Below are 56,258 nucleotides of genomic sequence, written 5' to 3' on the forward strand. Positions count from 1 at the left end.
TCGACAACATGGCGCTGCTGTTCGCCGTCGGCATCGCGATCGGCTTCGCCAAGAAGTCCGACGGCTCCACCGCGCTCGCCGCCGTCACCGGCTACCTGGTCTTCCAGAAGGTCCTCGGCACCTTCACCGACTCGAACCTCCCCAAGGTCGCCAAGGTCGTCAAGGGGCAGATCGTCCACGTGGACGCACCGGTCAACGCCGGCGTCCTCGGCGGTGTCGTGATGGGCATCATCACCGCCCTGCTCTACCAGAAGTTCTACCGGACCAAGCTGCCGGACTGGGCGGGCTTCTTCGGCGGCCGCCGCCTGGTACCGATCCTCTCCGCCTTCGCCGGTCTGGTCGCCGGCATCGTCTTCGGCCTGATCTGGCCGGTGCTCGGCACTGGTCTGCACAACTTCGGTGAGTGGCTGGTCGGCTCCGGCTCGGTCGGCGCGGGCATCTTCGGTGTCGCCAACCGTGCGCTGATTCCGGTCGGCATGCACCACCTGCTGAACTCCTTCCCCTGGTTCCAGGCCGGCTCCTTCAACGGTGCCGACGGCGCGGTCCACGGCGACATCGCCCGCTTCCTGGCCGGCGACCCGAACGCCGGACAGTTCATGACCGGCTTCTTCCCGATCATGATGTTCGCCCTCCCGGCGGCCTGCCTCGCGATCACCCACTGCGCCCGCCCCGAGCGCCGCAAGGTCGTCGGCGGCATGATGTTCTCCCTGGCGCTCACGGCCTTCGTCACCGGTGTGACCGAGCCGATCGAGTTCACCTTCATGTTCATCGCCCCGGTGCTGTACGCGATCCACGCGGTCCTGACGGGTGTCTCGATGGCGCTGACCTGGGCCCTGGGCATGCGGGACGGCTTCGGCTTCTCCGCCGGTGCGGTCGACTTCCTGCTGAACCTGGGCATCGCCGAGAAGCCGTGGATGCTCGCGGGTGTCGGCCTCTGCTTCGCGGTGGTCTACTACTTCGTCTTCCGCTTCGCGATCACCAAGTTCAACCTCCCGACGCCGGGCCGCGAGTCCGACGAGGAGCTCGCCGAGCTGCTCAAGGCCGAGGCCAAGTAGGCACGGCCGCCCCTACGACGAAGCCCCCGCCGTCCCTTCCGGGAGGGCGGGGGCTTCGTCGTACGTACAGGCCCGCCTAGACCTCGTAGACCGCACCCGAGGACGCCAGCTCGACCGGGCCGCCGTACACCGCGCGGGCGTCGGCGAGGTTGCGGGCGGGGTCCGTCCACGGCGGGATGTGAGTGAGGACCAGCCGGCCCGCGTTGCCGCGCTGCGCGAACTCGCCGGCCTCGCGGCCGTTGAGGTGCAGGTCGGGGATGTCCTCCTTGCCGTGCGTGAAGGAGGCCTCGCAGAGGAACAGGTCGACGCCCTCGGCGAGCAGGCCCAGCTCGGCGCAGGCGCCGGTGTCGCCGGAGTAGGCGAGGGAGCGGCCGCCGTGCTCGACGCGGATGCCGTACGACTCGACCGGGTGGGCGACCCGCTCGGTGCGCACCTGGAACGGGCCGATCTCGAAGGTGCCGGACTTCAGGGTCCGGAACTCGAAGACCTCGCTCATCGCGCGCTCGTCCGGCACGTCCTCGTACGCCGTGATCAGCCGCCGTTCGGTGCCCTCGGGACCGTAGACGGGGATGGTGCCGCAGCGGCCGCCGTCGTGGCGGTAGTAGCGGGCGACGAAGTAGCCGCACATGTCGATGCAGTGATCGGCGTGCAGATGGCTCAGGAAGATCGCGTCGAGGTCGTAGAGACCGCTGTGACGCTGCAGCTCGCCGAGGGCGCCGTTGCCCATGTCGAGGAGCAGCCGGAAGCCGTCGGCCTCGACGAGGTAGCTCGAGCAGGCCGATTCCGCGGATGGGAACGACCCCGAGCAGCCGACGACGGTGAGCTTCATGGAGCAGGAACCTCCGTGGACGGTCCGTGGACGGAAGCGACGGATGCGCGGAGCCGTGCGTGGGTCGAGCGTAAGGCGCGAAACGTCCGGTCGCTCCTCCGCGGCGGGCCGTTGTGGGGGAACTCACCTGTGGTGTCACCCGGGGGAGCGACGGGGCGGGCCGGGGTTGCCGTGCGGGTTGCGGGCGCCGGGTGGGTGGGCTGCCGTGCCGGTTGCCGTGCCGGGTGGTGCGGACGCGGTTACCGTCGATGCATGGACACGTCGTGGTGGCCTGCGGTCGCCGCGGTGGTGGCCGTGGCGCTCGTCGTGCTGGTCGCGGGCCGCCGCCCCACTCCCCCGCCGCCGGCCCGGGTACGGCACGGGCCCGGCCCCGAGCCGCGGCCCCGGCCGGGCGAGATCTGGCGGCTGACGGACGACCTGCCGTGCCTGGTCCTGTCGGTACGGGCGCACCGGGCGCGGATCGCACGGATCACCACGAAGTACCACGACGAGCGGCCCGGGGTGATCCCGCTCCCGCCGGGCGGGGAAGGCGACGTGCACGGGCGTCCGGGGTTCCTGGAGGCGGACCGGCCGATCGAGGTGTCGGTGTGGGAGTTCCGGCGGCGAGTGGGTGAACTGGACCCCACGGTGTGGGACGAGGTGAAGGGGCTGGGAGGCGGGCGATGATTCGGCTGCGGCGGGTGTACGAGCCACCGGACCCGGTGGCGGACGGGGTACGGGTGCTCGTGGACCGGCTGTGGCCGCGGGGGCTCGCGAAGGCGGAGGCGCAGGTCGACGAGTGGCCGAAGGTGGTGACGCCGTCGGCGGAGCTGCGGAAGTGGTACCACTCCGGGGCGGGGTCCTGGGAGGAGTTCCGGGCGCGGTACGAGGCGGAGTTGGCGGGGGCAGGAGCGGAGGCGGAGGCTGCGCTGGCGCACTTGCGGGCGGTGGGGGCGGCGGGGCCGCTGACGTTGCTGACGGCGGTGAAGGAACCCGGCACGAGCCACGCGGCGATCCTCGCGGAACTCCTGGCCGGCCCCTCATAACGGGCCCCGCGCCCTCCCGACCGGGTTCGCCCTCCCGGCCGGGTTGCCGCCGCCGTCCCATCCGGCCCGTGGATGCCACAACCCCGGGCCCTACCCGCCCCTTCCCGAACCGGGGCTCCGCCCCAGACCCCGCTCCTCAAACGCCGGAGGGGCCGGATCTGCCCGGCGGGGCTGTCCGGCGTTGCCGTGCGGCGGCAATTCCAGCCCCGCCGGCGATTGAGGCGCGGGGTCCGGGGGCCGGCCCCCGGCAACGGCGCCGCACCGGATCACCCGGGCTGCGGGCAAGCGGTGCGCAGGGTCCGGGGCGGCACCCCCGCAGGGGCGCCGCGGCCGGGGTCAGGCCCAGAGTTGGCCCTGGAGGGCCTCGATCGCTTCTTCCGTGGTGGCCGCCGTGTAGACCCCCGTCGACAGGTACTTCCAGCCCCCGTCGGCCACGACGAACACGATGTCCGCCGCTTCCCCCGCAGCCACCGCCTTGCGGCCCACACCGATCGCCGCGTGCAGCGCGGCCCCGGTGGAGACGCCCGCGAAGATGCCCTCCTGCTGGAGGAGTTCCCGGGTCCGGGTCACCGCGTCCGCCGAGCCCACCGAGAAGCGGGTGGTCAGGACCGAGGCGTCGTACAGCTCGGGGACGAAGCCCTCGTCGAGGTTGCGCAGGCCGTAGACGAGGTCGTCGTAGCGCGGCTCCGCCGCGACGATCTTGATGTCCGGCTTGTGTTCGCGGAGGTAGCGGCCCACGCCCATCAGGGTGCCGGTGGTGCCCAGGCCCGCCACGAAGTGGGTGATCGAGGGGAGGTCCGTGAGGATCTCGGGGCCGGTCGTGGCGTAGTGGGCGCCCGCGTTGTCCGGGTTGCCGTACTGGTAGAGCATCACCCAGGACGGGTTCTGCCCGGCCAGTTCCTTCGCCACCCGGACGGCGGTGTTGGAGCCGCCGGCGGCCGGCGACGAGATGATTTCGGCTCCCCACATCGCCAGCAGGTCACGGCGTTCCTGCGAGGTGTTCTCCGGCATCACGCACACGATGCGGTAGCCCTTGAGCTTCGCGGCCATGGCGAGGGAGATGCCGGTGTTGCCCGAGGTGGGTTCCAGGATCGTGCAGCCCGGGGTCAGGCGGCCGTCCTTCTCCGCCTGCTCGACCATGTGGAGTGCCGGGCGGTCCTTGATCGAGCCGGTCGGGTTGCGGTCCTCCAGCTTCGCCCAGATGCGGACGTCGTCCGAGGGCGAGAGCCGGGGCAGGCGGACCAGCGGGGTGTTGCCGACCGCGGCCAGCGGGGAGTCGTAGCGCATTACTTCGAGCCGCCGGCCACGGCCGGGAGGATGGTGACGTTGTCGCCGTCGGCCACCTTGGTGGAGATGCCCTCCAGGAAGCGGACGTCCTCGTCGTTGAGGTAGACGTTCACGAAGCGGCGCAGCTGGCCGCCGTCGACGATGCGCTCCTCGATGCCCTTGTACCGGGTCTCCAGGTCGGCGAAGACCTCGGCGAGGGTGGTGCCCTCGGCGTTGACGGCCTTCTCGCCGTCGGTGTAGGTGCGGAGGATGGTGGGGATGCGGACCTCGATGGCCATGGCTGGCTCCTGGATCGTCACGTAGGGGCGGGCGCGCGGCTGACAGGCCCCCGCGCGGGAGGGGCTGTGGTGCTGGGGTGGTGCGGCGGTTCAGGCAGCGGGACAGATCGCGCTGGCGAGACGGCACAGGTCGACGTGCAGCCGCGCCACGAGCAGCAGCTGCCTGCCGGGCGTATCGGTGCTCACGTCGTGGGGAACCATGCGGGCATCGTAACGATTCCCGGTCACCCGAAAGGAGTGACGTCTTGGATCGTGGACGAAAAACGCTCGCATCGTGGACGCCGGGGTCCTAGTAAGCGGCCACGACCTGCACTTCTTCCTCCGTGATGACCCCGTCCACGATGCGGTACGAGCGGAACTGGAACTCCCCCAGGCCGTCCGTGTCCGCCGTCGAGACGAGCACGTAGTGCGCGCCGGGCTCGTTCGCGTACGTGATGTCGGTGCGCGAGGGGTAGGCCTCGGTCGCGGTGTGCGAGTGGTAGACGATGACGGGTTCCTCGTCCCGGTCGTCCATCTCGCGGTACAGCTTGAGCAGGTCCTTGGAGTCGAACTCGTAGAACGTGGGCGACCGGGCGGCGTTGAGCATCGGGATGAACCGCTCGGGGCGGCCGGTGCCCGCCGGGCCGGCCACGACTCCGCACGCCTCGTCCGGGTGGTCCTTGCGGGCGTGCTCGACGATCTGGTCGTACAGGGCCTGGGTGAGGGTCAGCATGAGCGACAGGATAAGCAGACGGGCCCTTCCGTACCGAGGAGTGGTACGGAAGGGCCCGAATGCTGGACGGAACCGGGTGGTTACCGGGTCGGCCGGGTGGTTACGAGGCCGGGCCGGCCTTCTCCAGGGCCTCCGCGGTGCGGTCCTTGCGGATCCAGAGGAAGAAGTAGCCGACGGCGAGGACGATGCCCCACAGCGGCGCGCAGTACAGGGAGACCCGCGCGTCCTTGTCGGCGCCCATCATCACGACGACCATGCCGATGAAGAGCAGGGCGAACCAGCTGGTCCACGGGGCGCCGGGGGCGCGGAACGTGGACTGCGGGAGTTCGCCGCGGTCGGCCTTGGCGCGGTAGCGGAGCTGGCAGACCAGGATGACGACCCAGGCCCACATGCCGGAGATGGTGGCGAAGGAGACGACGTAGTCGAAGGCCTTGCCGGGGGCCACGTAGTTGATCCAGACGCCCACCAGCATCAGCGAGGCCGAGAAGGTGGTGCCGAGCAGCGGGGTGCCGTTCTTGGTGAGCCTGGTGAAGAACTTCGGGCCCTGGCCGTTGAGCGCGAGGTCGCGCAGCATGCGGCCGGTGGAGTACATGCCCGAGTTGCAGGAGGACAGGGCGGCGGTCAGCACGACGAAGTTGACGATTGCGGCGCCGACGCCGAGGCCCATCCGCTCGAAGGCGGCCACGAAGGGCGAGACGCCCGGCTGGAAGTGCGTCCACGGGACGACCGACAGGATCATGATCAGCGCGCCGACGTAGAAGACGGCGATCCGCCACGGCACGGTGTTGATGGCCTTGGGGAGGGTCTTCTCGGGGTCCTTGGACTCGCCGGCGGTGACGCCGACCAGCTCGACCGCGAGGAAGGCGAACATGACGATCTGCAGGGTCATCAGCGTGCCGCCGATGCCCTTGGGGAAGAACCCGCCGTCGTTCCACAGGTTCGCGACGGTCGCCGTCTCGGCGGCGTCGGAGAAGCCGATGGTGAGGATGCCGGCGCAGATCAGGATCATGCCGACGATGGCGGTGACCTTGACCATGGAGAACCAGAACTCGAGCTCACCGAAGAGCTTCACGGAGATCAGGTTGGCGCCGTAGAGGATGACCGTGAAGATCAGCGCGTACGCCCATTGGGGGAAGCTGCTGCCGGTCCAGTACGTCATGTAGTGCGCGGCGGCGGTCACTTCGGTGATGCCGGTGACCACCCAGAACAGCCAGTACGTCCAGCCGGTGACGAATCCTGCGAAGGGCCCGATGAACTCGCGGGCGTAGTCCGAGAAGGATCCCGCGACGGGGCGGTACATGAGCAGCTCGCCCAGGGCCCGCATGATGAAGAAGATGACCAGGCCCGCGATCGCGTAGGCCAGGATCAGGCTGGGGCCGGCCTTGCTGATGGCCTTGCCCGCGCCCAGGAAGAGGCCGGTGCCGATGGCTCCGCCGATCGCGATCATCTGGATCTGGCGGGCCCCGAGCGTGCGGTGGTATCCCTCGTCCGCCGCGGCATCCTTGCCGACCGGACGGTCGTTCTTCTCGACCTGCACAGAGGTCATGTTTGGTGCGCCTTTCTCCACGCCGATCCGCGTCTTCAGCGACTGCGGACCGGGTCCTCGATCCCCCCGGATACGGATGGAGTTGCACTCCGGCGATCAGCCGGTTCAAGCACGCCGGAAGGACAGGGGTGGCGTCCTGTCGGCGGTCGTGAAGATTTATCACGGGCTTATGGGTGATCGACGGGCTCGAATGTGACACACGCCACGGGAAGAACAGGACAAGGCGCCCGAAAAAGATCAGATCACCACAACGTGGTGATCTGATCGTTATCCGGATTTGAGCGTCCGCTGAGCGAACGAAACGGGACGCGCGGGTGCTCAGAGGGTTTCGATGAGGGTCTCCTGGAGGCCGCCCAGCCAGAGGTACGCCATCACCATCGGCTTGCGCGGGTCCTCGTCCGGCAGCCGCAGCAGCGCCGCGCTCTCGTCGTCCTCGGTGATCTCCAGCCGGGCCCCGATGGTCAGCCGCAGGTCGTTCAGGGCCCCGAGCCAGCGCAGCGGCAGCTCCCCGGTGAGCTCCAGCACGGCCCCGCCGTCGCCGGCCGGGGTGAGCCCGTCCAGGCTGCGTACGACGGCCAGCGCGTCCTCGCGCTTGCGGCTGCGCAGGTCGGTCTCGGTGAACCGGCGGAACTCCGCCGACCGGGCCTTCAGCTCGGCCGGGTCCGCGCCCCGGTCCTCGGCGGACGGGCCGCCGTAGGCGTCGGGGAACAGCCGGGCCAGCGCCGGGTCGGACGGGGGCTCGCTCGGCCCCTCCGCGAAGAGGGCGGCCAGCGGGTCGGCGTCGGCGGCCGGCTCGGGCTCGCCGGGGCCGATCAGCTCCAGCAGCTGGACGGCGAGGGAGCGCAGGATCGAGATCTCGACCTCGTCCAGCGCGACGGCGGCGCCGCCGCCCTTGAGCGGTGCGAACGTCCCGCCCATCAGTTGCGGTCCTGGGAGAGGGTCGCCCACAGGCCGTAGCCGTGCATGGCCTGCACGTCGCGCTCCATTTCCTCGCGGGTGCCGCTGGACACGACGGCCCGCCCCTTGTGGTGGACGTCGAGCATCAGCTTGTGCGCCACGTCCTTGGAATAGCCGAAGTACGCCTGGAACACGTACGTCACATAGCTCATGAGGTTGACCGGGTCGTTGTGCACCAGGGTCACCCAGGGGACATCCGGCTCGGGGACCGCGTGGGTCTCTTCGGCCGATTCGGTGCGTTCGATCTCAATGGGAGCAACACTCACTCGTCCCATGCTGCCACCGTGACCGGCCCGTCGCACAAACGGGCCCCCCGCCGCGGGTCGCGGCCCCGATAGTTCTCGTCAGTTTGACGAAATGCGTGCTAGCATCCGTGCCATGAACCCTGCGGACCTGGGCCTGCCGGTGGACGTGCCGTCGACAGCGCTCTTCACGGACCATTACGAGCTCACGATGCTGCAGGCCGCCCTGGCGAGCGGCACGGCCGACCGCCGCTCGGTCTTCGAGGTGTTCACCCGGCGGCTGCCCGAAGGGCGGCGCTACGGCGTCGTGGCGGGCACCGGCCGGGTGCTGGACGCGGTGGAGAACTTCCGCTTCGACTCCGCGGTCCTGGAGTTCCTCCGGGACCGGGCCGTGGTCGACATGCGGACCCTGGACTGGCTGGCCTCGTACCGCTTCTCGGGCGACGTCTGGGGCTACCCGGAGGGCGAGGTCTACTTCCCGGGCTCGCCGATCCTGCGGGTGGAGGGCAGCTTCGCGGAGTGCGTGCTGCTGGAGACGGTGATCCTCTCGATCCTCAACCACGACTCGGCGATCGCCGCGGCGGCCTCCCGGATGGCCTCCGCGGCGGGCGACCGGCCGCTGATCGAGATGGGCGCCCGGCGCACCCACGAGCTGGCCGCGGTGGCCGCCTCGCGGGCCGCGTACGTCGGCGGCTTCACCTCCACCTCGGACCTGGCGGCCGGCTTCCGGTACGGCATCCCGACGGTGGGCACCTCGGCGCACGCGTTCACCCTGCTGCACGACAACGAGCGGGACGCGTTCACCGCGCAGGTGGCCTCGCTGGGCGGCGGAACCACCCTTCTGGTGGACACCTACGACGTCGCGGAGGCCGTCCGTACGGCGGTGGAGGTCGCCGGGCCCGAGCTGGGCGCGGTCCGCATCGACTCCGGCGACCTGCTGCTGGTCGCCCACCGGGTGCGGCAGCAGCTGGACGAGCTGGGCGCGACCGGCACGCGGATCGTGGTCACCTCCGACCTCGACGAGTACGCCATCGCCTCGCTGGCGGCGGCACCCGTCGACGCGTACGGGGTGGGCACCCAGCTGGTGACCGGCAGCGGGCACCCGACCTGCTCCATGGTCTACAAGCTGGTCGCGCGGGCCGTCTCGGCCGACCCGAAGGCGCCGCTCCAGCCGGTGGCCAAGAAGGCGTCCGGGGGCAAGACCTCGATCGGCGGGCGCAAGTGGGCGGCGCGGCGGGTGGATGCGGAAGGGGTGGCCGAGGCGGAGGTCGTCGGCACCGGGCCGGTGCCGGCCGCCCTTGCGGACCGGCAGCTCCTGACCCAGCTGGTCAAGGCGGGCGAGGTGGTCGCGCGGGAGCCCCTGGAGGCCGCGCGGGACCGCCACCGGGCCGCCCGGGCCGGGCTCCCGCTGTCGGCGACCCAGCTGTCCCGCGGAGAAGCGGTCATCCCGACGGAGTACGTGTAGCCGCGCGCGCCCCTGCGGCCCTGGGGCCCGCAGGGCGGGGCGGGGCAGCGGGGGGAGGGGGCCGCTGCGCGGGGCCTTCCCCACCCCGCCCCTTCCCGAAACCGGGGGCAAGCCCCCAGACCCCCCGTCCGGCGCTTCGCGCCGGTGCGCTCAAACGCCGCGCGGGCTGGGATTGCTGCGCAATCCAGCCCCGCCAGGCGGTACCCACCCAGCCCCGCCGGCGGTTGAGGCGCGGGGTCCGGGGCGGAGACCCGGTTACGGGAAGGGGCGGGGTGGGGAAGAGGCCCCCGGGTCCGCCGCACGGGAGCCGGTCAACTGAGCCGGCAGCAGCCATCGAGCCGAAGGACAGCGCCATGCACCGCGCACTGATCGTCGTCGACGTACAGAACGACTTCTGCGAAGGCGGCAGCCTCGCGGTCGCCGGCGGCGCCGACGTCGCCGCCGCCATCACCGAGCTGATCGGGCAGGCCGGCCCCGGCTACCGCCATGTGGTGGCCACCCGGGACCACCACGTCGACCCGGGCCCGCACTTCGCCCGCCCGCCGGCCGACCCGGACTACGAGACCTCCTGGCCGGCGCACTGCGTGGCCGGCACGGAGGGGGTCGGGTTCCACCCGAACTTCGCGCCCGCCGTCGCGTCCGGCGCCGTCGCGGCCGTGTTCGACAAGGGCGCGTACGAGGCGGCGTACAGCGGCTTCGAGGGCGCCGACGAGAACGGCACCGGCCTCGCCCAGTGGCTGCGGGAGCGGGAGGTCACCGAGGTGGACGTGGTCGGCATCGCCACCGACCACTGCGTGCGGGCCACCGCCCTGGACGCCGCCCGGGCGGGCTTCCGGACCCATGTGCTGCTGGACCTGACCGCCGGGGTGGCCCCGCACACCACCCAGCGGGCCCTGGAAGAGCTCCGGACGGCCGGCGTGGAGCTCACCGGCACCCCGGTGGTCGCGGGCGGCCAGGCGCCCGCCTAGGGGTGTCCTGCCCCTTCGCCGGGCGGCCCGGGGGCCCGCCCAGGGGGTGTCCTGCCCCTCGCGCTAGGCGCCCCTGAGCAGGGCCCTTATCGGGTGCCACAACTCCTCCACGTCGTCCGGCACCGCCCGCCACAGCAGCCCGTCCGGGTGGTGGAGCACCGCCGTGACCTCGTCCGGGGTCGGCGGCTGGGTGTTCCCCCGCAGGTAGACGGCGCGCATTCCGAGGTTCCGCAGCCTGGTCAGGGCGCGGGCCCGGTTCGCGGCGTGGACGAGGACGCGGACGGGCCCGCCGCCGCAGTCCACCACGGGTCTGGGCAGGGTCAGGGCGACCACGACGCTCCCGTTCGGGAGCTTGACGAAACCTCCGCCAGGCATGTGTTGCATCTCCCCCGTGAGATGGAGTCGGAGCGGAGTGTCAATAAGACACTCGCACCGGCATCTAAACGCGATCGGCCGCCGCCCGCTAGAGGGCGACGGCCGATCATGCTTTGACCTGCGGTTTTACTGACTAGCTCCCGGAGGGGCCAACCTCGATCGTCATCTGGAGGCCGTCGTAGGTCTCCTTCTTGATCTTGATCTTGGTGTTGGTGTCAGTGACCTTGACGGAACCGGTCGGGTTCTCGTCGTAGTAGTACTTGCCCTTGCGGTCGTCGAAGACCATGTTCGCGGCCTTCGGCTTGATGAACAGCGGCTGGCCGTTCTTGTGCAGGGTGAAGGCGTCCGTCGAGTACGCGCTGAAGGTGGCGTCGTACGGCTGGATCTTGTTGCGCAGCAGGGTGCCGTCCGACCACTTCATCGGCTTGGCGTTCGCGTCGATCGGCAGGATCAGGCCCTGGCCCGGGTGGACGCTGGTGTTGTTGTCCTTCTGCGAGGTGTCCCACTGCCAGATCAGCAGGCCGTCCTGGTACGGGTAGTGCTCGACCCAGTCGGGACGGGTGCCGGTGAAGCCGAAGTTGTACGGGCCGACCTTGAGGGTCGAGTCGTACGAGACGTAGCGGCGGTTCTCGGCGAGGTAGTACTGCGCGTACTCCTTGGTGAAGCCCGCGCCGATCCGGGAGAAGCCCTTGCCGGTCCAGCCGTTGTCGCCGTTCTCCGCACCGTCGGTGAAGAGGGCGGCGCCGTCGGCCGTCAGGGTGATGGCGTCGGCGGTGAAGCCCTTGCCGCCCGCGCCGCCGTCCGTCTGGTAGCGGAAGCGGAGGTCGACCGTCTTGCCCGCGTAGGCGTCGAGCGGGAAGTTCAGGTCCTGCCAGCCGCCGGAGACGTCGGTCAGCGACGGGGAGCCCGCGGCGTCGACCGGGATGGCCTTGCCGTTGGCGGTGCCGGCCAGCGGGGTCCAGGTGGCGCCGCCGTCGGTGGACACCTCGGTGTAGAGGTAGTCGTAGTCCTTCTCGATGTCCCACCAGCCCTTGAGGGACAGCGCGGCGGACTTCTTGCCGGACAGGTCCACCTTGCGGGTGAGGGTGTTCTTGAGGTCGTCACCCATGTTGCTCCACCACTGGGTGGAGCCCTCGGCGGGCGCGACGACCTCGGTGGTGACCTTCTTCTTCGGCAGCTCGACGACCAGCGCCTGCTTGTCCTTGGTGTTGAACTCGGACACGCCCAGCTTGTGGGTGGACTTCGTCGCGGCCTTGGCCTTGTCGTAGTTCAGCCAGCCCAGCTGCAGCTTGTCCCAGGACGTCATGTCGCCGGGCAGGTCGCCTATGGACTCCTTGCCCTCGCCGAGCCAGGAGCCGGCCGACATCAGGGACCAGAAGCCGACCGAGTTGTCGCCGCCGCCCGTGGTGTCGTACAGGTCGGGCAGGCCCAGGTCGTGGCCGTACTCGTGGGCGAAGACACCGAGGCCGCCGTTCTCCGGCTGCATCGTGTAGTCGCCGACCCAGATGCCCGAGTTGCCGATCTGGGTGCCGCCGGCCTTGTTGTTCTCCGGGCCGGTCTTGCCCGCATTGGTGCCGTACGCGTACCAGCGGTGCGCCCACAGCGCGTTGGCGCCCTCGACGCCGCCACCGGCCGACTCGTCCTCGCCCGCGTGGACGATCTGGAAGTGGTCGATGTAGCCGTCGGCCTCGTTGAAGTTGCCGTCGCCGTCGAAGTCGTAGCGGTCCCACTGGTCGTACTGGGCCAGCTGCGCCTTGATCTGGGCGTCGGTCTTGCCGGCCGCCTTCTGCGCCTCGGTCCAGGCGGTCACACCGTCGCGGACGGTGTCCCAGACGTTGGCGCAGTTGCTGCTGCCGCAGTAGTTCGAGCCGTAACGGGCCTCGTTGTACGGGACCTTGACCCAGTCGGCGACCTCGCCCTCGACCGAGTAACGGCCCGAGGAGGTCTTCTCGTAGTAGGTCTTCAGCGAGTGCTTGCCCTTGCCCGTAGCGAAGTACAGGTCCTGGAAGTACTGCCGGTTGAAGTCCTTGCGCCAGGCGGTGCTGTTGTCCTTCGCGCGGTCCGGCTGCGCGATCTTGTTGTGCAGCGGGCCGGGCGTGCCGCCGTACTTGGCGACCGGGGGCTTCGGGCCGTCCGGGCCGTCCGGGTCGAACATGGTCTCGTTGTCGACCTTGTCGCCGAACTCGACCAGGATCGTGAAGATCTTGTCGGTCTTCTCACGGCCGAGCTCGACGTACTTCTTGTCGTCGAGCTTGACGACCTTGGAGGCGCCGCGCTGCTCGGCCGGCTTCTTGCCGGAGAGCACCTGCTCCAGGGCAGCCTTCTTGGCCTGCTCCTGCTGCTTGCTGAACGGGCCTTCCAGGTCGTGCTCGACGTGCGCCTTCGAAGGAGCGGTCGGGTCCTGGCGGTCGGCGACGGGGGCGTTGGGCCCCTTGACCTCGGCCTGAGCGCTGGCGGTGAAGACGAAACCGGAGGCCGCGGTGGCCGCCATGGTCACGGCGACGGCGGTGGCCCGCAGGGCACGCCTTCTTGCAGAATTGCTGGTCACTTGATGTCGTTCCCCTCCCGCGGCCGCTCATGGACGGTCGGAACTTCGCCAAAGGAGCGGGGTGTTCCGCGCGGCGCGCGTCTCAAGTGACGCTATTTGACCGGAGACACTCAAGAAAAGACAGACCTTGACTTGGCACGGTCAACTGCACTATGCGGTCAGTCAGTTCCGGTATGCGGACGTTCTGCCGACTACCGGGGACTTCCGGGGCGAACCGTGACTCCGTGCGCCCCCCGTGCACCGGCACCGTGGGTTAGGTCACGCTTACCATCGGTACCGCCCGGGAATCCACCGTCGTAGAACCCTCCGCCATGAGGACGGATACCGCCATGCCGCGTCCGACTGCCGCACAGCTCGCCTACGGTTCCGCCACCGTGATCGTGTCGACGATCGCCATGCTGCTGCTCTCGCAGACCAGCGCGGGACCGGGGATCGCCGTCATCGCCACGGCCGCACTGGCCCTCGGGCTGCTGGTCGCACTAACGGTGCCGATGCCGAAGCGGCGCCGGCCCGCGGCCGCCGAGCCGGCCGTGGTCCCGGTCACCGCTCCCGCGGACGCGGACGCCCCGGCCGCTGCTCCGGCCGCGCACACGACTGCGGCCGCCCGGGTGCCTGAGCCCCGGGCGGCCGCTGCCGAACATCCTGTGCACCACTAGGTCGAGGTGACCACCACCGTCTTGGCGACCTTGTCGTGCAGGCCCTGCTTGTAGGGCTTGTCGACGAGCATCGAGATGACGAGTGCGATCGGCCACAGGCAGAAGCAGCAGAGCAGCGTCGGGATCCACAGCACGGCGGCCCGGGTCAGCGCGGCGTTCGACTGCGGCACGCTGCCGTCGTTGAGCATCGCCACGCGCAGTCCCATGGCCTTCTTGCCGACGGTCTGGCCGTTCTTCTTGGTGAAGAACCAGTCGTAGCCGACATAGGCGATGATCCCGATCAGGGTCCAGATCAGACCGCTGCCACCGTAGGACCTGGTGAAGACCTCGGAGACGTCCTCGCCCTTGTCCGTCTCGACCATGTACCGCTTGTTGTCGAACGGCAGCTGGATGAGGAAGAGCGGGATCGTCACGATGAGCGCGTCGATGATGCGGGCGAGGAGCCGCTTGCCGAAGTCGGCGAGCGGCGGCATGCCTGCGAGCGGGTCGGGCATGCCGTAGCCGCCCGGGCCGCCGGGGCCGCCTCCGCCGTAGGGGCCGCCTCCGTAGGGCGGCGGCGGGGGCGGGTAACCGCCGCCTCCGGGCGGCGGAGAACCGCCCGACGGAGGCGTCGGTTCCTGCGGCTTCTTGAGGAACGGGTCGTCCTCGGGACGTTCGCCCGGCGGCGGCTGATCGGTACTCATGGCCCGAGTCGAACCCGGCCCGGCCGCCCCCGCAAGGGGACGGCGTCCGTTCGGGGGGCGGCGTGCCCCGGGTCGCCCGGGGAGGCACCCCCAGTGCTGTGGCCGGAAAGGTTTGCCGGGGCACGGCGTCCGGTGCGGTGCATCGCTAGGCGGAGGGCCGCGGCTCGTACTGGACGTACTTGCGCGGTCCGACAACGCGGCGAGGTGCCGTGCCGTGCCGGGGGTCGTGACCCGGTGAACCTAGCCGGTCACAGCACTAGCGGCGGACGACGGTGGCGGCGGCCTTGTCGTGCCAGGCCTGGCGCCGGGGGCGGTCGACCAGGCACCACAGGGCACCGGGGAAGCCGAGGATCCCGTACACCAGCCAGCGGCGCAGTGCCGCGCCGAAGGACGGGGGCCGGCCGGTGGCGACCGCCGCCACCCGGATGCCGAGCAGCTTCTTGCCGGGCGTGCGGCCCCAACGGGCGGTCGGCAGCGCCTCGTAGAACACCCCGAAGAGCAGCACCGCGCCGAGTACGGCGGCCAGGTGGCCGGCGGTGGTGCCGTCCAGCAGCCATACGGTGACCGGTTCGCCCGCGCCGGCCCGCGCGGCGGTATCCACCTTGGCCTGCAGGTGCTCCGTCACCTCCGGTAGGGACGGCCAGGCGACGGCCGCGGCGACCGCGGCGGGCGCCAGCGAGTCCAGCAGCCGCGCCAGCAGCCGCCGCCCCAGCCCGGCGGGCTGCTCGGCCCGGTCGGCCATCCGCTCGAACACGGCCCGGTCGGTGACGGGCCGCCGGGTGGGCGCCGGGGTGGGTTCGGGCGCCGCTTCGGGCTCGGCTTCGGAGGCGGGCCGGGGTCGGCCCGGACCGGCCGCGGCCGCCGGGGACTTGGCCGGGAGGGCGCCGGGGGCAGAGGCCTGCGCCGGGAGCCGCTCGGCCGTGCGGACCGGGGCCGGGGAAGGGGAAGGCGCGGGGGACGTACGGTCCACCTGCCGGGCGCCGCCGGCGGGCGCGGGCCAGCGGCCGTCCGACTCGGCGGGCCGGACCGGGGCCGGGGCCGGGGCGGCGGCCATCGCAGGAGCCGGGGCGGGGGACGGCGCGGCGGACGGCGGACGGTCCTCAGGCCGGGCGCCGCCGGCGGGGGCGGGCCAGCGGCCGTCCGACTCGGCGGGCCGGACCGGGGCCGGGGCCGGGGCGGCGGCCACCGCCGGGGAAGCCGGAGAAGGAGCTGAGGCAGGAGCCGGAGCCGGTGCCGGAGCCGGCGTCGAGGCGGGAGCTTGGGCCGGAGCGGGAGCTGATGCCGAGGCCGGAGCCGGAGCCGGAGCGGGACCGGGAGCTGACGCCGGGACCGGAGCAGCGGCGGCCGGGGCGCCCCAGGAGATGCGGTGGTCGCGTGGCCCGCCGAAGCCCGACTGCTGGGCGGGATCCGCCTGCCAGGCCGGCCCCGCCGGATGCGGCCGGGCCGGTTCCGGCATCGGCGCCAGCGCACCCGTCTCGTCCAGGAACACGGGCCCCGTCTCGTCCGCCGGGGTGGCGCGGCGGCTGGTGCCGGGGACCCACGCGGAGCCGTTCCAGTAGCGGACGAATCCGGGGATGGACGGATCGGGGTAGTAGCCCTCGCGGGCCGCGTGCTCGCCGTCACCTGGGGAGGCCGTCAATGTCCCCAACTCCGATCGTGGCTTGAGGCTTGGCTTGTGCAAGGGACTTGCGCAAGGGAGGACCATAGCCAAGAACCCCGGCCCGACAGGTCCGGTAACGGGAGAATGCAAGCGTTCGGGGGAACCCTGGACGGTTCCGGGCCTCGCCGGTTGATTTCGGTCACCCGAAAGATTCCGGCCAACCTGCGATTCGTACCCGGAAGTCGCGTCATGACCGGACCGCACCGCGCTCTCTCCTCACGTGGGGCCAGGACCAGGCCCCCGTACCGCAGAGAGAGGCACCGCCATGCACGACCCGGTCATCGAGCGCGAGCTGGAACTGAAGCTGGTCCTGTCGCCCGAGCGCAGCATCGCCGTCCCCGCCCGGCTGGTCTACCTGTCGGCCGACCCGTTCGCCGTCCACATCACCTTCCACGCGGGCTCCAGCGCCCCCGTGAACTGGACCTTCGCCCGCGAGCTGATGGTGGAGGGGGTGTTCCGGCCCTGCGGTCATGGCGACGTGCGGATCTGGCCCACCAAGATCGACGACAAGGCCGTGCTCTGCATGGCCCTCAGCTCCCCCGACGGGGACGCCCTGCTGGAGGCGCCGGCCGCCGCGGTGTCCGCCTGGCTGGAGCGCACCCTTCGGGTGGTCCCGCCGGGCGCGGAGGCCGAGCGGCTCGGTCTGGACGAGGCCCTCGCCGAGCTGCTGGCCCCCACCCCGGCGGACGACCTGTGGCTGCGCGACCCGTGGCCCTCGGACGAGTCCGGGGACACGGACCTGTGAGCCGGGCTCCGGAGGATCAGAACAGCTTGCCGGGGTTGAGCAGGCCGAGCGGGTCGAAGGCCTGCTTGACCGCCCGCTGCATCTCCAGCCCCACCGGCCCCAGTTCGCGGGCCAGCCACTCCTTCTTCAGCACACCCACCCCGTGCTCGCCGGTGATCGTGCCGCCGAGCGCCAGCCCGAGCGCCATGATCTCGTCGAAGGACTCCCGGGCCCGGCGGGTCTCGTCCTCGTCCGCCGGGTCGAAGCACACCACCGGGTGGGTGTTGCCGTCCCCCGCGTGCGCGCACACCCCGACCGTCAGCCCGTGCTTCCCGGCGATCGCGGCCGTCCCGTCCAGCATCTCCGCCAGCCGCGACCGCGGCACGCACACGTCGTCGATCATCGTGGCCGGCCGCAGCGCCTCCAGCGCGGTCAGCGACATCCGCCGGGCCTGGAGCAGCAGCTCCGATTCCGCCTCGTCCTCGGCGGGCACCACCGCGGTGGCCCCGGCCGCCGTGCACAGCTCCCCCACCGCCGCCAGACGGGCCGGCGCGTCCGGGGTGTCGAAGGCGGCCAGCAGCAGGGCCTCGGTGGTCTCGGGCAGGCCCATCCGGCCGAGCGCGTTGACCGCCCGTACGGTCGTACGGTCCATCAGCTCCAGCAGCGAGGGCGTCAGCCCGGCCTCCATGACGGCGCAGACCGCCGCGCAGGCGGCGGCCGCCGAGGGGAACTCCGCGGCCAGCGCCAGCTGCCGGGGCGGTGCGGGCCGCAGGGCGAGAACGGCCTGGACGACCACGCCGAGGCTGCCCTCGGAGCCCGTGAACAGCCGGGTGAGGTCGTATCCGGCCACTCCCTTGGCGGTACGGCGACCCGTGCGCAGCAGCCGGCCGTCGGCCAGCACGACGTCGAGCCCGAGCACGTACTCGGCGGTGACCCCGTACTTGACGCAGCACAGACCGCCGGAGGCGGTGCCGATGTTGCCGCCGATGGTGCACTGCTCCCAGCTGGACGGGTCGGGCGGGTAGTACAGGCCCTGCTCGGCCACGGCACGGGAGAGCACCGCGTTGACCACGCCGGGTTCGACCACCGCGATCCGGTCGACCGTGCTGATCTCCAGGATCCTGTCCATCTTCAGCAGCGAGAGCACGATGCAGCCGTCCGAGGCGTTGGCGGCGCCGGACAGGCCGGTGCGGGCGCCCTGCGGGACGACGGGCACCCGGAACTCGGTGGCGGTGCGCATCACGTGCTGGACCTGTTCCACGGTGCGGGGCAGGACCACGGCGGCCGGGCGGCCGGCGGCGCAGAAGGTGGCCATGTCGGTGGCGTAGGAGCCGGTCACGTCGGGGTCGGTGAGCAGGGCCTCCGGCGGAAGTCCTGCGGCGAGACGGACGTGCAGCCGAGCCTGGAGATCGTCCATGGGGTCCATGAGGCCAGAGTGTCACCGGGGGCCATCGGTGTGAACCCGGGCGCAACCCTCTTCGGACACCGCGGCGCGCTCTTCATATTGACGCACAGTGAGCGGGTGGAACGTGTGGAACGTCAGGAACCAGAATTCCAGCCGCCGCGGCCCGTGACCTTCACCGGCCGCAAGACGCTCGTGCCCGCTGCGATCGCCGTGGTCCTGATCGCCGGGGCCCTGCTGATCCGCCCGGCCCAGGTGGACGACGACCCCCGCCCGCCCGGACCCACCGAGCGTGCGGCCTCGGCCGTCGGCATGGGCTCCCCGGCGGCCTCGGTGGACCTTGCGGCACTGATCGCCGACCGCGAGGCGTGGCTGCGCGGGCACGCCGAGGACCACGGTTCGTGGGCGGTGCTGGGGGCGGCCTACCTGGAACAGGCGCGCCGCGAGGCGGACCCCGGCTGGTACGCGAAGGCGGAGAAGGCGCTGAAACGGTCGCTGGAGCTGCGGCCGGCCGAGAAGGGCAACTTCGACGCGATGACGGGCATGGGGGCGCTCGCCAATGCGCGCGGGGACTTCGTGACCGGGCGGAAGTGGGGCGAGCTGGTGCGGGCGCAGTCGCCGCGGCGCTGGACGGCGTACCCGGTGCTGGTCGACGCGTACACGGGGGCCGGGGACTACAAGGCCGCCGAGAAGGCGATGGAGCGGCTGCTGGAGCTCCGGCCGGGCCTGGCCGCGTACGCGCGGGCCTCGCAGGTCTACCGGGACCGCGGCTGGCGGGAGGACGCGACGGCCTCGATGGAGAACGCGGCGGGCGCGGCGAAGGCACCGGCGGAGAAGGCGTACTGCCTCTACCGGCTCGGCGAGCTGGCCTGGGAGCGGGGCGAGGCGGGGGAGGCGCTGCGGCTGTACGAGGGGGCACTGCGGGCCGATCCCGGGCAGGCGCAGGCCCTCGGCGGGCGGGCGCGGGCCCTGGCCTCGCTGGGGCGGCACGGGGAAGCCGTCCGGGACTACCGGTTGGCGCTGGGGCGGGCGCCGGTGCCGCAGCTGGCCCTGGAGCTGGGGGAGCTGCTGGAGTCCCTGGGCCGGGCGGAGGAGGCGCGGGCGGCCGACGGCCCCTACACCCTGCTGGAGCGGCTGGCGGCGCGCGGCTCGGCCCACGGGGTGAGCGAGCCGGTGGTGCTCGGCCTGTACGAGGCGGACCACGGGGATCCGGCGGCGGCGGTACGGCGGCTGAGCGCGGAGTGGGAACGGCACAAGAGCGTGCAGGTCGCGGACGCGCTGGGGTGGGCGCTGCACCGGGCCGGGGATACGGAGGACGGCCTGGAGTACGCGAAGAAGGCGACGGAACTGGGCCTGCGGAGCGCGGACTTCACGTACCACCGGGCGGTGATGGAACGCGCCCTGGGCGACACGGCATCGGCCAGACGTCACTTCCAGGAGGCGCTGCGCACGAACCCGGCGTTCTCGCCGGTGCGGGTGGCGCGGGCGAAGGATGCGCTGGCGGGGGTGGGGGAGCCGGCGGGGGGTGGGCCGGAGAACGTGCTGCCGAGGGGGAAGTGGGTGGCCCCGGACATGAGCCAGTACATCGTCCCGTCCAAACCCAAGCCGAAACCCTGACCGGGGGGCCCGGCCCCGCTGACCCGGGCCCGGCCTCGGCCTGGCCCCGCTGGCCCCGGCTGACACCGGCGGGCCGGGCTACGGCGGGCCCGGGCTCCGGCCGGCCGGGGGCCGGACGCGCCCCTCCTGCGTCCGGCCCCGCGAGCAGCCGCTGCGCGGAGCTGATCCCCTACCCGCCCCTTCCCGCCTGGGGCTCCGCCCCAGACCCCACTCCTCAAAAGCCGGAGGGGCTGAAAGATCAGCCCCTCCGGCGTTTTGAGGCGCGGGGGTCCGGGGGCTGGCCCCCGGCAACGGCGCCGCACCGCTTCGCGCAGCGGCCGGGCGCCAGGCCATGGCGCGGCAGGGGCCCGGCCCGAAGGGGGCTACAGGTTGCCGCGCTTCTCCTGCTCGCGCTCGATCGCCTCGAACAGCGCCTTGAAGTTGCCCTTGCCGAACCCCATGGACCCGTGCCGCTCGATGATCTCGAAGAACACGGTCGGCCGGTCCTGCACCGGCTTCGTGAAGATCTGCAGCAGGTAGCCGTCCTCGTCCCGGTCCGCCAGGATCTTCAGCTCGCGCAGCTCGTCGATCGGCACCCGGGTGTCGCCGACCCACTCGCCGAGGGTGTCGTAGTACGTGTCCGGGACGGACAGGAACTGGACGCCCGCGGCCCGCATGGTGCGGACGGTCGCGACGATGTCGTTCGTGGCCAGCGCGATGTGCTGGACGCCCGGCCCGCCGTAGAACTCCAGGTACTCGTCGATCTGCGACTTCTTCTTCGCGATCGCCGGCTCGTTGATCGGGAACTTGACCTTCTTGGTGCCGTCCGCGACCACCTTCGACATCAGCGCCGAGTACTCGGTCGCGATGTCGTCGCCCACGAACTCCTTCATGTTCGTGAAGCCCATGACCTTGTTGTAGAAGCCGACCCACTCGTTCATGCGGCCCAGCTCGACGTTGCCGACGCAGTGGTCGATCGCCTGGAAGGTCCGCTTGGCGGGCGGGGCGACCATCGGGTCGACGGCCACGTAGCCCGGCAGGTAGGGGCCGGTGTACCCGGAGCGGTCGACCAGGGTGTGGCGGGTCTGGCCGTACGTCGCGATGGCGGCCAGCACCACCGTGCCGTGCTCGTCGGTGATCTCGTACGGCTCGTCGAGGCCGCGGGCGCCCTGCTCGACGGCGTACTTGTACGCGGCGCGCGCGTCCGGGACCTCGATGGCGAGGTCGATGACGCCGTCGCCGTGCTCGGTGACGTGTTCGGCGAGGAAGCGGCCGTGGTCGGTGGTCGCCTTGATGACGGAGGTCAGGACGAACCGGGCGGCGCCGTTGGTGAGGACGTAACTGGCCGTCTCGCGGCTGCCGTTCTCCGGTCCGGAGTACGCCACGAGCTTCATGCCGAAGGCGGTGGAGTAGTAGTGCGCGGCCTGCTTGGCGTTGCCGACGGCGAAGACCACCGCGTCCATGCCCTTCACCGGGAAGGGGTCTGCCTCGCGCGCGGTTCCGGGCGTGTGATCCAGGGTCTCAGTCATAAGCGCAGAGTCCCGCCGATCCACCAAGCTGCGCAATAGTTTCTTGTTCCGGTGTACAGACTGCCCAGTCTGGACTCAGGATGGATGTGGAATCTGTGCAGGATGACCACCCTCAGGGCCATCCCGAGGAACACCCGAAGGAAACGGCAGGCACACCCCATGGGCATCGACAGTCTCGACGGCCGGCTCATCGTCCTCCTCGCCCGCGAACCCCGAATCGGGGTCCTGGAGGCCTCCCGCCGCCTCGGGGTGGCCCGCGGCACGGTCCAGGCCCGACTGGACCGGCTCCAGTCGAACGGAGTCATCCGCGGCTTCGGCCCCCAGGTGGACCCGGCCGCCCTCGGCTACCCGGTGACGGCCTTCGCCACGCTGGAGATCAAGCAGGGCCAAGGCGCCGACGTACGGGCCCACTTGGCCACGGTGCCGGAGGTGCTGGAACTCCACACGACCACCGGCCACGGGGACATGCTGTGCCGCCTGGTGGCCCGCTCCAACGCCGACCTTCAGCGAGTGATCGACCGCGTTGTCGGCTTCGAGGGCATCGTGCGTGCCTCGACGGCAATCGTCATGGAAAACCCCGTCCCCTTGCGGATCATCCCCCTGGTCGAACAAGCAGCCGAGGATCGTTAGGGCTCGGGGTCGGCCGGCTCGGTCAGCAGGCCCGGGTCAGCAGGACGGGACCTTGCCGCCGCGGTTCAGTTCCCGCAGGGAGGACACCGCGTCCGTCAGGGAGGTGACGGGGATCAGCCGCAGTCCCTCGGGGAGTTCGGAGCGGGCGTCCGAGCACTCGGCCTTCGGTACGAGGAACACGGTGGCGCCGTCCCGCTTGGCGGCCTGGGTCTTCAGGGCCACCCCGCCGACCGCGCCGACCGCGCCGTTCGCGTCGATCGTGCCGGTGCCGGCCACGCTCCGGCCGCCGGTGAGGTCGCCGCCGCTGCCGTCGCCGTCGAGCTTGTCGACGATGCCGAGGGAGAAGAGGAGTCCGGCGCTGGGCCCGCCGACGTCGGCGAGGTTGAGGTCCACCTTCACCTGCCGGGGGTCCTTGTGCAGAAATCCGAGGGCGGCCTGGGCGGCGGTCGACTGCGACTTCGCCATTTCCTCCAGGTTGTGCGCCTCGATCTCCTTGTCGCTGTCACCGGCCGGGTACACGGCCTCCTTCGGCATGACCGCCCGGTCGGTGCGGAACCAGTTGCCGACCAGGTCCGGCAGGCCCACCTCCTGGGAGGGGCCGGTGGCGACGATCGTGGTCATGCGGAGCTGCCCGGTGGTGCCGCGGGTGGGCGCGCCGGTGATCGTGATCACGCTCTTGCCGTCCTTGGCGCCGAGCACGTCGGCCGTCAGCCCTGGCTGGGCCAGTACGAACGGCAGGGGTGCGAAGGCCGCGATGAGCAGCAGCGCGAGTGCGGGCACGGCGCAGACGGCGAGGGCGGCGGGGCGCGGGAGACGTGAGAGACGTGAAAGCACCCAGCCAATCTATCGGGCCGGGTCCGCCGCACCGGGCCCCCGCACGGCCGAACGCCTCCGGCCCCGCCGTGGGACGGGGCCGGAGGCGCGGTACGGCCGTTCCCCGGATGCCGGGGTTGCCGGGATCCCCGGGTGCCGGGATCCCCGGGTGGCGGGGATGCCCGGGGTGGGCGGGGATGCCCGGGGTGGCAGGGATTCCGGGGAGGCCCCGGGGAGCTAGCCGGTGGCGCGTACGGTCAGCGCAGGGCGTCTGCGACCTCCCGTGCCGCGTCGACCACGCGCGGCCCGACCCGCTCCGGCACGGCGTCGGCGAGCATGACGACGCCGACGCTGCCCTCCAGGCCGCTGATGCCGACCAGCGGGGCGGCCGCTCCGCTGGCTCCCGCTTCGAGTTCTCCGTGGGTGAGGGTGTAGCCGGGCTCGGTGAGCCCACCCTGCCTGGCGGCCAGGATGGCTCGGCCCGCGGCTCCGCGGTCCAGCGGGTGGCGGAAGCCGGCCCGGTACGCGACGTGGTAGTCGGTCCAGGTGGGTTCGACGACGGCCACGGCGAGTGCTTCGGTGCCGTCGACGAGGGTGAGGTGCGCGGTTGCGCCTATGTCCTCGGCGAGGGAACGCAGGACGGGCAGGGCCGCCTCGCGTACGAGGGGGTGGACCTGCCGGCCCAGCCTCAGCACCCCGAGGCCCACGCGGGCGCGGCCGCCGAGGTCGCGCCGGACCAGGGCGTGCTGTTCCAGCGTGGCGAGCAGACGGTAGACGACGGTGCGGTTGACCCCGAGCCGGTTGGAGAGCTCGGTGACGGTCAGACCGTGATCGGTATCGGCGAGCAGCTTGAGGACTCTCAGCCCTCGGTCGAGAGTCTGGGAGGTTTCCGCGGTCACGACGCCTCTCCCTCTGTGGTGAGCGGCGGTGAACTCTCACGGCAAAAGCGCCGCCGGTCCCATCGGCGACGCAAGGAGAGGCCGCCGGGTAGGCCATGGCACCGGCTGCGCTCCCGCGGCGGCGCTGCCACGGGGCGTTTCGATGCGGGGACAGTAGCGAGCGGGTCCCGCTCAGCGGAAGGCCTCGTCCAGAATCCGGGCGCCGAATCCCTGTATGTGAACTTTGCGCAGCCGCCGGGTGTACCTGTTTGTCATGCCGGCAGCCTCAGAACCTCCATACAACCTCAACAGTTGTGAACGGCCTCGAACCGGCCGGGACATGCCCGGGGAAGGGCCCGGAGCAGGTCCCCGCAGCCGGACGGGGTCCGTGCGATTCTCCGCACGGACCCCGTCCGATGTTCCGTAGGAACGGCTCAGCACACCCGCGTTCAGCGCATCACGCGTTCGGCAGATCCGCGCTCGGCAGGTCCGCGTTCGGCAGGTCCGCGTTCAGCGGATCCGCGCTCGGCACGTCCGCGTTCAGCGCATCCGTGTCGCCCACTCCTGGACCTTCTTGATGCGCTCCCGCAGCTGCCCCGCCGTCGCCTCCGCGCTCGGCGGTCCGCCGCACACCCGCCGCAGCTCGGTGTGGATCACCCCGTGCGGCTTGCCGCTCTGGTGGACGTACGCGCCGACCATCGTGTTCAGCGACTTCCGCAGTTCCAGCAGTTCCTTGTGCGAGACCACGGGCCGCCGCTCGGCCGGCAGCTCCAGCAGGTCCGCCTCCGCGTCCGGCCTCTTCCGGCTGTGCGCGATCTGCCGGGCCTGCCGCTTCTGGAGCAGCATCTGCACCTGGTCCGGTTCCAGCAGCCCGGGGATGCCGAGGTAGTCCTGCTCCTCCTCGCTGCCCGGGTGCGCCTGCATGCCGAACTCGGCGCCGTCGAACAGCACCCGGTCGAAGACGGCGTCGGACTCCAGCGCCTCGAAGGGCAGCATGTCCTGCTCGCCGGTGTCCTCGTCCTCCTGCCGGTTCGCCTCGTCCATCTCCTTCTCGGACTCGGCGTACGGGTCCTCGTCCTCGCCCTGCTTCTTCGGCTTGTCGAGCACGTGGTCGCGCTCGACCTCCATCTCGTTGGCGAAGCCGAGCAGATAGGGGATGGTCGGCAGGAAGACGGACGCGGTCTCGCCGCGCCGCCGCGAGCGCACGAAGCGGCCGACCGCCTGCGCGAAGAACAGCGGGGTGGAGATGGTGGTCGCGTACACGCCCACCGCCAGCCGGGGCACGTCGACGCCCTCGGACACCATCCGGACCGCGACCATCCAGCGGTCGTCGTTCCCGCTGAAGTCGTCGATCCGCTTCGACGCGCCCGTGTCGTCGGACAGCACGACGGTCGCCTTGCTGCCGGTGATCTCGCGGAGCAGCTTGGCGTACGCCCGCGCCGAGTCCTGGTCGGAGGCGATGACGAGGCCGCCCGCGTCCGGGATGCCCTTGCGGACCTCGGTCAGCCGCTGGTCGGCGGCCCGCAGCACGTTCGGCATCCAGTCGCCGCGCGGATCCAGTGCGGTGCGCCAGGCCTGGCTGATGGCGTCCTTGGTCATCGGCTCGCCGAGCTTGGCGGCGATCTCGTCGCCGGCCTTCGTCCGCCAGCGCATGTTGCCGCTGTAGGAGAGGAAGATGACGGGCCGGACGACGCCGTCGCCGAGGGCGTTGCCGTAGCCGTAGGTGTAGTCGGCGGAGGACCGCCGGATTCCGTCGTTCCCTTCCTCGTACGTCACGAAGGGGATCGGGTTCGTGTCGGACCGGAAGGGGGTGCCGGTCAGGGCCAGCCGCCGGGTCGCCGGATCGAAGGCCTCCAGGCAGGCCTCGCCCCAGGACTTGGAGTCGCCCGCGTGGTGGATCTCGTCCAGGATCACCAGGGTCTTGCGCTGCTCGCACCGGTTGCGGTGCAGCATGGGCCGCACGCCGACGCCCGCGTAGGTGACGGCGACCCCGTGGTACTCCCGGCTCAGCGGCCCCGCCGAGTACTCGGGGTCGAGCCGGATGCCTATCCGGGCCGCGGCTTCCGCCCACTGCTTCTTCAGGTGCTCGGTGGGGGCGACCACGGTCACCTGCTGGACCACGTGGTGGTGCAGCAGCCAGGAGGCGAGGGTGAGCGCGAAGGTGGTCTTGCCGGCGCCGGGGGTCGCGACCGCGAGGAAGTCACGCGGCTGGGTCTGGATGTACTTGTCCAGCGCCCCCTGCTGCCAGGCACGCAGCTTGCTGGCGGTGCCCCAGGGGGCGCGGCCGGGAAAGGCGGGTGAGAGGTGGTGGGAGGCGGTAGTAGTCACGGTCTCCGGTTCGTTGCTCTCGGCAGGCAGTCTCGGAGTCGTCGTCGTACGAGCGGCTTGCGCGGGCCCCGCGCGGGTCGTCGTACGTAGGACAACCGGGCCACCTTACCGGCCCGGGCCCGCCCCTCGCGGAGGGACAGGCCCGTGACCTCGGACCGTGCGGCGAGGGTCACACGGCAGTGCTCAGCGAGCGAACCTCGGCAGCTGCGCCGCGATCTTGGGTACGTCGAGGGCGCCCTGGCGCACGTCCAGTACGAAGGTCTCCGCTTCGTCGACGTCGAAGTCCGCGTCCAGGGGATGCCCGTTCATGTGCAGGAAGACCCAGGTCGCGTACCAGGCGATCCGCTTGTTCCCGTCGACCAGCGCGTGGTTGCGCGCGAGCGATTCCATCAGGGCGGCGGCCTTCTGCCACACGTCCGGGTACGCGTCCTGGCCGAACACGCTCGACTGCGGGCGAGCGAGCGCGGAGTCGAGCAGCCCGTAGTCCCGCACCTCGCTGGTGCCGAGGCGTTCGGCGAGGTTCAGCAGCTCCGGCAGCGTGAGGTAGTGCGTCACGCGAGCCTCCGGTTCAGCTCCCCACTGACCTTCAGCACATGTTCGGCCGCCTCGTTGAACAGGCGGGAGTGCTCGTTTATGGCCCTGATCACCGCGTCGTGCGCAAAGGACTGCATGCTGCGGCCCTCCGCCTCGGCGCGCTCGCGCAGGGCATCCAGCTCTTCTTCGGTGAACCTGACGTTGAGACCAGCCATGGGACAATGGTACCGCGTGGTACCACGCGGTGTCAGCTGACTTCGTCGGCATTCTGAGAGGAGGCGGGTGGGGCTCCGGGGGTGGCCGGGACGGTCGCCGAGGAGGCCGGGAAGCCGGCAGGGCTCGGCATGCCGGACACGGCCGGGCCAGGGGCCGGGTCCAGGCGGGTGGCGACCCAGGCGCCCACCAGGGCCACGCAGGCCATCGGGAGGAAGACCACCACGAAGGCACCCGGGTGCGAAGCCGCCCCCTCGGCCGCCGTGTGGGCGGCCCCCACCGCTCCCCCACCCAGCGCGGCGAAGGCCGCCCCGCCGCCCGCCAGCAGCACCACATTGGCCAGCGCGTCCGAGATCTGCAGGGCGGCGGAGTTCGTGCCCGCCTCCGCCGGCGGCGACAGCTTCAGCAGCAGCACGCTGGTGGACCCGATCACCAGGCCCATGCCCAGACAGCCCACCCCCCAGGCCACCGCCACGGTCCACACCGGCACCCACTCGATCAGCACGGCCGGCGCGGCGGCGATCGCCGCCGCGACCATCACCATGCCCGCCACCATCAACCGCTCCCGGTACGGCGCCATCCGCCCCTTGGACTGGATCCACGAGCCGCCCGCCCAGGTGAGCCCGCCCAGCGCCAGCGAGAACCCGGCCAGGGTGGGGCTCAGCCCGCGCTGGGTGACCAGCATCAGCGGCACGAAGCTCTCGGCGGCGATGAACGACCCGGCCGCGACCCCGCGCAGCAGCACCACCGAGGGCAGCCCGCGCCGCGCCAGGTAGGTACCGCGCGGCAGCAGCCCGAGGACGGCCGGCACCAGCAGGGCCGCGCCCGCGACCCCGGGCACGACCGACAGCCAGCGCAGGTCCTGGGCGGCGTACTGGAGCAGCCCGGCACCCAGCGAGATGCCGAGGGCGAGCCGGATCCGGCGCCGGTCGAAGGGCACGGGCGTCCCGCCCGGCTCCACCGGCCCGGACGCGGTCCGGCGGATCGCGGGCAGCGCCACCACCAGCGGTACGACGACCAGCGCGGGGATCCCCAGGAACACCCAGCGCCAGCCGAGGTGCTCGGTGACGGTCCCGGAGGCCAGCGGTCCGACGATGGACGGCACCACCCAGCTGGCGGCGAAGGCCGCCATGATCGCGGGCCGCTCCCGCTCGTCGTAGGCCCGGCTGACCACCACGTACAGGGCGACGATGACCAGTCCGCCGCCGAAGCCCTGCACGGCCCGGCCCAGTACGAACAGCCACATCGCGGTGGCGGTGCCGGAGAGGACCAGCCCGCCGGCGAAGGAGGCGATGCCGAGGGCGAGCGGCCGCAGCGGCCCGGTCCGGTCGGCCCACTGGCCGGAGAGCACCATGCCGAACAGGCTGGTGGTGAAGTACGCCGAGAAGGCGAAGGCGTAGAGGCCGATGCCGTTCAGCTCGCGGGCGGCCACCGGCATCGCGGTGCCGACGGCGGTCGCCTCGAACGCGATGAGGAAGATGACGGAGATCATTCCGATGCTGAGCGTCCGGTGCGCGGGCCCGAGGATCCCGCCGCCGCCGGGCTGGGGCGCGGCGGGTGGGGCTATCTCGTCGGCACGGGGCTCAAGGGCGCTCATCGCCCCAGGCTAAGGGCCATCCCCCGGTTTTGCCCCTTTCCTTTTCCCCCTCCCTTCGACGGATCGTCCCCTCCTCCAGCAGCCCTAGGTCTCCGGTCGATCCGTCCCGGGATCAGCCCGCCACGGGCCGTCCCTCGAGGCGGCCGGTCACCACCAGGTTGCCGTCCGGGGTGCGTCGGGCGAGGTCGCCGGTGCGGAAGTAGCCGTCGGCGGTGAAGGAGCGGGCGTTGTGTTCGGGCGCCCGGTAGTAGCCCCGCACCGTGTGGGGGCCGCGGGCGAGGAGTTCGCCGGACTTCCCGTCGGGCACGTCCTTGCCGTCGGCGTCGACGATGCGGATCTCGTCGTCGGGCGAGAGCGGGCGGCCCTGCGTGGTGAGCACGGTCTCGTCCGGATCGGCGGGCCGGGTGAGCGTGAGCAGCCCCTCGGGCGTGCAGAAGACCTGCTGCAGGCGGCAGCCCGATGCGGCGCCCATCCGTTCGGCGGTGGCCCGGCGCAGGGGCCCGCCGCCGATCTGCACGAGACGCAGACTGCTCACGTCGTTTTCCCGGACCGTGGGAAGTGCGTCGAGCCAGAGCTGGGCGACGGCGGGCGTCACCGAGGTGAGGGTGACCCGTTCCCGTCCGATGACCGGAAGGCATTCGGCGGGTTCCGGGTTCTCGACGAGGACGACGGTGCCGCCGGCGGAGAGGGTGCCGACGATGCCGGGGCTGCCGAGGGTGAAGTTGAGCCCGGCGGGCAGCGCGGCGAGATACACGTCGTTCTCGGTGAGCGACACCAGCTCGGCGGCGGCCCGCGCCTGGTAGGCGTAGTCGTCGTGGGTGCGCGGAACGAGCTCGGGCGGAGCGGTGGTGCCGCCGGAGAGCAGGAAGAACGCCACCCGGTCGGCGCTCTGCACCAGCGCCGGCGCGGGCGGGGAGTCGATCGAGCCCAGCGGGAAGTAGTGGCAGCCCGACGGGTCGGTCGTGTAGCCGCCGTACGGGGAGGAGGCGCCCGGCGCCTCAAGGGTGAACACCCGCCGCAGGAAGGGCCCTCGGGCGGCGATGTCCGCGGCCATCGCCGTGTGGTCGAAACCCCGGTACGTCGAGGGGCCGACGTAGCCGACGGCCTGGGTGACCTGCACCAGGTGGGACACCTCGGACGCGCGGTGCGAGACCGGGCACAGCACGGGGACCGCGCCGGCGCGCATCAGCGCGAACACGGTGACGACGAACTCGGGAACGTTCGGCAGCTGGACGACGACCCGCTGCCCGGGCCGGAGGGCGAGCAACCGGAATCCGGCGGCCATGCGGTCCACGCGCCGGTTCAGGTTCGCGTACGTGATCCGGGTGCCGCCGTGCACGAGCGCGGTCCGCGGCCCGTACTGCAGGGCCCAGCCGCGCAGCAGGTTGTCCAGCGTGTTGCCCCGCCAGTGCCCGGCCGCCCAGTAACGGTCGACGAACTCCTCGGGCCAGGGCGTGCAGCCGTCGAGCATGGATGTCCTTCGCTTCCTTCTGTACCGACCCCGCCGTCTTGACCTTGGAATCCAATCCGCCAACACCGGTACGGACAATGCGCTTTCCCACCCATGGACGCCGACGGCCATCAGCGGAAAGACCAATGCGCGCCGCTGACCAGGAGGAACGGTCGGCTTTGTGAACGCGCCATGGCAGTCGTGTTGCGGGGGCCGGGTTTCCCTTCCGGCCCTGGCCCTGCCCGCCGTACGGTCGGTTCATCGACACCACACAGCCGTGTGCCCGAGTGGTTGAGGGACTCGCCTGCAAAGCGGGTTACGCCGGTTCGAATCCGGTCACGGCTTCTCCGAAGGCCGCTCAGCAGGCGCTCTGAGCGGCCTTCACCTTGTACGCGGTCAGGATCCGTCCTTTGCGGCGGGGTCCGGCGCGGGAAGGGCATCGGGACGGCCGGGCAGGCCGCCGTTGCCGGCGCAGCCGAGTTCCTTGGCGATGGAGAGCGCCGCCGAATGGACGGCAGCCAGATAGTCGGGGCCGAGGACGGCCGCACCCATGCTCCCGTCCCACTGCTCGCGCAACATGAGCCTGATGCGCAGCGGAACGTCTGCGGTGGAGCCGGCTCGGGAGCTGACGCAGTCGTACGAGAGGTGGACCTGCTTCCCGCTGGACGACGCCCTCGGACCGCGGTCCTTCAGGCTGGGGAATTCTTCCGGATCGCCGACGTGCTTGCTGTAGCCGTCGACCCACAGATCGGCCGAACGGTAATAGCCGTCCTTGGGCCTGCCCGAGACCTGGCAGATCTGGTCGGGCATGTCGCGGATCCCCTTGCCCGCCTTGTATCCGTTCTCCAGCGCTTTCACGACCGCCTGGACTCCCACGTTCTTCTTCTCGTCCCGGATCTCGAACTCTGTCGATTCGAGGAACCGTTCCAGCGCCTTGCCGCCCTCCGCACCGAAGAGACCCGGGCACAGCCGGGCGACCGACACGAACTTCCGCCCCTGAGTAGCCGAGGACTCCGGCTCGGGCTCGGACTCGGGGCCGCTGCATCCGGCCAGCAAGCCGAGCGCGGCCAACCCGCAGCCCGCGGCCCGCAGTCGTCTGTGCAGCCTCATCACTTCTTGCCCGTCTCCGGTTGGTGTCCCTGCTGATCGGCGAGGCGGTTGCCGGTCTGGTAGCCGTCCCGCATCGACTCGATCAGGTTGTTGCCGAACGTGCTCGTCGAATCGATGCCGTGATGCGTCATGAAACGGTCCATCGGCGCCTTCGCACTGTGCTCGCCCGCCTGGTACATCTCCTTCGTAGTGGCGTGTGTCTTTTCGTCCACCTCGTCCTTGTGCTTCTCCACCGCATCGGAGGACCACTCGCCGATGACGGAGGCAGCGGCCTGCTCCACTGCACCGCTGCCCACGTCCACGGCCAGCGGTACGAGAATCGCCGCCGCGCCGGCGGCCGCGGCGGTGGCCGGAAGGAACGCGACACCGGCCGCGATGGCAGCCGTCGTGCCGAACTCCACCCAGGCCGCCCGCTGCTCGTGGGCATTCTCGTACTCCACGTGCTTCTTCTCGCCCTCGGCGATGACCTGGTTCGCCCGCGACTCGTCGAGCATGCCCTGCACCTCGGCCGTGGTCCGGATGGTCGCACGGGCCTTGCCTTCGTCGACTTGGCCGTCGTGGAAACCCTGGGTCTCCAGGACGCTGGCCGAGTAGATGCGCTCGGCCGTGGAAACGGTCGCGTAGGCATCGGGATGCTGGCCCAGCGCGCTGAGCAGATTGCGCGCGCCCTCCAGCCCAAAGTCCGCGTGGCCGTTGGAATCCTTGGGCTCGAAGACGCTGCTGGTCCCCTGGTCGGCGATGGCCCGGTTGACGTCGTCGATGTAACCGGCCGTCATATTGCCCAGGCTGTCCGCCAGCGACTCGTGGGCCTTGAGGAGGCCGGCATCGCCGCCGTACTTCTCGGCGGCCGCCTCCATGACGCGCGCCCCCGTGTCGGTCCGGTTGAGTTCCGGTTTGGGGTCGTCCCAGGCATGGCCGAGCGTTGCTGCCTCCAGCGCATGCCCCAGCGCCTCCGGCATGTGCTGCTGGACCTTCTTCAGGTCGTCCGGGTTCGTCCCCTCCATGTCGATGGTGAAGTCGTACTTCTCGTTGCCGAAGAAGTCGAGGTAGTTCTTGATCGGCTTCTTGTCCTCGCCCTTGCCCAGGTCGGGCTCGCCGGCCTTGACCGTGCCGTCCTGGTTGTACGCGGGGAGGGGTTCGCGCTCCGGGTCGAAGAACTGTGCCGCGGCCGCCGGGCTGTGCCCGAGCGCCTCCAGGAAGCTGACCACCGGGTCGTAGCCGGCCCCGTTGACCCCGGACGGGTTGAACAGGTTCTTCCCGTAGCCGTTGAGGTGCCGCGACTGGTTGAAGAAGTCGGGGTCCTTGGCGTGGATCTGGGTGGCGTGCTCGGCGATCGGGACGAGGAACTTCGGGTCGTAGTTGCCGTACCGCATGATGCCGCCGAGCAGCTGGTAGCCGAACGGCGGGTTCTGGTCGTACTTGGCCAGCGGAATTCGCTCCGTGCCCAGCTTGCGCAGCTCCTGAGCGAAGCTGTCAGGCAGGTGCGGCTCTGTCTTGGAGCTGGTCGCGGTGGCGAGGTTGAGGCCGAGGTTCTTCTGCAGCTCCTGTACGTCCTTCAGCCGCTGCGCGTCGACCTTCGACCAGTCGTACGTGTCCGTGGACATGTAGCCGAAGAACTCCAGCGCACCCTTGGGCCCGAGCGATTCGTAGAACCTGGTCGAGAACTCCGGCACCTTGGCGTTGTCCGCCAGCAGCTCGTTGAGCTCCACGAGCTCCTCGTGCTTGAGGTCGCGGCCCTTCTTGGCGAGCTCGGCGGCCCGGCCCGCCTGTTCGGAGGCGATGCTGGTGTACTTCGGCCCGCTGAAGTTGTTGTCGTCGGTGATGTTCGCCGCCAGCATGCGGGCCAGGGACTGATCGGCGTCGTCGCAGCTTTCGATGAGGGCGTAGATCTTCCGCTGCCACTCCCCACGGTGCTGCTCCGCCGTCTGCACGTAGTCGGGATCGTGGCGGGCTGCGTTCTCGGTCCCCGGGTCGGCGAAGGGCACCCGGGACACCCGCCCTTCGCCGTCCACCCGAAACCCGGCGACCGGGGCCTCCACCTCTACGATCTTCTTCAGCTGGTCCTTGGCCGACTTGAACGCGTCGTACCCGCTGGTCAGGGCCTGGTGGACGCCCTTGGCCTGCTGGGCCGCGTCGTCGAACTCCTTGGCCACCTTCGCGATGAACGGCCGCCCCGCCCCGGCCGTGACCCCGCTCCACTCGGCCTTGTCGGCCTTGGCCTTCATGCCCTCACGGGCTTCCCGGGCCAGCTCCTCCAGCTTGGTGACCATCGCGCCCCAGTCGGTCACCGCCGTGTTCAGCTTGTCCAGGGGTGCGTTCATCACGTTCTCGAACGTCAGCACTGTCCTGCGCCCGCCCTTACTTCAGGTACTCGTCGACCTTGGACTGAGTGAATGCTGCGTGGATCTGCGCGTCCTGCTTGCCGAGGGAGTTGATGGAGTAGTTCAGGGTGTTGGAGATGTGCGCGCAGCCGGCGAGGAGGGTCTTCAGCTGCGAGTCCCACCGGTCGTGCACGGTGAGCAGCGCGGCCCCGCTCGCGAAGCCCTCGCCCTTCAGCTGGTTGCCGGCCTCGGCAGTGGCGGTCTTGGCGTGCTTGCCGTCGCGGAACAGCCGGTCGTGGAGGACGTACGCGTCATGGCCGATGGCGCCGATGTGGTCCTGGTTGACCAGGAGGTCCTCGTTACCGCCTCCGCCACCGCCGGGATCGGCCGGCAGCTGGTTGAGCCGCGTGCCGACGTTCGCGGCGGCGGCTGCCCTGGCGGTGGACCACTCTTCGTCGAACGACATGCGGTTCAGTCCTGTCTGCTGGTCGGCGGTGTCAGCGGTTCCTGCCGCGCACAACCACTGCGGTGACCGCTCCCCCGATCAGCACGGCCGCGCCGATCCCCAGGGCGATCCAGGGGAGGCTGCTGCCGCCGCTGTCCGTGTCCGCCTTGTCGGCCTGGGCGGCCGGAGCCGAGGCGGCCGGCGGGGCGGGCGCGGGCGAGTTCGGCGGGGGCGATGCAGCGGCGGCCAGGTCGGGCAGCGGCCACTCGTTGGCGGGGCCGGGGTCACCGGGGTTGGTCAGGGCGATCCGGGGGCGGACCACGCCGTAGCCGATGTGGTTGTTGCGCTGGACGCCGTCCCGGGGCTTGCCGGCGGTGTTGAGGAGGACGCGGAGGACCTGGTTGTTGGTCCAGTCGGGGTGGGCGGACCAGATGAGCGCGGCGGAGGCGGAGGCGAGGGCGGTGGCGTCACTTGTGCCGTGGTTCTTGCAGACTCCAGTCTGCTTCGTGCACGCCACGACGATGTCCATCCCCGGCGCGGCCAGATCGACCTGTGCGCCCTTCTGGGACTCCGCGGTGGCGTTGCCCTGGCGGTCGATGGCACCCACCCCCACTACACCCGGAGTCGCGGCCGGGTACAGGACGTTGTTCGTCCCCTGAGCCGAGTTCCCGACACCAGCGAAGATCAGCTTGCCTTTGGACACGGCGTACTTCACTGCCTCGGCTCGGGCAGGATCGTCACCCACGCCCTGACCGCCAGTGGCCAGCGAAATGTTGATGACCTTGGCGTCCGAATCTGCCGCGTACCGAATTGCCTCCGTCCAGGAGGGGCTCCTGGGGTCCGCGTCATCCTTCACGCGAAGCGGCATGATCTTGACACCTGGGGCAAGCCCGAAGGCACCGTCGCCCGACGGGTGCTTGCCCGTTCCAGCGATCATCGCCGCCATTGTGGTGCCGTGCCCGTCATAGTCGGTGCGTTCATCACCCCGGGCATTTGTCGCGAAGTTCTTGCCAGGCAGAACCTGCCCTTCCAGTTCAGGCAGACGGCCAACACCAGTATCGATCACCGCGACGGTGACCCCTTTACCGGTGCTGGTCTTCCACATCTCGTCGGCCTTCATGGAGTCGAGATGCCATTGTTGCGACCGGATGGACTCCGCGTGGGCCGGAGTCGCGGCGACTCCGGCCAACAGCAGACCCATCAGAACCGACGTGGCTTTCCGCATGCGCATCTCGTACAGAGTCCGTTCGCTCAGTCGACCACCGGCCGGCCAACCTGGCGGTTGTCCTGCCACGTCTCTTCGTCCTCGACCAGATAGTCGGGACGCTCACCGTTCTCGTCATCACGGCGTCGGCCCGGCACCTGGGCACCGACAGGGCCGGCTCCCGGGTTGCCACGGACCAGACCCGATCCCCCCTGAGTGAAGGGCCGAGCACCCGTGGTCGAACCCGTGGCCCCACCAATGGGACGGCCACCGACGACACCGCCGGGCTCGTGGGCGAGCCGACGACCCGAGCCGGGCGCTCCCTGGACTCCGCCGCCGTTGAAGCCGCCACCGCCACCCATACCCGGGCCGTAGCCGGCTCCCTGCCGTCCGACCTGAGCGTGGGGCTCGTTGCCGATGACATTGCCGCGCGGAATTCCGGACGAGGGTCCGGTCGTATTCACCGGACGGCCTCCGTGGATACCGGAGTCGCGGGGCGGGATACCGGGCGGGCCGCCGACGACCTTGCCGATCGGGCCCGGCATCCCGGGCAGGTTGGTTACGGGAGGCCGACCGGGGCCGACGGGGCTGGGACCAGGCATGTTCCGGCCGCTGATCGGCGGCAGCGTCACAGGCGGCACGGGCACGACGGGGTTCGGACCGACAGGACTCGGCCCAGGTCCCGGTGCAACGGGCGGCACCGGCGAAACCGTCGTAGGCGGCGGGAGGGTCGCGACATGGTCCAGGTCGAGGTCCACGTCCCGGTCCGGCACGACCGGCGTGACGGGAGACGGGCCAGGGCCAGGTGCCGGCTGGACGGGCGACGGCGTGGTGGGGTCCTGGTTCGCCGGCGGGTGGCCGGGAACCCAGCCGGGCTCGGGCGAAGGACCACGGGTGTCCCCGGTCTGGGTGGGATACCGCGCCTCGCGCAGGGCATAGCCCTGCCCAGGGTCCCCACTCGACCGGGAAATCTCCGTTCCCCCGTCGACCATCGTGGGAACAAGCGTCTCCGGCGCGGGCGGAAACGTCGGAACCGGCGCCGCATTGATCTGCGTCGTCGACGCCTCGTACGACTGCGCCAGCTTGTTCATCTGCTGCACAGCGTCCAGGCGGTCCCCCGACAGCTTCGAGTGCGCCTCCTGCCCGATCTTCTGTGCGTCCGGGTCGTTGCGGGCCTCCCGCGACGCCTCCAGGTTGTCGTACGCCTTCTGGTCGTACGCCGGCATGTTCGCCTTCACCTCGGCGATCGTCTGCGCCGCGTTGACCATCCACTCGCCGCCGGTCTTGCTGTACTCGCCCAGCCGGAGGGTCGAGTTGCCCAGGCGGTTGACCCAGTCCTGGAAGGCGTCGGCGGCCGCGCCCTCCCAGTTCTCGACCTTGTGGTTCTTGAGGTCGTTGCCGATCTTCGTGATCTCGATCTCGGCGTCCTTCAGGAGCTGGCCGCGCGTCTTGACCTTCTCCCCGTCCACCGAGGCCAGCATCGCCAGCAGTTCCTTGTGCGAGTAGCCCTCAAAGTTCGTCGCCATTACATGTCACCCCCGGACGTGCTCTCGTTGGTGCCCTGGCCGGTGGACGTCGGCGCCTGGGTGGTCGGTTCCTGCTTTCCGCCGCCCGTCTTGTCCGCCTCCGGGTCGCGCGCCGGGACGTACTGCTCCTGCGCCTGCTTCTGCAGCGCGCGCATCCGTGCCTTGACGTCCTCGTCCATGTTCTCGTAGCCCACCCGCGAGGCCTCGATCGCGATCGCCAGCGACTCGATCTGATTCGCCAGCGTCTTCGAGAGGTTCTCCATCTCGGTGCGGACCTTGTTGTACGCCGTGTGCAGGCTGGCCGCCTCCACGAAACCCTTGCCCAGGTCCTCGGCGCCCAGCGTGCCGTCGGCGAACTTGCCGTGCTCTGCCTTGGAACCCTTCAGCTGGTCCAGCAGAGCGTCGACACGCTTCTTGTAGTTCACCATCGACTCGTGCTCGACGAACAGGGCCGGGGCCTGCGCCGCAATCAGGCCCCTGTTCGCCAACGAGATCATGCTGCCGCCCGGAACGAACGGCAGCACCGCCTCAAACGCATCCCCTGCCACGATGGCCTCCCCGTCTCCCCGTTTCTCCCCGTTGTCGCGACGCTCCGTCGCTCCCCGTCCCCGTTCGCACCTGTTCGCACTTCAGACTCGCGCAGACTTACGGCCAACTCTATCGAGCGGCGCCGACAGGCCCAACCCCGGGGTTGCACGTGCAATGCGGGTCACACGGTCAGGAGTTGGGCACCGGCGCCGTCGCCGGTACCGCCACCGCCGCCGACGGGCGGATCGGAAGGCGGTTGACGGGTCGGCCCGTTGCCGAGCGGACTGCCGAGGCTACCGCCGCCGGCGCCGTCACCACAGGGACCGCGCTGGCCGCCTTCGCGCCGAAGGGGGCCACCACGTCCCGTTCCTCGACGAGTTTGACGATGCGTACGGTGGGCGCGTCCAGGGAAGTCGGCAGCGCATAACCCGTCAGGTCGGGGTGGCGGATCAGGCCCGAGGCCGTGCGGAGGTTCTCGGTGAGGGCCGCGCCGACGCCCTGGGTGACGCCCGCCTCGATACGGGCGGCCAGCTGCCGCGGGTTGAGGACGCGGCCGACGTCCTGGGCCACGGCCAGTTCCACCACCCGGACCGAGCCGAGCTCGATGTCCACGTCCACCACCGCGCGGATCGCGCAGAAGGCGAGCCCGACGAAGGCGTCGCCCTGGCCGTCCGCGTCGAGCGGTTCGGTCGGGTGCGGCCGGCACTGGGCGGTGGCCCAGAGCTCCTTGCCCGCCAGTGCCTCCGCCACCGTGGTCGAGAAGGCGCCGTCGTACGAGGTGATCCGGCCGTCCGCGATCTGGAGCAGCTCGGTGGACATGCCGAACTTGGCGGCGAGCGGCTGGAGGAGCTGCGTACGGACCATCTTCGCGGCCCGCTCGACGGCCCCGCCCGACACCCAGGTGTGGCGGCCGTGCGTGGCCGGGCCGGCCGGCGGCTGGTCGGTGTCGGCCGGGGCGACCAGCACCTCGTCGACGCCCAGGACCTCCTGGACGATCTGCCGGGCGAGCGTGGTGAAGCCCTGGCCGGTTTCGACGGCCGCGCAGATGACGGTTGCGGTGCCGTCGGTGACCTTGACCGTGGCGGTGGAGACCTCGTCGGTGCCTTCCGCGCCGAGCATGTGGACCATGCCGACGCCGTAGCCGACGCCGCGCCGGACGGCACCCGGCTCGCCCGCGCCCTCGGGGCCGCCGGGCAGCAGCCAGTCCTCCTCCGGGGTGTCCTTCGGCAGCGAGGGCAGCTCGAAGTCGCGGACGGCGCGCAGGAGTTCGGCGACCGGGGCGGGGCAGGTCACGGTCTGGCCGGTGGGGAGCAGGTCGCCGGTGGCGAGGACGTTGCGCAGGCGCAGCTCGGCGCCGTCGATGCCGAGTTCGGCGGCGAGCTTGTCCATCTGGCCCTCGTACGCGGCGCAGACCTGCATCGCGCCCTCGCCGCGGACGTGCCCGGAGGGCGGGTTGTTGGTGCGTACGGCCCAGCCCTCGACGAAGGCGTGCGGGACGACGTACGGGCCGCAGGCGAAGGCGACGGCCGCGGCGAGCGATTCGGCGGAGGAGTCGGCGTACGCGCCCGCGTCCATCAGGATCTGCGCCTCGACCTTGACCAGCCGGCCCTCCGCGTCCGCGTGGTGGCGGTAGCGGAGCAGGGTCGGGTGCCGGTGGGCGTGGCCGAGGAAGGACTCCTCGCGGGTGGCGGCGAGTTTCACCGGGCAGCCGGTGCGCAGGGCGAGCAGGCCGAGCGGCAGCTGGAAGCCGGAGTCCTCGCGGTCGGCGGTGGCGCCGGGGACGCCGGTGACGACGACCTTGACCCGCTCCGGTTCGAGGCCGAAGCAGGCGGCGGCGAGGTCGCGGTCGGCGTGCGGGTCGGTGGAGGCGGTGTAGAGCTCGACTCCGCCGTCGGGGCGGGGTACGGCGAGTCCGGCCTCGGCGCCGATGGGGGCCGGGTCCTGGCGGCCGATCCGGTACAGGCCCTCGACGACGACCTCGCCGGTGGCCTCCGGGTCGCCGTAGCGGAGCGGGATGTGCCGGATCAGGTTGCCGTCGGGGTGCAACGGCTCGGCGGCGAAGGCCTGTTCCGGGTCGGTGACGGCGTCGAGGAGCTCGTATTCGACGGCGATCGCGGCTGCGGCGAGGCGGGCGGCGTCGGGGTGGTCGGCGGCGACGGCGGCGATGGGCTCGCCGTGGTGGCGGACCACGTCGTGGGCGAAGACCGGGCGGTCGGCGATCCGCCGGCCGTGGGTGGTGGCGCCGGGGACGTCGGCCTGGGTGACGACGGCCCGCACGCCGGGCATGGCGGCGGCCGCGGTGGTGTCGATGGAGAGGATCCGGGCGTGGGCGTGCGGCGAGCGGAGCACGGCGGCCCAGAGCAGGCCCTCGGCCCAGAGGTCGGCGGCGTAGGGGAAGGTTCCCTCGGCCTTGGCCCGGGCGTCGGCGGGCATCACGGAGGCGCCGATTCCGCGCGGGAACTCGTGGGCGGTGGAGTCGGGGGTGGCGGCGGCCTGGGCGGTGGCCGCGGAGATACCGATGGCCGTTGCCGCGTCGCTGGCGGTCACGCCATGCCTCCGTGGTGGTCGGGGTGGATGCCGCCCTCGCCGGGCGGAGCCTGGTGCGGGATGCGGGGTTCGGCCGACGCGGAGGCCGAGGCCGCCTCTGCTGCTGCCTCGGCTGCCGCTTCGGCGGTCGCTTCGCGCTCGGCGACCACCTCGCGGACGGCGTCCAGCACGCCGTGGTAGCCGGAGCAGCGGCAGAGGTTGCCGCAGAGGGCCTGGCGGGTCTCCAGCTCGCTGGGGGCGTGGTTGCCCTCCAGCAGGTCGTGGATGGTCATGGCCATGCCGGGTACGCAGAAGCCGCACTGCACGGCGCCCGACCGGCAGAGGGCCTGCTGCACGTCGGAGAGTTCGCCGCCGGTGGCGAGCCCTTCGACGGTACGGACCTCCGAGCCGGCGGCGGTGGCGGCCGGGACCAGGCAGGAGTTGACGAGCCGGCCGTCGACCTGCACGGCGCAGGCCCCGCACTCGCCCTGCGAGCAGCCGTCCTTGGCGCCGGCCAGGCCGAGCCGCTCGCGCAGCACGTAGAGCAGGGACTCGCCGATCCAGGCGCCGGTGACGGGGCGGTCGGCGCCGTTGACGCGGAGCACGTAGGAGGCGAGGGGGTGTTCGGCGCTGTGCACGACGGCGGGCGCATCGTGGGCGGCCAGGGCGTACGGCTCCCCGGGCGCGGCCACGCCGTCACCGTCGGCGGTCGGGCCGACAGCGTCGGCGGCCGGGCCGCCCGCGGTGCCGTCGTCGCCGTCCCGCCGGTCCGCCGGGAGGTCCCCCGCGGGCTCGAAGGCGCCCGCGTGGCCGTCCGCTTCGCCGCCGCCGCCGTCGCCGTCGCCGTCGCCGACGCCGTCCACCGGCGCATGCCCGGCGGCCTCTGCCTCGGCCTCCGCCCCGGCGGCCTGGCTGTGCCCACCGGGACCGAACGCGTCCGCGGCGTGCGCCGCATCGGCGTACGGCAGGGCAATCCCCTCGGCCGGCGTGTGCCCCTCCGGCACGAACCCGCCTGCGGCCGCCCCGGCGTACGGGTCCCCGCCCGGCAGCGGAGTGCCCCCGGCCGGCGTGTGCCCCTCCGGCACGAACCCACCTGCGGCCGCCCCGGCGTACGGGTCCCCGCCCGGCAGCGGGGTGCCCTCCGCCGGGGTGTGGCCCCCGGGCATGGCCGCGGCGGCGGCGTGCGCCGCATCGGAGTACGGGAGGGCAACGCCCCCGGCCGGGGTGTGCCCGTCCGGCACGAACCCGCCGGCGGCTGCCGCGGCGTACGGGTCGCCACCCGGCAACGGAGTGCGCTCGGCCGGGGTGTGGCCCCCGGGCACGGCAGCGGCAGCGGTCGCGGCGTGCGCCGCAGCGGCGTACGGGTCGCCTCCCGGCAGCGGGGTGCCCTCGGCCGGGGTGTGCTCCTCCAGCGCCAACCCGCCCGCGGCCGCCCCGGCGTACGGGTCGCCGCCGCCGGCCGCAGCGTGGCCGGCGGGCACGGACGCGGCGTGCGCGGCGGCGTACGGGTCCGCACCCGGCAGCGGGATGCCATCGGCCGGAGTGTGGGCAGCGGGCACGGCCGCGGCGTGCACCGAGGCGTACGGCAGGGCGACGCCCTCGGCCGGGGTGTGGCCGGCCGAGGCGTACGGGTCCTCCAGGGACGGGGCGCCCGGCAGCTCGGTGCCCGCGGCCGGGGTGTGCCCGTCCGGCGCCGATCCGCCCGCGGCCGCCCCGGCGTACGGGTCGCCGCCGTCGGCCGCAGCGTGGCCGGCGGGCACGGACGCGGCGTGCGCGGCGGCGTACGGGTCCGCACCCGGCAGCGGGATGCCGTCGGCCGGGGTGTGGGCAGCGGGCACGGCCGCGGCGTGCACCGAGGCGTACGGCAGGGCGACGTCCTCGGCCGGGGTGTGGCCGGCGGGCCCGGCCGCAGCCGCAGCCGCGTACGGGTCGGTGCCCTCCGCGAAGCCCGGGTACGGCGCTTCCGTGCGCGGGGACGGGATGGTGTCGTGGGGGCCCGGGTGCTGGCGTTCCGAGGTGATCGGGGTCGGCGCCGGGCCGTGGGCCGCTTCGATGTCCGGGGCCGGGTGGACCGGCTCGCCCTCCGGGAGGGTGCCCACGCCGGGTCCGCCCAGTACGCGGCCGCGCTGCGTGCCGCCGGCTCCCGCCTGCGGCGCGTAGGCACGTACGCCGTCGAACTCCGGCTGGGTCGCCCACGGGGCCGACGCGCCGCCGGGCAGGGTCGCGGGGGCCTGGCTCCAGTCGGCCACCGGGACCGCCCACTGGCCGGTGTCGGCCGTGGCGGCCTCGGCGAAGTGCCACTCCGCCGTGGCGCCCGGGTCCGGGTCCGCCTCCGGCGACGGGTCCGGGGCCTGGGCGAAGGCCGGCTCCTGGTCCGGTCCCGGCTCGGGAGCCGCAGCGGAGGCCGCCTCGGGCCACTGGACCGGCATCGTCCACGTCCCCGTCGTCGCCGCCGGGTCCGTGCTCGCCGCCGGGCCGACGGCCGCGGCCGGTACCGGCGGCACCGCGATCACGGGCGGCACGATCACCGGCGGCACGTAGCCGTGCCCCGGCGCCGCGAGGGGCTCGCCGGTGCCCGCCCCGCCCAGCATGTCCTCCGGCAGCTTCACGAACGCCGTCGCGTCGGAGTCGTACTCGCCGCCGTGCGGGACCGGCTCCCAGCCCCAGGCCGTCCCCTGCCCCTGGCCGTGCCCCTGCTCCGTACCGCCGCCACCGCTCACGTGCCCGTGCCCGTTCTCGTTCTCGCTCATGAGGTCAGTGCCCTCCCCAGGGCCCTGCGTGCCAGCACCGCCACCGTCCGCCGCAGCTGCAGGACGCCGGCCGGAACCGGATCGCCCTGGTCGGGGACGCACGCGGCCGCGACGTACTCGCCGAAGGCCTCCAGTGCCTCGGGCGCGAGCCGCCGTTCCGCATCCCAGTCGATCAGGGAGGCCACCCACTGCTCGGCCTCCAGCGGCCGCAACGGCATCGGCGCGACCGCGCCGACCGCGATCCGCACCCCGCGCCGGGCCGGGTCCAGGACCAGCCCCACCGAGGCGATCGCGCGGCCCGGGCCGGTCCGGCCGGTCGCCTTCAGGAACACCTGCGGGGCGTGCAGCAGCGGGACCCGCACGTAGCCGATCAGTTCGCCGGCCCGCAGCATTTCGCGGCCGGCCAGCAGGTGGGAGACGGGGATCTCGCGCCGCGCGCCGTCCGGGCCGGCGATGATCAGTACGGCTTCCAGGGCCGCCAGCACCGGCAGGGCGTCGCCCGTGGGCGCGGCCGTGGCGATGTTGCCGCCCAGGGTGCCCGCGTTGCGGATCTGCGGGGGTCCGGCCGCCCGCGCGGCCGCGGCCAGCGCCGGGATCAGCGCGGCGAAGTCGGGCCGGCCCATCCGGGCGTGGGTGAGGCCGGCGCCGAGGAGGGCGTGCCCGTCCTGGTACTGCCAGCCGCGGATCTCGTTGATCTTGCCGAGGCCGACCAGACCGGCGGGCCGCAGCAGGCCCGCGTTGACGGAGGCCATGAGGTCGGTGCCGCCGGCGACCGGCACGGCGGCGGGCATGGCGGCGAGTGCCTCCACGGCCTCGTCGAGCGAGGTGGGCAGCGTGACGGACTGCGTCACGGACTGCGCCGCCTGCGGTGCGTGCGTGGTCAACCCAGCTGCCCCTTCCCGATGTCCCGGTCTCGGCGCTCACGCCTGTCCGCCGTACGGTACGTGCTCACCGCCGGGACGTGGCAACTCTGGCACATCTTCCGCACCACCCCGGCGCGAGGGTGGGCCGGGCGCCCCCCGCCCCCGCCCCGTCCCGCTCCCGCCCGGTCTCCGAAAAGGAAACGTCCCTTTTTACGCATCTTTCTCCCCAAGGGGCCGACTTGGGCGAAGAGTTCACGTTCCCGAAATCCGCCCCGATCCACCCGACTCGTACCGAAGCCGAATCGGATACGCCCCGGATGCTCGCCGAATGCACGCCGGATTCGCACCGCAGTCGTACCGGGGTCGCACCGGGGTCGCACCGGCATCGGCTTCGGCTCACACGTTCGGGGGCGCCCCCTCGATCGGGCGTCCGGGGACCCCCGGCCGCCGCTGCCACGGCAACGGCCCGCCCGGCGGCCGGTAGTCGACCCCCAGCGCGTCCAGCCGCGCGTAGTGCCCCGCCGCCATCCGCGCCTCGAACCCCGCGTAGTCGCGCCGCTCCGGCTCGGGCAGCCGGGACCACACCACCTCCGCGAAGGCCGCCAGCCGCGGGAACACCTGGTAGTCGACCCGGTTCTGGTTTTCCATCACCTCGGTCCACACATTGGCCTGCGCGCCCAGCACGTGCCGGGCCGCGGCCTCCGACAGCTTCGGCGGTACCGGCTCGAACCGGTACACGTCCTCCAGCGAGCGCACGTACCCGATCGGCATCGGCTCGTCCGGGCCGCCGTCCTGACGGTGGTCCAGGTAGACCTGCTGTTCGGGGCACATCACCACGTCGTGCCCGGCCTCGGCGGCGGCGATGCCGCCCGCGTACCCGCGCCAGGAGGACACCGCCGCGCCGTCGGCCAGACCGCCCTCCAGGATCTCGTCCCAGCCGATCAGCCGCCGGCCGCGAGCCGCGAGCCAGCGGTCGAAGTGGCGGATGAACCAGGACTGGAGCTCGTCCTCGTCCCGCAGGCCGAGTTCGGCGATCCGCGCCTGTGCGGTCGGCGAGGCCTTCCACTGCTCCTTGGGGCATTCGTCGCCACCGATGTGCACGAACGGCGAGACCTCCGCCGGGAACAGCTCCAGCAGCTCCTCGAAGACGCCCTCGTAGAAGCGCAGTACGGCCTCGGTGGGGGCGAGGACGTTCGGGTTGATGCCCCAGTCCTCCCACACGCCGAGCGCGGACGTGTCGACGACGTCGGTGTTCCCGAGTTCCGGATAGGCGGCGATGGCGGCCTGCGAGTGGCCGGGTACGTCGATCTCCGGGACCACCCGGACGTGTCGTTCGGCGGCGTAGGCGACGATCTCGCGGATGTCGTCCTGGGTGTAGAAGCCGCCGTGCGGGGTGTCGTTCCAGCGGTCCGAGGACCCGTGGCCCCACTTGCTGCGGGCCCGCCACGCCCCGGCCACGGTGAGCCTCGGGTACCGCTCGATCTCGACCCGCCAGCCCTGGTCGTCCGTCAGGTGCAGGTGCAGGACGTTGAGCTTGTGCGCGGCGAGCAGGTCGATCCAGCGCAGCACCCCGTCCTTGGGCGTGAAGTGCCGGGCGACGTCGAGCATCATCCCGCGCCATCCGAAGCGGGGCCGGTCCTCGATGCGCCCGCGCGGCAGGCTCCAGGTCCGGCCGGGCAGCGGGGCCTTGCGGTAGGCGTGGGGGCCGAGCAGCTGGCGCAGCGTCTGGGCGGCCCAGAAGAGTCCGGCCGCCGACCCGCCGACCAGGTCGACCCTGCCCCCGCCCCCGTCCGCGTCCCCGTCCCCGTCCCCGTCCCCGTCCTCGTCCTCGCCGACGGTGATCCCGTACCCCTCGGGTCCGAGCCGCCCGCCGAGTTCCGGGTCCAGCCGCAGCCGTACGTCGGCCCGTGCGCCGGGTCCGGCGGCCGGCAGCGACCACCCGGTGGCCGCGCCCAGCTCGCGGCGCAGCCAGCGGGCCACGCCCTCGGTGCCGGGAGCCGCGTCGAGCAGCGGCTCGGGGCCCAGGGGGAGGCGGGGGCCGTCCCCGCGCAGTTCGACGACGGAAGGTACGGGGATCAGGTCCATGCGTCAGCCCTTCACAGCTCGCAGCGAAACCAGGAAACCAACGGCACCAGCGACACCGCGCCCCGCCTCGCCTCCCCCACCGCTCACCGCTCACTGAGGACTGCCCACCGCTCACCGGAGGGCGCGCGTTGCACACCTCGCAACGCGTGTTTCGCAGGGCGCTCGTTGCACCGACCCTACCCGCGGGCAGGCACGAAAAAAGGCCCCCGGGCATGCTCGTGCACACCCGGGGACCGAGGTCCGCCGCAGCAGGGCCGGACTTACTTGTCCTTGCCGCCCTTGTCCTTGTCGCCGCCCGCGCCCATGGATTCGTAGATCTCCTTGCACATGGGGCAGACCGGGTACTTCTTCGGGTCGCGGCCCGGTACCCAGACCTTGCCGCAGAGCGCGACGACGGGGGTCCCGTCGAGTGCGCTCGCCATGATCTTGTCCTTCTGGACGTAGTGGGCGAAGCGCTCGTGGTCGCCGTCGCCGTGGGACACCTGCGGCGTCGGCTCTACGAGGGTCCCCGTGCCAGTCCCGCGCTCGGGCTCAAGAGTGCTCATAAGACCCAAGCGTACTGAACGGCGAAGCACTCAGTTGAGCGACGGGTCGTCCGGATAGGTGGCGACCATCGCGAGGTCGCTGCGCTGGCGGCGCAGCACCGCACGCCACAGCCGTTCGGGATCCGGGAAGGAGATGTCGCCGGGCTCGGATTCGACCACGTACCAGGCGCCGTCGCTCAGCTCGTCCTCCAGCTGGCCGGGGCCCCAGCCCGAGTAGCCGGCGAAGATGCGCAGCGAGCCGAGGGCTCCGGTGAGCAGCTCGGGCGGGGCCTCGAGGTCGACCAGGCCGATCGCGCCGTGCACCCGCCGCCAGCCGAGGGGGCCTTCCTCGCCGGGGATGACGGCGATGCCGAGGGCGGAGTCGAGGGCGACGGGGCCGCCCTGGAAGACCACGCCGGGATCGCCGGCCAGCGCGGCCCAGGGCAGCAGGACGTCGCCGACGCCCACCGGGGTGGGCCGGTTGAGGACCACGCCGAGGGAGCCCTGCTCGTCGTGGTCGAGCAGCAGCACCACCGCGCGGTCGAAGTTCGGGTCCGCGAGGGCGGGTGTGGCGACGAGCAGCCGCCCTGTGAGGGAGGACACCTCGGTCATGCCGCCATGATCTCGCACATTCGCCCTCCGGGGGGAGCGGGTGTCCGCCGGAGATCGCGGGCAGCCGAGGGCGCACGGCAGCAGCGAGGAGCGCGCACCCGGCCGGACGGGTGACCTGCGGCCCACCCGACGGAACGCAACCCTCCGCCATTTCGCCGGTACGGAGGGTGCTGTGGCGAATTCATGACAGTCCTACGGCCGCGTCAGCCTTACAAACAGGGGGGTGGTGCCCCTTACCCTTTTCTCTGGTCCCCCTGCCCACCCCTCCCGGAACGCGAGATTCATGACCGGCACTGACGATGTCCTGCTTGTCCACGGCGGTACCCCGCTCGAGGGTGAGATCCGTGTCCGCGGCGCGAAGAACCTCGTGCCCAAGGCCATGGTCGCCGCCCTGCTCGGCAGTGAACCCAGCCGGCTCCGCAATGTGCCGGACATCCGCGACGTACGCGTCGTGCGCGGCCTGCTCCAGCTGCACGGCGTAACGGTCCGCCCCGGTGACGAGCCGGGCGAGCTGGTGCTCGACCCCACCCACGTGGAGAGCGCGAACGTCGCCGACATCGACGCGCACGCGGGCTCCTCGCGGATCCCGATCCTCTTCTGCGGCCCGCTGCTGCACCGCCTCGGCCACGCCTTCATCCCGGGCCTGGGCGGCTGCGACATCGGCGGCCGGCCGATCGACTTCCACTTCGACGTGCTCCGCCAGTTCGGCGCGACCATCGAGAAGCGCGAAGGCGGCCAGTACCTGGAGGCCCCGCAGCGGCTGCGCGGCTGCAAGATCCGCCTGCCGTACCCGTCGGTCGGCTCGACCGAACAGGTGCTGCTGACGGCCGTCCTGGCCGAGGGCGTCACCGAGCTGTCGAACGCGGCGGTCGAACCGGAGATCGAGGACCTCATCTGCGTACTGCAGAAGATGGGCGCGATCATCTCCATGGACACCGACCGGACCATCCGGATCACCGGTGTGGACCGGCTGCGCGGCTACAACCACAAGGCGCTCCCGGACCGCCTGGAGGCCGCCTCCTGGGCTTCCGCGGCCCTGGCGACCGGCGGCAACATCTACGTCCGCGGCGCCCAGCAGCGCTCGATGATGACCTTCCTGAACACGTACCGGAAGGTCGGCGGCGCCTTCGAGATCGACGACCACGGCATCCGTTTCTGGCACCCGGGCGGCCCGCTCAACGCGATCGCCCTGGAGACGGACGTCCACCCCGGCTTCCAGACCGACTGGCAGCAGCCGCTGGTGGTGGCGCTCACCCAGGCCGCCGGCCTGTCGATCGTCCACGAGACGGTCTACGAGTCCCGGCTGGGCTTCACCGAGGCGCTGAACCAGATGGGCGCGCACATCCAGCTGTACCGGGAGTGCCTGGGCGGTTCGGCCTGCCGCTTCGGCCAGCGCAACTTCCTGCACTCGGCGGTCGTGTCCGGCCCCACCAAGCTCCAGGGCGCCGACCTGGTCATCCCGGACCTGCGCGGCGGGTTCTCGTACCTGATCGCGGCGCTGGCGGCCGAGGGCACCTCGCGCGTCCACGGCATCGACCTGATCAACCGCGGCTACGAGAACTTCATGGAGAAGCTCGTGGAGCTGGGCGCGAAGGTCGAGCTGCCGAACGGCGACCTCGTCTGAGGCGTCCGAGGCACCTGACGGCCTGACGGCCTGACGGCCTGACGGCCGGCCTCACGGTCGCACAGGAGCACGCCGAAGGGCGGCCACCCCACCGGGGTGGCCGCCCTTCGCGGTACTGCGTACTACAGGCAGGCCAGGGGCCCACAAGGGCTTACTTGCCCTTGGCGGCTTCCTTGAGCTTGGAGCCCGCGGAGACCTTCACGCTGTAGCCGGCCGGGATCTGGATGGGGTCGCCGGTCTGCGGGTTGCGCGCGGTGCGAGCGGCACGGTGGGTGCGCTCGAAGGTCAGGAAGCCGGGGATGGTGACCTTCTCGTCGCCCTTGGCGACGACCTCACCGATGGTCTCGGCGAGCGCGGCCAGAACGGCGTCGGCGTCCTTGCGGGTCACCTCGGCGCGCTCGGACAGAGCGGCCACCAGCTCACTGCGGTTCATGTTGTACTCCCGTGTTCAACTTGCCTATGAGGCGTGAGATCGAAGCCGATGCTGCCAGGGCCCTCGGACAGTCCCCGGACCCGGGTCTGCCGTCAGACCCTCTCGCCACGGTTACGCATCCTGCCCCCACCAGCGGCGGGAAAGCCAATCCGGCACCCGCCAGGGTCACACGAAAAGCGCCACGGTCACGCCGCGGTGACGCTCCGTCCGCAACCGGGGACAGGCCAGATGCGGAACCGCAGACCTCGCGGGCATCCCCGCAACCCTAGAGGCGGTCCGGCGGCCCCGCATCCCGCGACGCGCCGGATCAGGCAGACGTGGGGGACGCCACAGCCGACGTGGCGGCCTTGCGGACGGCGCCCGCGACCGCACCCGCGACCTTGTCGTTGAACACCGAAGGAATGATGTAGTTCGCGTTGAGTTCGTCCTCGCCGACCACGTCCGCGAGGGCGCTCGCCGCGGCCAGCATCATGTCGGTGTTCACGGTGCGGGACTGAGCGTCCAGCAGGCCGCGGAAGACGCCCGGGAAGACCAGCACGTTGTTGATCTGGTTCGGGAAGTCGGAGCGGCCGGTGGCCACGACGGCTGCCGTCTGACGGGCGATCGCCGGGTCCACCTCGGGGTCCGGGTTCGCGAGCGCGAACACGATCGCGCCGTCGGCCATGGCCGCCACGTCGTCGCCGCCGAGCACGTTCGGGGCGGAGACGCCGATGAAGACGTCGGCGCCGACCACGGCCTCCTTCAGGGTGCCCGTGTAGCCCTCGGGGTTGGTGTTGTCGGCGACCCAGCGCAGCGGGGAGTCCCCGGCCGCGTCCACCAGGTCGGGGCGGCCGGCGTGCACGACGCCGTGCACGTCGGCCACGACGGCGTTCTTCACACCGGCCGCGATCAGCAGCTTCAGGATGGCGGTACCGGCCGCGCCGGCACCGGACATGACCACCTTCACGTCACCGATGGCCTTGCCCACCACGCGCAGGGCGTTGGTGAGCGCGGCGAGCACGACGATGGCGGTGCCGTGCTGGTCGTCGTGGAAGACGGGGATGTCCAGGGCCTCGCGCAGGCGCGCCTCGATCTCGAAGCAGCGCGGCGCGGAGATGTCCTCCAGGTTGATGCCGGCGAAGCCGGGGGCGATCGCCTTGACGATCGCGACGATTTCGTCGGAGTCCTGGGTGTCCAGGCAGATCGGCCAGGCGTCGATGCCGGCGAATCGCTTGAACAGGGCCGCCTTGCCCTCCATGACCGGCAGCGCGGCCATCGGGCCGATGTTGCCGAGGCCGAGGACGGCGGAGCCGTCCGTCACGACTGCGACGGAGTTGCGCTTGATGGTGAGGCGCCGGGCGTCCTCGGGGTTCTCGGCGATCGCCATGCACACGCGGGCCACGCCCGGGGTGTAGATCATCGAGAGGTCGTCACGGTTGCGGATGGGGTGCTTGGACGCCATCTCGATCTTGCCGCCGAGGTGCATCAGGAACGTACGGTCCGACACCTTGCCGAGCGAGACGCCCTCGATGCCGCGCAGCTTCTCGACGATCTCGTCGGCGTGCGCGGTGGAGGTGGCCGCGATGGTGACGTCGATACGGAGCTTCTCGTGGCCGGAGGCGGTCACGTCGAGGCCGGTAACCGAACCGCCGGAGGACTCCACGGCGGTGGTGAGCTGGGAGACCGCGGTTCCGCTCGCGGGCACCTCCAGGCGGACCGTCATCGAGTACGAGACGCTGGGCGCCGTTGCCATGGCCGAAATCCTCTGCTTTCCCTGGTTTCACTTAGCAAGGACCCCGCCCCACGGCAGGTGTGGCAGGACCCGTTGTCCGATCGTCCCACCTACCAGCCGGTACAAGGTAACCAGCTACAAATTTCGGAAAGACTCTTCCACCATACGAGATAACTCGGGGCGGGTGGAAGGGAGGGTCCGAACAAAACAGGTCCGCGCCCTCCACTGGTGGAGGGCGCGGACCTGTATGAACGGCTATGACACCGACCCGCCATGCTCGCCTCGCGGCAAGTGGTCGCTCTAAGCGACGAAGGTTGGGCCCGGGGGCTTGGATCGAGCCGGTGTCGTACCCAGGCTAACAAAGGATCGCCGGATGTGATCCCCCTCGACCGAGTTGACCCCGTCTCACCACGCGCTTGGCCGCCCGCCGTACGGCCGTACCCTCCCGGGGGTGTCCGGTTCTAGTCGCGCAGCAGCGCCGGAACCCCGTCCGCGTCCGGCTCGTCCCGGCCCTCCGAGACCACCGTCAGCTGCTGGGTCGCGCGGGTCAGCGCGACGTACAGCACCCGCAGGCCCGCCGGGGACTCGGCCGCGATCCCGGCCGGCGAGACGACCACCGTCGCGTCGTACTCCAGGCCCTTCGCCTCCAGGCTGCCCAGCGCCACCGCGCGCTCCCCGAGGTCGGCCAGCCAGTCGGCCGCCTCCGCCCGCCGGTCCATCGCCACGACCACGCCGACGGTGCCGTCCACCTGGGACAGCAGCCGGCGGGTCTCCTCCCGTACGGTCTCCCGCAGATCGTCGCCGACCGCCGTGAACCGGGGTCGCAGACCCGTGGAGCGGACCGCCGACGGGGGCTCCATGCCCGGCATCGCCCGCTGCAGCACCTTCGCCGCCAGCTCGGCGATCTCTGCCGGGTTCCGGTAGTTCACGGTCAGGGTGAACCGGCGGCGGGGCCGGCTGCCCAGGGCCTCGTCGCGGGCGGCGGCCGCCTCCTCCGGGTCGGACCAGGAGGACTGCGCCGGGTCGCCCACCACCGTCCAGGTGCCGTGCCGGCCGCGCCGGCCCACCATCCGCCACTGCATGGGCGTCAGGTCCTGCGCCTCGTCGACGATCACGTGCGCGTAGTCGACCCGCTCGGCGGCCAGCCGCTCGGCCCGCTCCCGCTGGGTCTCCTCCCGCTGCGGCATCAGCTCCTCCAGCCCGGTGAGCTGGTCCAGCGGGTCGTACTCGCGCTTCCGCTTGGGCCGGGCCGGGGCGCCGAGCAGCATCTGAAGCTCGTCCAGCAGGGCGACGTCGTGCACCGACAGCGCGTCGCGGCGCAGCGAACGGGCCAGCTGCCGGGTCTCCCGCGGGTTGAGCACCCGCCGCGCCCAGCGGCCCAGCCGCCGCTCGTCGGCCATCGCGGTGAGCACCCCGCGCGGGGTGAGCTCGGGCCACCAGGCGTTGAGGAAGTCGATGAAGACCTCCTCGGTGGAGACGTCCTCGTCGAAGCCGGAGCGCAGCTCGGCGGCCAGCTCCGGGTCGGTGTGCCGGCCGGCGCCGCCCGACTTCGCCCACAGCGCGTCCAGCAGCAGCCGCCGGGCCCGCGGCCGCAGCAGGTTGACCGGGGCGGTGCCGCCCAGCACCGTCTGCCGGATCCGCTCCAGCTCCGCGGCCTCCAGCTCCTGCCGCCGCCCGAAGGCGACCACCCGCAGGGTGTTCGGGGCGCCGCCGAGTTCGAGGGCGCCCCGGACGGCCTTGCGCAGCACCTTCAGCATCCGCGCCGAGCCCTTGACGCGGGCCACGGCCGGCTCGTCGTACGCGGTGGCCTCCGCGCCGTCCACCAGCGAACCGAGCGCCCGGATGGCGACCTGGCCCTCCTCGCCGAGGGAGGGCAGCACGCCCTCGGTGTAGGCGACGAGCAGCGGGGTCGGCGAGACGATCAGGATGCCGCCGGCGTACCGGCGCCGGTCCTGGTAGAGCAGGTAGGCGGCCCGGTGCAGGGCCACGGCCGTCTTCCCGGTCCCCGGACCGCCGGAGACCTCCGCGACCGAGGCGGCGGGCGCCCGGATGACCAGGTCCTGTTCGGCCTGGATGGAGGAGACGATGTCCCGCATGGTGTGCGTACGGGCCCGGCCGAGCGCGGCCATCAGCGCGCCGTCGCCGATCACGGACAGTTCGGCGCCATCGAGGAAGGCGGTCACCTCCGGCCTCATCAGGTCGTCTTCGACCCCGAGCACCTTGCGCCCCTTCGACCGGATGACGCGTCGCCGCACGACCCGTCCCGGCTCCTTGGGCGTGGAGCGGTAGAACGGCGCGGCGGCGGGCGCCCGCCAGTCGATGACCAGCGGCGAGTAGTCGGCGTCGAGCACGCCGATCCGCCCGATGTGCAGGGTCTCGGCGATGTCGGCGGTGAGATCCGGCCGGATCGCGTCGTCGGCGGGCTCGACGGACGTGTACGCGCCGTCCGCCCCCCGCTCCCCGTCCTTGCCCAGCACCAGGTCGATCCGCCCGAAGAGGAAGTCCTCGAACTCGTTGTTCAACCGGTTGAGGTGGATACCCGCCCGGAAGACCTGCGCGTCGCGCTCGGCGAGCGCGCCGGGCGTCCCGACCTGCCCGCGCTTGGCAGCGTCGTTCATCAGGAACTCCGCCTCGTGGATCTTCTCTTCGAGGCGGCGGTACACCTGGTCCAGATGAGTCTGCTCCACCGCGATCTCCCGATCGCGGACGGAATCCGCCGTGCTGTCGACAGCGGCATCCTGCGCGGCCACCAAGGCCCCCTTCTGACGTGCATGGGCGACCGTCAACCGTACGCGAACGGACGGGGTGTCCGCACGCCCGTTCCGCCGGCCGGCCACTCGGGGCCGGTCTCTTGGCTCAAGCAGTACGGGCGGCCATGCTGCGGCGCCGGTGGCGGGCGACCCGCTCGCGGTTGCCGCACTGCTCGCTGGAGCACCAGCGGCGCCGGTGTCCGCGCGAGGTGTCGAGGTAGACCCGGCTGCAGCCGTCGCCCTCGCAGGCCCGGAGCAGGGCCCGGTCGCCGGGGTCGGTCAGGAGCTCGACGGCGTCCCGGGCGATCGCGGCGAGCAGCGCGGCGCACTCCACCCGGCCGGACAACTCCCGGACCAGGTGACCGGCTTCGTCCCGTACGGCACACAGCCCGGGCGGCGGCCCGGCGGCCAGCGCGTTGACCCGGCCGAGGGCCGTGTCCTCGGGCGCGGCGGCGGTCAGCTCGGCCTGCACCAGGGCGCGGAGATCACCGCGGAGGTCACGGAAGGGCGGCAGCCAGCCGGCATCGACCCGGGCCAGCGGGGTGCCCTCGGGCACGAGCCCGGCCCCGCTGAGCCACGTCCGGAGCTCCGCCCCGTCCCGGATGCCCTCGGGCGGCCCCAGGGTGGCCACCAGATCCAGACACACCCGCCCGGATTCGAACCACATGCCGGTCACCGGCCACCGCCTCGGTTCGCAACGCCGTTGGCAACGCCACCAGAGTGCCCCCGGGCGGGGCGGGAGGGAACCCCCTGGGCGGGTGGCGGGTCGTCCTGCACTGGGGTGCGAGGCCGTACCGCCCGAAGCCCGCTTTGACGAGCCCCCGCCACCAAGCGAGCCCACGCCCCTCCCTGCGGGGCCTTTCCCCTGAATTCAGCCCGCGCGGCGTTTGAGCGCACGGGCGCGCAGCGCACGTACGGGGGTCTGGGGGCTTGCCCCCAGTTCGGGAAGGGGCGGGTAGGGGAAAAGGCCCGCGCAGCGCTGCCGCCCGGGCCGGGGCCCGGGGCCGGGACCACGTCAGGTGGAGACGTACTTCGCGTCGGCCGGGGCGTCCAGGGAGAGGCGGTAGCCGCGCTTCACCACCGTCTGGATCACCTTCGGCGCCCCCAACGCCCCCCGCAACCGCGCCATCGCCGTCTCCACCGCATGCTCGTCCCGCCCCGCCCCCGGCAACACCCGCAGGAGTTCCGCCCGCGAGACCACCCAGCCGGGCCGGCGCGAGAGGGCCCGCAGCAGTGACATCCCGGCCGGCGGGACCGGCCGGAGTTCGTGGTCGATCAGGACCGCGTGGCCGCGGATCTGCATCCGGTGGCCGGCCACCGGCAGGACCCTGGCCCGGGCCGGGAGCTCCTGGCACAGCAGCTGGACCAGCGGGCCGAGCCGGAAGCGCTCCGGCTGAGCCGTGTCCACCCCGCGCGCCTGCAGCGGCAGCGCGGTCACCGGCCCGACGCAGGCCGCCAGGACCCCGCCCCGCAGCCCGTCCAGCACCCGCTCCTCCAGCCCCCGCTGTTCCGCCCGGGACAGCAGGGAGGCCGCCGCCGGCGCGGAGGTGAAGCTGACGGCGTCGACCGTCCCGGCGGCCATCGCGTCGAGCAGCCGGTCCAGCGGGCCGAGGTCTTCCGGCGGCATCCACCGGTACACGGGTACGACGACCACCTCGGCCCCGCCGGCCCGCAGCGCCTCCACGAAGCCGGGCAGCGGTTCCCCGTGCAGCTGGAGGGCGATCCGCCGGCCGGCGACGCCGGTCGTCAGCATCCGGTCCAGTACTTCCGCGAGGGACTCCGACGCCGGGGACCATTCCTCCACCAGCCCGGCGGCCCGGATCGCCCCCTTCACCTTGGGTCCGCGGGCGAGGAGTTCGGCCCCGCGGAGCCGGGCCAGGAGTTTCTCGCCGATCCCCCACCCGTCGGCCGCCTCGATCCAGCCGCGGAAGCCGATGGCGGTGGTGGCGACGACCATGTCGGGGGCGCAGTCGATGAGTTCCTCGGTCGCGGCGAGCAGTTCGCTGTCGTCGGCGAGCGGCACGATCCGCAGGGCGGGCGCGTGCAGCACGGCCGCGCCCCGCCGTCGGAGCAGGGCGATGAGTTCGTCGGCGCGTCGGGCGGCGGTGACCCCGACGGTGAAGCCGGCGAGCGGCACGGTGCTGCTGTTGTCGTCCATCGTGACCTGCCTCGTCGTGCAAAGTCGTGCAAAGTCCTGCAAGGGGGGCGGCACGGCGGGGACCGGGCCTGCCAGGTGACCGAGCCTGCCAAGTCGGCGTGTCAGGCTCGGTTCACGCGTATTTCGCCGCGGTTACACGGTGGTGAGCTGCGGCTTGGCCTCCGCCCCCGGCGGTGCGGCCACCGCGGTGGCGGCCGGCCGGCGAAGGTATACCGCCCAGGTCACGGCGCAGCACAGCGCGTAGAAGCCGAGGAAGGTGACGAAGGCGGCGGTGCCGGATCCGGAGGTGAGGAAGGCCTCGCGGAAGACCAGGTTGATGCCGAGTCCGCCGAGCGCCCCGACGGCGCCGATGAGTCCCATGGAGGCGCCGGACAGCCGCCGCCCGTAGGCGGCCGCGTCCTCGCCCGTCATGCCGCGGGCGAGCGCCTTGGCCTGGAAGATCCCCGGGATCATCTTGTACGTGGAGCCGTTGCCGAGCCCGCTGAGGACGAACAGGGCCACGAATCCGGTGAGGAACACCGGCAGGGATTCCCGCATGGAGGCGAACACGACCACCGCGGTGGCCGCCGCCATCGCGACGAAGGCGCCCAGGGTGATCCGGGCGCCGCCGTAGCGGTCGGCCAGCCGGCCGCCCACGGGGCGGATCAGCGAGCCGAGCAGCGGGCCGATGAAGGTGAGCGAGGCGGCCTGAAGCGGGGTCCGGCCGAACTGGGTCTGCAGCACCAGCCCGAAGGCGAAGCTGTAGCCGATGAAGGAGCCGAAGGTGCCGATGTAGAGGAAGGACATGATCCAGGTGTGCGCGTCGCGCAGCGCTTCGCGGACCGCTCCGGTGTCGTTCCGTACCGGCGCCAGGTTGTCCATCCGCAGCCAGGCCAGCGCGGCGGCGATGACGATGAGCGGGAGGTAGGCGGCGAGCAGGAGCCGCGGGTGGGCGGCGCCGGCGGTGGCGATGACCAGCAGGCCGGCCAGCTGGACCACGGGGACGCCGATGTTGCCGCCGCCCGCGTTGAGGCCGAGCGCCCAGCCCTTCTGGCGCAGCGGGAAGAAGGCGTTGATGTTGGTCATGGAGGAGGCGAAGTTGCCTCCGCCGACGCCGGTGAGCGCGGCG

At 72.0% G+C, this 56,258-nt stretch carries 49 protein-coding genes and 1 tRNA gene (2 of these 50 cut by a window edge); 11 read left to right on the top strand and 39 right to left on the bottom strand.

Annotation, left to right across the window (positions count from 1 at the left end):
* A protein-coding gene (locus AB0447_RS16465) for a PTS transporter subunit EIIC (protein WP_366477345.1) crosses the window boundary here: on the top strand, nt 1-1,055 show its 3' portion. The gene continues 214 nt to the left of window position 1, outside the view; the window shows 1,055 of its 1,269 coding nt (coding positions 215-1,269); its start codon lies off the left edge, out of view; its stop codon occupies nt 1,053-1,055.
* Between the two features lie 76 nt (nt 1,056-1,131).
* On the opposite strand, the gene AB0447_RS16470 is transcribed toward AB0447_RS16465, so the two are convergent.
* On the bottom strand, nt 1,132-1,884 hold the full coding sequence (locus AB0447_RS16470; protein ID WP_366477346.1) for an MBL fold metallo-hydrolase: 753 nt from the start codon (nt 1,882-1,884) through the stop codon (nt 1,132-1,134).
* Nucleotides 1,885-2,136: 252 nt separating this feature from the next.
* Between AB0447_RS16470 and AB0447_RS16475 the strand changes: the two genes are divergently transcribed.
* On the top strand, nt 2,137-2,550 hold the full coding sequence (locus AB0447_RS16475; RefSeq protein ID WP_366477347.1) for a hypothetical protein: 414 nt from the start codon (nt 2,137-2,139) through the stop codon (nt 2,548-2,550).
* Nucleotides 2,547-2,909 (top strand): DUF488 family protein, encoded by a 363-nt coding sequence (locus AB0447_RS16480; protein WP_366477348.1) that lies wholly within the window; start codon nt 2,547-2,549, stop codon nt 2,907-2,909. Before AB0447_RS16475 ends, AB0447_RS16480 begins: the two co-directional genes overlap by 4 nt.
* A gap of 336 nt (nt 2,910-3,245) precedes the next feature.
* Here the strand turns inward: AB0447_RS16480 and AB0447_RS16485 are convergent, their stop codons facing one another.
* The 7 genes from AB0447_RS16485 to clpS all read right to left on the bottom strand — a co-directional run bounded on the left by AB0447_RS16485 (nt 3,246) and on the right by clpS (nt 7,964).
* Nucleotides 3,246-4,196: a cysteine synthase gene (locus tag AB0447_RS16485; RefSeq protein WP_366477349.1), complete on the bottom strand. Its 951-nt coding sequence runs from the start codon at nt 4,194-4,196 to the stop codon at nt 3,246-3,248.
* On the bottom strand, nt 4,196-4,474 hold the full coding sequence (locus AB0447_RS16490; RefSeq protein WP_366477350.1) for a MoaD/ThiS family protein: 279 nt from the start codon (nt 4,472-4,474) through the stop codon (nt 4,196-4,198). The genes AB0447_RS16485 and AB0447_RS16490 overlap by 1 nt, the downstream gene beginning before the upstream one ends.
* Before the next feature lie 90 nt (nt 4,475-4,564).
* Nucleotides 4,565-4,675, bottom strand: coding sequence for a putative leader peptide (locus tag AB0447_RS16495; RefSeq protein WP_366477351.1), 111 nt, complete (start codon nt 4,673-4,675; stop codon nt 4,565-4,567).
* A gap of 88 nt (nt 4,676-4,763) precedes the next feature.
* Nucleotides 4,764-5,186, bottom strand: a complete 423-nt coding sequence (locus tag AB0447_RS16500) for a M67 family metallopeptidase (RefSeq protein ID WP_366477352.1) — start codon at nt 5,184-5,186, stop codon at nt 4,764-4,766.
* A 100-nt stretch (nt 5,187-5,286) separates the two neighbouring features.
* Nucleotides 5,287-6,732 (bottom strand): amino acid permease, encoded by a 1,446-nt coding sequence (locus AB0447_RS16505; RefSeq protein ID WP_366477353.1) that lies wholly within the window; start codon nt 6,730-6,732, stop codon nt 5,287-5,289.
* A gap of 318 nt (nt 6,733-7,050) precedes the next feature.
* A complete protein-coding gene (locus AB0447_RS16510) occupies nt 7,051-7,650 on the bottom strand; it encodes a DUF2017 domain-containing protein (RefSeq protein WP_366477354.1) in 600 nt (199 codons plus the stop codon).
* The gene (gene clpS / locus AB0447_RS16515; RefSeq protein WP_366477355.1) at nt 7,650-7,964 is read right to left on the bottom strand and encodes an ATP-dependent Clp protease adapter ClpS; all 315 of its coding nucleotides are present in this window, start codon (nt 7,962-7,964) and stop codon (nt 7,650-7,652) included. Before clpS ends, AB0447_RS16510 begins: the two co-directional genes overlap by 1 nt.
* A gap of 103 nt (nt 7,965-8,067) precedes the next feature.
* Between clpS and AB0447_RS16520 the strand changes: the two genes are divergently transcribed.
* Both AB0447_RS16520 and AB0447_RS16525 read left to right on the top strand, forming a co-directional pair.
* Nucleotides 8,068-9,396 (top strand): nicotinate phosphoribosyltransferase, encoded by a 1,329-nt coding sequence (locus AB0447_RS16520; protein ID WP_366477356.1) that lies wholly within the window; start codon nt 8,068-8,070, stop codon nt 9,394-9,396.
* A gap of 353 nt (nt 9,397-9,749) precedes the next feature.
* Entirely contained in the window at nt 9,750-10,364 is a 615-nt protein-coding gene (locus AB0447_RS16525) for an isochorismatase family protein (protein WP_366477357.1), read from the top strand.
* Nucleotides 10,365-10,427: 63 nt separating this feature from the next.
* Here AB0447_RS16525 and AB0447_RS16530 read toward each other — a convergent pair whose 3' ends face one another.
* Nucleotides 10,428-10,739 (bottom strand): hypothetical protein, encoded by a 312-nt coding sequence (locus AB0447_RS16530; RefSeq protein ID WP_366477358.1) that lies wholly within the window; start codon nt 10,737-10,739, stop codon nt 10,428-10,430.
* 133 nt (nt 10,740-10,872) lie between these two features.
* Nucleotides 10,873-13,230, bottom strand: a complete 2,358-nt coding sequence (locus AB0447_RS16535) for an immune inhibitor A domain-containing protein (protein WP_366477438.1) — start codon at nt 13,228-13,230, stop codon at nt 10,873-10,875.
* A gap of 386 nt (nt 13,231-13,616) precedes the next feature.
* Here AB0447_RS16535 and AB0447_RS16540 point away from each other — a divergent pair, with 386 nt between their 5' ends.
* Nucleotides 13,617-13,943 (top strand): hypothetical protein, encoded by a 327-nt coding sequence (locus tag AB0447_RS16540; protein ID WP_366477359.1) that lies wholly within the window; start codon nt 13,617-13,619, stop codon nt 13,941-13,943.
* On the opposite strand, the gene AB0447_RS16545 is transcribed toward AB0447_RS16540, so the two are convergent.
* Both AB0447_RS16545 and AB0447_RS16550 read right to left on the bottom strand, forming a co-directional pair.
* On the bottom strand, nt 13,940-14,626 hold the full coding sequence (locus AB0447_RS16545) for an RDD family protein (RefSeq protein ID WP_366477360.1): 687 nt from the start codon (nt 14,624-14,626) through the stop codon (nt 13,940-13,942). The genes AB0447_RS16540 and AB0447_RS16545 overlap by 4 nt on opposite strands.
* 256 nt (nt 14,627-14,882) lie before the next feature.
* A complete protein-coding gene (locus AB0447_RS16550) occupies nt 14,883-16,265 on the bottom strand; it encodes an RDD family protein (RefSeq protein WP_366477361.1) in 1,383 nt (460 codons plus the stop codon).
* Nucleotides 16,266-16,551: 286 nt separating this feature from the next.
* Here AB0447_RS16550 and AB0447_RS16555 point away from each other — a divergent pair, with 286 nt between their 5' ends.
* A complete protein-coding gene (locus AB0447_RS16555) occupies nt 16,552-17,031 on the top strand; it encodes an SsgA family sporulation/cell division regulator (RefSeq protein ID WP_366477362.1) in 480 nt (159 codons plus the stop codon).
* 16 nt (nt 17,032-17,047) lie between these two features.
* Here AB0447_RS16555 and AB0447_RS16560 read toward each other — a convergent pair whose 3' ends face one another.
* Nucleotides 17,048-18,427 (bottom strand): FAD-linked oxidase C-terminal domain-containing protein, encoded by a 1,380-nt coding sequence (locus AB0447_RS16560; RefSeq protein WP_366477439.1) that lies wholly within the window; start codon nt 18,425-18,427, stop codon nt 17,048-17,050.
* A gap of 105 nt (nt 18,428-18,532) precedes the next feature.
* Here AB0447_RS16560 and AB0447_RS16565 point away from each other — a divergent pair, with 105 nt between their 5' ends.
* On the top strand, nt 18,533-20,029 hold the full coding sequence (locus tag AB0447_RS16565) for a tetratricopeptide repeat protein (RefSeq protein ID WP_366477363.1): 1,497 nt from the start codon (nt 18,533-18,535) through the stop codon (nt 20,027-20,029).
* 362 nt (nt 20,030-20,391) lie between these two features.
* On the opposite strand, the gene hppD is transcribed toward AB0447_RS16565, so the two are convergent.
* Entirely contained in the window at nt 20,392-21,537 is a 1,146-nt protein-coding gene (gene hppD / locus AB0447_RS16570) for a 4-hydroxyphenylpyruvate dioxygenase (protein WP_366477365.1), read from the bottom strand.
* A 159-nt stretch (nt 21,538-21,696) separates the two neighbouring features.
* On the opposite strand from hppD, the gene AB0447_RS16575 reads away from it, so the two are divergent.
* Nucleotides 21,697-22,167, top strand: coding sequence for an Lrp/AsnC family transcriptional regulator (locus AB0447_RS16575; protein WP_366477366.1), 471 nt, complete (start codon nt 21,697-21,699; stop codon nt 22,165-22,167).
* A 36-nt stretch (nt 22,168-22,203) separates the two neighbouring features.
* On the opposite strand, the gene AB0447_RS16580 is transcribed toward AB0447_RS16575, so the two are convergent.
* The 7 genes from AB0447_RS16580 to AB0447_RS16610 all read right to left on the bottom strand — a co-directional run bounded on the left by AB0447_RS16580 (nt 22,204) and on the right by AB0447_RS16610 (nt 30,001).
* Entirely contained in the window at nt 22,204-23,001 is a 798-nt protein-coding gene (locus tag AB0447_RS16580; protein WP_366477367.1) for a S16 family serine protease, read from the bottom strand.
* A 236-nt stretch (nt 23,002-23,237) separates the two neighbouring features.
* Entirely contained in the window at nt 23,238-23,879 is a 642-nt protein-coding gene (locus AB0447_RS16585) for a helix-turn-helix domain-containing protein (RefSeq protein WP_366477368.1), read from the bottom strand.
* Between the two features lie 519 nt (nt 23,880-24,398).
* Nucleotides 24,399-26,186 (bottom strand): DEAD/DEAH box helicase, encoded by a 1,788-nt coding sequence (locus AB0447_RS16590; protein ID WP_366477369.1) that lies wholly within the window; start codon nt 26,184-26,186, stop codon nt 24,399-24,401.
* Between the two features lie 183 nt (nt 26,187-26,369).
* Nucleotides 26,370-26,741: a Fic family protein gene (locus AB0447_RS16595; protein WP_366477370.1), complete on the bottom strand. Its 372-nt coding sequence runs from the start codon at nt 26,739-26,741 to the stop codon at nt 26,370-26,372.
* The gene (locus AB0447_RS16600) at nt 26,738-26,935 is read right to left on the bottom strand and encodes an Arc family DNA-binding protein (protein WP_351810035.1); all 198 of its coding nucleotides are present in this window, start codon (nt 26,933-26,935) and stop codon (nt 26,738-26,740) included. The genes AB0447_RS16595 and AB0447_RS16600 overlap by 4 nt, the downstream gene beginning before the upstream one ends.
* Nucleotides 26,936-26,967: 32 nt before the next feature.
* Complete coding sequence (locus AB0447_RS16605) at nt 26,968-28,530, bottom strand: MFS transporter (RefSeq protein ID WP_366477371.1); 1,563 nt, start codon at nt 28,528-28,530, stop codon at nt 26,968-26,970.
* Between the two features lie 112 nt (nt 28,531-28,642).
* Complete coding sequence (locus AB0447_RS16610) at nt 28,643-30,001, bottom strand: AMP-binding protein (RefSeq protein ID WP_366477372.1); 1,359 nt, start codon at nt 29,999-30,001, stop codon at nt 28,643-28,645.
* 252 nt (nt 30,002-30,253) lie between these two features.
* Between AB0447_RS16610 and AB0447_RS16615 the strand changes: the two genes are divergently transcribed.
* Nucleotides 30,254-30,325, top strand: a tRNA-Cys gene (locus AB0447_RS16615).
* A 51-nt stretch (nt 30,326-30,376) separates the two neighbouring features.
* Here the strand turns inward: AB0447_RS16615 and AB0447_RS16620 are convergent.
* From AB0447_RS16620 to AB0447_RS16675, 12 genes are all read right to left on the bottom strand, one after another.
* Nucleotides 30,377-31,090, bottom strand: a complete 714-nt coding sequence (locus AB0447_RS16620; protein WP_366477373.1) for a hypothetical protein — start codon at nt 31,088-31,090, stop codon at nt 30,377-30,379.
* Nucleotides 31,090-33,411, bottom strand: a complete 2,322-nt coding sequence (locus tag AB0447_RS16625) for a hypothetical protein (protein WP_366477440.1) — start codon at nt 33,409-33,411, stop codon at nt 31,090-31,092. The genes AB0447_RS16620 and AB0447_RS16625 overlap by 1 nt, the downstream gene beginning before the upstream one ends.
* Nucleotides 33,412-33,448: 37 nt before the next feature.
* Entirely contained in the window at nt 33,449-33,877 is a 429-nt protein-coding gene (locus AB0447_RS16630) for a hypothetical protein (protein ID WP_366477374.1), read from the bottom strand.
* A 31-nt stretch (nt 33,878-33,908) separates the two neighbouring features.
* Nucleotides 33,909-35,087, bottom strand: a complete 1,179-nt coding sequence (gene mycP, locus AB0447_RS16635) for a type VII secretion-associated serine protease mycosin (protein ID WP_366477375.1) — start codon at nt 35,085-35,087, stop codon at nt 33,909-33,911.
* Between the two features lie 20 nt (nt 35,088-35,107).
* Nucleotides 35,108-36,586, bottom strand: a complete 1,479-nt coding sequence (locus AB0447_RS16640) for a hypothetical protein (RefSeq protein ID WP_366477376.1) — start codon at nt 36,584-36,586, stop codon at nt 35,108-35,110.
* Nucleotides 36,586-37,134 (bottom strand): hypothetical protein, encoded by a 549-nt coding sequence (locus AB0447_RS16645; protein ID WP_366477377.1) that lies wholly within the window; start codon nt 37,132-37,134, stop codon nt 36,586-36,588. Before AB0447_RS16645 ends, AB0447_RS16640 begins: the two co-directional genes overlap by 1 nt.
* Nucleotides 37,135-37,303: 169 nt before the next feature.
* Nucleotides 37,304-39,628, bottom strand: a complete 2,325-nt coding sequence (locus AB0447_RS16650) for a xanthine dehydrogenase family protein molybdopterin-binding subunit (protein ID WP_366477441.1) — start codon at nt 39,626-39,628, stop codon at nt 37,304-37,306.
* Nucleotides 39,629-39,657: 29 nt separating this feature from the next.
* The gene (locus AB0447_RS16655) at nt 39,658-42,390 is read right to left on the bottom strand and encodes a (2Fe-2S)-binding protein (RefSeq protein ID WP_366477378.1); all 2,733 of its coding nucleotides are present in this window, start codon (nt 42,388-42,390) and stop codon (nt 39,658-39,660) included.
* Nucleotides 42,387-43,274, bottom strand: a complete 888-nt coding sequence (locus AB0447_RS16660) for an FAD binding domain-containing protein (protein ID WP_366477379.1) — start codon at nt 43,272-43,274, stop codon at nt 42,387-42,389. The genes AB0447_RS16655 and AB0447_RS16660 overlap by 4 nt, the downstream gene beginning before the upstream one ends.
* Before the next feature lie 375 nt (nt 43,275-43,649).
* Nucleotides 43,650-45,338, bottom strand: a complete 1,689-nt coding sequence (locus AB0447_RS16665) for a beta-N-acetylhexosaminidase (protein ID WP_366477380.1) — start codon at nt 45,336-45,338, stop codon at nt 43,650-43,652.
* A gap of 260 nt (nt 45,339-45,598) precedes the next feature.
* The gene (locus AB0447_RS16670) at nt 45,599-45,883 is read right to left on the bottom strand and encodes a DUF3039 domain-containing protein (protein ID WP_007264396.1); all 285 of its coding nucleotides are present in this window, start codon (nt 45,881-45,883) and stop codon (nt 45,599-45,601) included.
* Nucleotides 45,884-45,913: 30 nt separating this feature from the next.
* Nucleotides 45,914-46,474: a YqgE/AlgH family protein gene (locus AB0447_RS16675; protein ID WP_366477381.1), complete on the bottom strand. Its 561-nt coding sequence runs from the start codon at nt 46,472-46,474 to the stop codon at nt 45,914-45,916.
* A 283-nt stretch (nt 46,475-46,757) separates the two neighbouring features.
* Here AB0447_RS16675 and murA point away from each other — a divergent pair, with 283 nt between their 5' ends.
* Nucleotides 46,758-48,098, top strand: a complete 1,341-nt coding sequence (gene murA, locus AB0447_RS16680; RefSeq protein ID WP_366477382.1) for a UDP-N-acetylglucosamine 1-carboxyvinyltransferase — start codon at nt 46,758-46,760, stop codon at nt 48,096-48,098.
* A 151-nt stretch (nt 48,099-48,249) separates the two neighbouring features.
* On the opposite strand, the gene AB0447_RS16685 is transcribed toward murA, so the two are convergent.
* From AB0447_RS16685 to AB0447_RS16710, 6 genes are all read right to left on the bottom strand, one after another.
* Complete coding sequence (locus AB0447_RS16685) at nt 48,250-48,531, bottom strand: HU family DNA-binding protein (protein WP_030875040.1); 282 nt, start codon at nt 48,529-48,531, stop codon at nt 48,250-48,252.
* 307 nt (nt 48,532-48,838) lie between these two features.
* Nucleotides 48,839-50,263 (bottom strand): NAD-dependent malic enzyme, encoded by a 1,425-nt coding sequence (locus tag AB0447_RS16690; RefSeq protein WP_366477383.1) that lies wholly within the window; start codon nt 50,261-50,263, stop codon nt 48,839-48,841.
* A gap of 440 nt (nt 50,264-50,703) precedes the next feature.
* Nucleotides 50,704-52,992: a UvrD-helicase domain-containing protein gene (locus AB0447_RS16695; RefSeq protein WP_366477384.1), complete on the bottom strand. Its 2,289-nt coding sequence runs from the start codon at nt 52,990-52,992 to the stop codon at nt 50,704-50,706.
* 106 nt (nt 52,993-53,098) lie between these two features.
* Nucleotides 53,099-53,659, bottom strand: a complete 561-nt coding sequence (locus AB0447_RS16700) for a CGNR zinc finger domain-containing protein (protein ID WP_366477442.1) — start codon at nt 53,657-53,659, stop codon at nt 53,099-53,101.
* 348 nt (nt 53,660-54,007) lie between these two features.
* On the bottom strand, nt 54,008-55,150 hold the full coding sequence (locus AB0447_RS16705) for a uroporphyrinogen-III synthase (RefSeq protein WP_366477385.1): 1,143 nt from the start codon (nt 55,148-55,150) through the stop codon (nt 54,008-54,010).
* Nucleotides 55,151-55,282: 132 nt separating this feature from the next.
* Nucleotides 55,283-56,258: the 3' portion of a nitrate/nitrite transporter gene (locus tag AB0447_RS16710; RefSeq protein ID WP_366477386.1), read on the bottom strand. Its footprint extends 404 nt past the window's final position; 976 of the gene's 1,380 nt are visible here — the last part of the coding sequence; its start codon lies off the right edge, out of view; its stop codon occupies nt 55,283-55,285.

Origin of the sequence: Streptomyces sp. NPDC051211 (genome assembly GCF_040689505.1) — a bacterium.
In the GTDB taxonomy this organism is placed as follows: domain Bacteria; phylum Actinomycetota; class Actinomycetes; order Streptomycetales; family Streptomycetaceae; genus Streptomyces.

Coding starts and splice junctions, on each gene's coding strand:
- AB0447_RS16665 (WP_366477380.1), bottom strand. CDS start 45,338: ATGGACCTGATCCCCGTACCTTCCGTCGTCGAACTGCGCGGGGACGGC.
- AB0447_RS16560 (WP_366477439.1), bottom strand. CDS start 18,427: ATGGACGATCTCCAGGCTCGGCTGCACGTCCGTCTCGCCGCAGGACTT.
- AB0447_RS16480 (WP_366477348.1), top strand. CDS start 2,547: ATGATTCGGCTGCGGCGGGTGTACGAGCCACCGGACCCGGTGGCGGAC.
- AB0447_RS16670 (WP_007264396.1), bottom strand. CDS start 45,883: ATGAGCACTCTTGAGCCCGAGCGCGGGACTGGCACGGGGACCCTCGTA.
- AB0447_RS16475 (WP_366477347.1), top strand. CDS start 2,137: ATGGACACGTCGTGGTGGCCTGCGGTCGCCGCGGTGGTGGCCGTGGCG.
- AB0447_RS16705 (WP_366477385.1), bottom strand. CDS start 55,150: ATGGACGACAACAGCAGCACCGTGCCGCTCGCCGGCTTCACCGTCGGG.
- mycP (WP_366477375.1), bottom strand. CDS start 35,087: ATGCGCATGCGGAAAGCCACGTCGGTTCTGATGGGTCTGCTGTTGGCC.
- AB0447_RS16620 (WP_366477373.1), bottom strand. CDS start 31,090: ATGAGGCTGCACAGACGACTGCGGGCCGCGGGCTGCGGGTTGGCCGCG.
- AB0447_RS16470 (WP_366477346.1), bottom strand. CDS start 1,884: ATGAAGCTCACCGTCGTCGGCTGCTCGGGGTCGTTCCCATCCGCGGAA.
- AB0447_RS16640 (WP_366477376.1), bottom strand. CDS start 36,586: ATGGCGACGAACTTTGAGGGCTACTCGCACAAGGAACTGCTGGCGATG.
- AB0447_RS16625 (WP_366477440.1), bottom strand. CDS start 33,411: ATGAACGCACCCCTGGACAAGCTGAACACGGCGGTGACCGACTGGGGC.
- AB0447_RS16700 (WP_366477442.1), bottom strand. CDS start 53,659: ATGTGGTTCGAATCCGGGCGGGTGTGTCTGGATCTGGTGGCCACCCTG.
- AB0447_RS16500 (WP_366477352.1), bottom strand. CDS start 5,186: ATGCTGACCCTCACCCAGGCCCTGTACGACCAGATCGTCGAGCACGCC.
- AB0447_RS16510 (WP_366477354.1), bottom strand. CDS start 7,650: ATGGGCGGGACGTTCGCACCGCTCAAGGGCGGCGGCGCCGCCGTCGCG.
- AB0447_RS16610 (WP_366477372.1), bottom strand. CDS start 30,001: ATGCTCGACGGCTGCACGCCCTGGCCCGAGGAGTTCGTCGACCGTTAC.
- AB0447_RS16485 (WP_366477349.1), bottom strand. CDS start 4,196: ATGCGCTACGACTCCCCGCTGGCCGCGGTCGGCAACACCCCGCTGGTC.
- AB0447_RS16600 (WP_351810035.1), bottom strand. CDS start 26,935: ATGGCTGGTCTCAACGTCAGGTTCACCGAAGAAGAGCTGGATGCCCTG.
- hppD (WP_366477365.1), bottom strand. CDS start 21,537: ATGACTGAGACCCTGGATCACACGCCCGGAACCGCGCGCGAGGCAGAC.
- AB0447_RS16505 (WP_366477353.1), bottom strand. CDS start 6,732: ATGACCTCTGTGCAGGTCGAGAAGAACGACCGTCCGGTCGGCAAGGAT.
- clpS (WP_366477355.1), bottom strand. CDS start 7,964: ATGGGACGAGTGAGTGTTGCTCCCATTGAGATCGAACGCACCGAATCG.
- murA (WP_366477382.1), top strand. CDS start 46,758: ATGACCGGCACTGACGATGTCCTGCTTGTCCACGGCGGTACCCCGCTC.
- AB0447_RS16525 (WP_366477357.1), top strand. CDS start 9,750: ATGCACCGCGCACTGATCGTCGTCGACGTACAGAACGACTTCTGCGAA.
- AB0447_RS16540 (WP_366477359.1), top strand. CDS start 13,617: ATGCCGCGTCCGACTGCCGCACAGCTCGCCTACGGTTCCGCCACCGTG.
- AB0447_RS16675 (WP_366477381.1), bottom strand. CDS start 46,474: ATGACCGAGGTGTCCTCCCTCACAGGGCGGCTGCTCGTCGCCACACCC.
- AB0447_RS16530 (WP_366477358.1), bottom strand. CDS start 10,739: ATGCCTGGCGGAGGTTTCGTCAAGCTCCCGAACGGGAGCGTCGTGGTC.
- AB0447_RS16575 (WP_366477366.1), top strand. CDS start 21,697: ATGGGCATCGACAGTCTCGACGGCCGGCTCATCGTCCTCCTCGCCCGC.
- AB0447_RS16555 (WP_366477362.1), top strand. CDS start 16,552: ATGCACGACCCGGTCATCGAGCGCGAGCTGGAACTGAAGCTGGTCCTG.
- AB0447_RS16495 (WP_366477351.1), bottom strand. CDS start 4,675: ATGGTTCCCCACGACGTGAGCACCGATACGCCCGGCAGGCAGCTGCTG.
- AB0447_RS16520 (WP_366477356.1), top strand. CDS start 8,068: ATGAACCCTGCGGACCTGGGCCTGCCGGTGGACGTGCCGTCGACAGCG.
- AB0447_RS16655 (WP_366477378.1), bottom strand. CDS start 42,390: ATGAGCGAGAACGAGAACGGGCACGGGCACGTGAGCGGTGGCGGCGGT.
- AB0447_RS16685 (WP_030875040.1), bottom strand. CDS start 48,531: ATGAACCGCAGTGAGCTGGTGGCCGCTCTGTCCGAGCGCGCCGAGGTG.
- AB0447_RS16605 (WP_366477371.1), bottom strand. CDS start 28,530: ATGAGCGCCCTTGAGCCCCGTGCCGACGAGATAGCCCCACCCGCCGCG.
- AB0447_RS16535 (WP_366477438.1), bottom strand. CDS start 13,230: ATGGCGGCCACCGCGGCCTCCGGTTTCGTCTTCACCGCCAGCGCTCAG.
- AB0447_RS16690 (WP_366477383.1), bottom strand. CDS start 50,263: ATGGCAACGGCGCCCAGCGTCTCGTACTCGATGACGGTCCGCCTGGAG.
- AB0447_RS16490 (WP_366477350.1), bottom strand. CDS start 4,474: ATGGCCATCGAGGTCCGCATCCCCACCATCCTCCGCACCTACACCGAC.
- AB0447_RS16630 (WP_366477374.1), bottom strand. CDS start 33,877: ATGTCGTTCGACGAAGAGTGGTCCACCGCCAGGGCAGCCGCCGCCGCG.
- AB0447_RS16545 (WP_366477360.1), bottom strand. CDS start 14,626: ATGAGTACCGATCAGCCGCCGCCGGGCGAACGTCCCGAGGACGACCCG.